This window comes from Streptomyces sp. NPDC036984 (assembly GCF_055607665.1).
In genome coordinates, this window is record NZ_JBVJRL010000004.1 from 199,036 (window position 1) to 256,706 (window position 57,671).

The 57,671-nt window shown below is 72.1% G+C and carries 49 protein-coding genes and 2 tRNA genes (2 of these 51 only partly in view); 41 read left to right on the top strand and 10 right to left on the bottom strand.

Going from position 1 to position 57,671, the window contains the following annotated elements:
- Positions 1-852 carry the 3' portion of a glycosyltransferase family 2 protein gene (locus ACZ7DL_RS10265; RefSeq protein ID WP_470773059.1) on the top strand. It extends 357 nt beyond the left edge of the window, so only the last 852 of its 1,209 coding nucleotides appear in the window; its start codon lies off the left edge, out of view; it ends in the stop codon at positions 850-852.
- A 148-nt stretch (positions 853-1,000) separates the two neighbouring features.
- On the opposite strand, the gene ACZ7DL_RS10270 is transcribed toward ACZ7DL_RS10265, so the two are convergent.
- Entirely contained in the window at positions 1,001-2,458 is a 1,458-nt protein-coding gene (locus ACZ7DL_RS10270; protein ID WP_470773061.1) for a polysaccharide pyruvyl transferase family protein, read from the bottom strand.
- Between the two features lie 184 nt (positions 2,459-2,642).
- Between ACZ7DL_RS10270 and proB the strand changes: the two genes are divergently transcribed.
- The 5 genes from proB (at position 2,643) to ACZ7DL_RS10295 (ending at position 7,804) form a co-directional block, all read left to right on the top strand.
- Positions 2,643-3,749 (top strand): glutamate 5-kinase, encoded by a 1,107-nt coding sequence (gene proB, locus ACZ7DL_RS10275; RefSeq protein ID WP_470773573.1) that lies wholly within the window; start codon positions 2,643-2,645, stop codon positions 3,747-3,749.
- Between the two features lie 169 nt (positions 3,750-3,918).
- Positions 3,919-4,344 (top strand): hypothetical protein, encoded by a 426-nt coding sequence (locus ACZ7DL_RS10280; protein ID WP_470773062.1) that lies wholly within the window; start codon positions 3,919-3,921, stop codon positions 4,342-4,344.
- Positions 4,345-4,666: 322 nt separating this feature from the next.
- Positions 4,667-5,953, top strand: coding sequence for a glutamate-5-semialdehyde dehydrogenase (locus ACZ7DL_RS10285; RefSeq protein ID WP_470773063.1), 1,287 nt, complete (start codon positions 4,667-4,669; stop codon positions 5,951-5,953).
- A gap of 119 nt (positions 5,954-6,072) precedes the next feature.
- A complete protein-coding gene (locus tag ACZ7DL_RS10290; RefSeq protein ID WP_470773064.1) occupies positions 6,073-6,645 on the top strand; it encodes an SCO2584 family spore wall biosynthesis protein in 573 nt (190 codons plus the stop codon).
- Positions 6,646-6,733: 88 nt separating this feature from the next.
- Positions 6,734-7,804 carry an SCO2583 family membrane protein gene (locus ACZ7DL_RS10295; RefSeq protein ID WP_470773065.1) on the top strand — a complete coding sequence of 357 codons (1,071 nt, stop codon included), beginning with the start codon at positions 6,734-6,736 and terminating at the stop codon, positions 7,802-7,804.
- A 118-nt stretch (positions 7,805-7,922) separates the two neighbouring features.
- Here the strand turns inward: ACZ7DL_RS10295 and ACZ7DL_RS10300 are convergent, their stop codons facing one another.
- Positions 7,923-9,008 (bottom strand): M48 family metallopeptidase, encoded by a 1,086-nt coding sequence (locus ACZ7DL_RS10300; RefSeq protein ID WP_470773067.1) that lies wholly within the window; start codon positions 9,006-9,008, stop codon positions 7,923-7,925.
- 104 nt (positions 9,009-9,112) lie between these two features.
- On the opposite strand from ACZ7DL_RS10300, the gene ACZ7DL_RS10305 reads away from it, so the two are divergent.
- The 7 genes from ACZ7DL_RS10305 to ACZ7DL_RS10335 all read left to right on the top strand — a co-directional run bounded on the left by ACZ7DL_RS10305 (position 9,113) and on the right by ACZ7DL_RS10335 (position 13,489).
- Positions 9,113-9,274 carry a hypothetical protein gene (locus ACZ7DL_RS10305; RefSeq protein ID WP_470773069.1) on the top strand — a complete coding sequence of 54 codons (162 nt, stop codon included), beginning with the start codon at positions 9,113-9,115 and terminating at the stop codon, positions 9,272-9,274.
- Between the two features lie 166 nt (positions 9,275-9,440).
- Entirely contained in the window at positions 9,441-9,605 is a 165-nt protein-coding gene (locus ACZ7DL_RS10310; RefSeq protein WP_094221154.1) for a hypothetical protein, read from the top strand.
- Positions 9,606-9,661: 56 nt separating this feature from the next.
- Positions 9,662-10,348 carry a nicotinate-nucleotide adenylyltransferase gene (gene nadD / locus ACZ7DL_RS10315; RefSeq protein WP_470773071.1) on the top strand — a complete coding sequence of 229 codons (687 nt, stop codon included), beginning with the start codon at positions 9,662-9,664 and terminating at the stop codon, positions 10,346-10,348.
- A gap of 16 nt (positions 10,349-10,364) precedes the next feature.
- Complete coding sequence (locus ACZ7DL_RS10320) at positions 10,365-12,086, top strand: LCP family protein (protein WP_470773073.1); 1,722 nt, start codon at positions 10,365-10,367, stop codon at positions 12,084-12,086.
- A 125-nt stretch (positions 12,087-12,211) separates the two neighbouring features.
- Positions 12,212-12,655, top strand: a complete 444-nt coding sequence (gene rsfS / locus ACZ7DL_RS10325) for a ribosome silencing factor (protein ID WP_470773075.1) — start codon at positions 12,212-12,214, stop codon at positions 12,653-12,655.
- Complete coding sequence (locus ACZ7DL_RS10330) at positions 12,655-13,323, top strand: histidine phosphatase family protein (protein ID WP_470773077.1); 669 nt, start codon at positions 12,655-12,657, stop codon at positions 13,321-13,323. Before rsfS ends, ACZ7DL_RS10330 begins: the two co-directional genes overlap by 1 nt.
- Before the next feature lie 93 nt (positions 13,324-13,416).
- Positions 13,417-13,489, top strand: a tRNA-Ala gene (locus ACZ7DL_RS10335).
- Between the two features lie 103 nt (positions 13,490-13,592).
- On the opposite strand, the gene ACZ7DL_RS10340 is transcribed toward ACZ7DL_RS10335, so the two are convergent.
- Entirely contained in the window at positions 13,593-14,492 is a 900-nt protein-coding gene (locus tag ACZ7DL_RS10340; protein ID WP_470773079.1) for a helix-turn-helix transcriptional regulator, read from the bottom strand.
- 300 nt (positions 14,493-14,792) lie between these two features.
- On the opposite strand from ACZ7DL_RS10340, the gene ACZ7DL_RS10345 reads away from it, so the two are divergent.
- A complete protein-coding gene (locus ACZ7DL_RS10345; protein ID WP_470773575.1) occupies positions 14,793-16,157 on the top strand; it encodes an MFS transporter in 1,365 nt (454 codons plus the stop codon).
- A gap of 246 nt (positions 16,158-16,403) precedes the next feature.
- Positions 16,404-16,637, top strand: a complete 234-nt coding sequence (locus ACZ7DL_RS10350) for a hypothetical protein (RefSeq protein WP_030653820.1) — start codon at positions 16,404-16,406, stop codon at positions 16,635-16,637.
- Here the strand turns inward: ACZ7DL_RS10350 and ACZ7DL_RS10355 are convergent.
- On the bottom strand, positions 16,627-17,838 hold the full coding sequence (locus ACZ7DL_RS10355; protein ID WP_470773080.1) for a glycosyltransferase 87 family protein: 1,212 nt from the start codon (positions 17,836-17,838) through the stop codon (positions 16,627-16,629). The two genes, ACZ7DL_RS10350 and ACZ7DL_RS10355, sit on opposite strands and share 11 nt — an antisense overlap.
- A 115-nt stretch (positions 17,839-17,953) precedes the next feature.
- Between ACZ7DL_RS10355 and ACZ7DL_RS10360 the strand changes: the two genes are divergently transcribed.
- Positions 17,954-18,026: transfer RNA gene (locus tag ACZ7DL_RS10360), tRNA-Ala, on the top strand.
- Positions 18,027-18,146: 120 nt separating this feature from the next.
- Here the strand turns inward: ACZ7DL_RS10360 and ACZ7DL_RS10365 are convergent.
- Together ACZ7DL_RS10365 and ACZ7DL_RS10370 are read right to left on the bottom strand one after the other, a co-directional pair.
- Positions 18,147-19,757: an NADH-ubiquinone oxidoreductase-F iron-sulfur binding region domain-containing protein gene (locus ACZ7DL_RS10365; RefSeq protein ID WP_470773081.1), complete on the bottom strand. Its 1,611-nt coding sequence runs from the start codon at positions 19,755-19,757 to the stop codon at positions 18,147-18,149.
- Positions 19,758-21,029, bottom strand: coding sequence for a cytochrome b/b6 domain-containing protein (locus ACZ7DL_RS10370; protein WP_470773082.1), 1,272 nt, complete (start codon positions 21,027-21,029; stop codon positions 19,758-19,760).
- Between the two features lie 401 nt (positions 21,030-21,430).
- Between ACZ7DL_RS10370 and leuS the strand changes: the two genes are divergently transcribed.
- From leuS to holA, 8 genes are all read left to right on the top strand, one after another.
- On the top strand, positions 21,431-24,304 hold the full coding sequence (leuS, locus tag ACZ7DL_RS10375) for a leucine--tRNA ligase (RefSeq protein ID WP_470773085.1): 2,874 nt from the start codon (positions 21,431-21,433) through the stop codon (positions 24,302-24,304).
- 141 nt (positions 24,305-24,445) lie between these two features.
- Positions 24,446-25,180: a hypothetical protein gene (locus ACZ7DL_RS10380; protein WP_470773086.1), complete on the top strand. Its 735-nt coding sequence runs from the start codon at positions 24,446-24,448 to the stop codon at positions 25,178-25,180.
- Between the two features lie 72 nt (positions 25,181-25,252).
- Positions 25,253-26,098 (top strand): DegV family protein, encoded by an 846-nt coding sequence (locus ACZ7DL_RS10385; protein ID WP_470773088.1) that lies wholly within the window; start codon positions 25,253-25,255, stop codon positions 26,096-26,098.
- Between the two features lie 148 nt (positions 26,099-26,246).
- Positions 26,247-27,386, top strand: coding sequence for a ComEA family DNA-binding protein (locus ACZ7DL_RS10390; RefSeq protein ID WP_470773091.1), 1,140 nt, complete (start codon positions 26,247-26,249; stop codon positions 27,384-27,386).
- A gap of 77 nt (positions 27,387-27,463) precedes the next feature.
- Positions 27,464-30,226 (top strand): ComEC/Rec2 family competence protein, encoded by a 2,763-nt coding sequence (locus tag ACZ7DL_RS10395; RefSeq protein WP_470773092.1) that lies wholly within the window; start codon positions 27,464-27,466, stop codon positions 30,224-30,226.
- Positions 30,227-30,264: 38 nt separating this feature from the next.
- Positions 30,265-31,101, top strand: coding sequence for an arylamine N-acetyltransferase family protein (locus ACZ7DL_RS10400; RefSeq protein WP_470773094.1), 837 nt, complete (start codon positions 30,265-30,267; stop codon positions 31,099-31,101).
- Positions 31,102-31,242: 141 nt separating this feature from the next.
- On the top strand, positions 31,243-31,488 hold the full coding sequence (locus ACZ7DL_RS10405) for a hypothetical protein (protein ID WP_470773096.1): 246 nt from the start codon (positions 31,243-31,245) through the stop codon (positions 31,486-31,488).
- Between the two features lie 93 nt (positions 31,489-31,581).
- On the top strand, positions 31,582-32,571 hold the full coding sequence (holA, locus tag ACZ7DL_RS10410; RefSeq protein ID WP_470773098.1) for a DNA polymerase III subunit delta: 990 nt from the start codon (positions 31,582-31,584) through the stop codon (positions 32,569-32,571).
- A 405-nt stretch (positions 32,572-32,976) separates the two neighbouring features.
- Here the strand turns inward: holA and rpsT are convergent, their stop codons facing one another.
- Complete coding sequence (rpsT, locus tag ACZ7DL_RS10415; protein ID WP_067006864.1) at positions 32,977-33,243, bottom strand: 30S ribosomal protein S20; 267 nt, start codon at positions 33,241-33,243, stop codon at positions 32,977-32,979.
- 225 nt (positions 33,244-33,468) lie between these two features.
- Here rpsT and lepA point away from each other — a divergent pair, with 225 nt between their 5' ends.
- The 4 genes from lepA (at position 33,469) to hemW (ending at position 40,764) form a co-directional block, all read left to right on the top strand.
- On the top strand, positions 33,469-35,343 hold the full coding sequence (gene lepA / locus ACZ7DL_RS10420; RefSeq protein WP_470773101.1) for a translation elongation factor 4: 1,875 nt from the start codon (positions 33,469-33,471) through the stop codon (positions 35,341-35,343).
- A 261-nt stretch (positions 35,344-35,604) separates the two neighbouring features.
- The gene (locus ACZ7DL_RS10425; RefSeq protein WP_470773102.1) at positions 35,605-37,479 is read left to right on the top strand and encodes an AMP-dependent synthetase/ligase; all 1,875 of its coding nucleotides are present in this window, start codon (positions 35,605-35,607) and stop codon (positions 37,477-37,479) included.
- Between the two features lie 204 nt (positions 37,480-37,683).
- Entirely contained in the window at positions 37,684-39,504 is a 1,821-nt protein-coding gene (locus ACZ7DL_RS10430; RefSeq protein ID WP_470773577.1) for a SpoIIE family protein phosphatase, read from the top strand.
- Positions 39,505-39,531: 27 nt separating this feature from the next.
- Positions 39,532-40,764 carry a radical SAM family heme chaperone HemW gene (gene hemW / locus ACZ7DL_RS10435; RefSeq protein ID WP_470773104.1) on the top strand — a complete coding sequence of 411 codons (1,233 nt, stop codon included), beginning with the start codon at positions 39,532-39,534 and terminating at the stop codon, positions 40,762-40,764.
- Between the two features lie 61 nt (positions 40,765-40,825).
- Here hemW and ACZ7DL_RS10440 read toward each other — a convergent pair whose 3' ends face one another.
- On the bottom strand, positions 40,826-41,638 hold the full coding sequence (locus ACZ7DL_RS10440) for a DUF3097 domain-containing protein (protein ID WP_470773106.1): 813 nt from the start codon (positions 41,636-41,638) through the stop codon (positions 40,826-40,828).
- Positions 41,639-41,706: 68 nt separating this feature from the next.
- The gene (locus ACZ7DL_RS10445; RefSeq protein WP_470773108.1) at positions 41,707-42,429 is read right to left on the bottom strand and encodes an MBL fold metallo-hydrolase; all 723 of its coding nucleotides are present in this window, start codon (positions 42,427-42,429) and stop codon (positions 41,707-41,709) included.
- Positions 42,430-42,600: 171 nt separating this feature from the next.
- On the opposite strand from ACZ7DL_RS10445, the gene hrcA reads away from it, so the two are divergent.
- The 10 genes from hrcA to ACZ7DL_RS10495 all read left to right on the top strand — a co-directional run bounded on the left by hrcA (position 42,601) and on the right by ACZ7DL_RS10495 (position 53,777).
- Positions 42,601-43,617, top strand: coding sequence for a heat-inducible transcriptional repressor HrcA (gene hrcA, locus ACZ7DL_RS10450; RefSeq protein ID WP_470773110.1), 1,017 nt, complete (start codon positions 42,601-42,603; stop codon positions 43,615-43,617).
- Positions 43,618-44,754: a molecular chaperone DnaJ gene (dnaJ, locus tag ACZ7DL_RS10455; protein WP_470773112.1), complete on the top strand. Its 1,137-nt coding sequence runs from the start codon at positions 43,618-43,620 to the stop codon at positions 44,752-44,754.
- Positions 44,755-44,965: 211 nt separating this feature from the next.
- On the top strand, positions 44,966-46,042 hold the full coding sequence (locus ACZ7DL_RS10460; RefSeq protein WP_470773114.1) for a nitronate monooxygenase: 1,077 nt from the start codon (positions 44,966-44,968) through the stop codon (positions 46,040-46,042).
- Positions 46,039-46,785, top strand: a complete 747-nt coding sequence (locus tag ACZ7DL_RS10465; protein ID WP_470773115.1) for a 16S rRNA (uracil(1498)-N(3))-methyltransferase — start codon at positions 46,039-46,041, stop codon at positions 46,783-46,785. Before ACZ7DL_RS10460 ends, ACZ7DL_RS10465 begins: the two co-directional genes overlap by 4 nt.
- Positions 46,786-46,801: 16 nt before the next feature.
- Positions 46,802-47,194, top strand: coding sequence for a VOC family protein (locus ACZ7DL_RS10470; RefSeq protein ID WP_470773116.1), 393 nt, complete (start codon positions 46,802-46,804; stop codon positions 47,192-47,194).
- Between the two features lie 402 nt (positions 47,195-47,596).
- Positions 47,597-48,103 carry a hypothetical protein gene (locus tag ACZ7DL_RS10475; RefSeq protein WP_470773117.1) on the top strand — a complete coding sequence of 169 codons (507 nt, stop codon included), beginning with the start codon at positions 47,597-47,599 and terminating at the stop codon, positions 48,101-48,103.
- A 46-nt stretch (positions 48,104-48,149) separates the two neighbouring features.
- Positions 48,150-51,365, top strand: a complete 3,216-nt coding sequence (locus tag ACZ7DL_RS10480) for a S41 family peptidase (RefSeq protein WP_470773119.1) — start codon at positions 48,150-48,152, stop codon at positions 51,363-51,365.
- A 121-nt stretch (positions 51,366-51,486) separates the two neighbouring features.
- Positions 51,487-51,840 (top strand): histidine triad nucleotide-binding protein, encoded by a 354-nt coding sequence (locus tag ACZ7DL_RS10485; RefSeq protein WP_470773121.1) that lies wholly within the window; start codon positions 51,487-51,489, stop codon positions 51,838-51,840.
- Between the two features lie 6 nt (positions 51,841-51,846).
- Positions 51,847-52,752 carry a ribonuclease Z gene (locus ACZ7DL_RS10490; protein WP_470773124.1) on the top strand — a complete coding sequence of 302 codons (906 nt, stop codon included), beginning with the start codon at positions 51,847-51,849 and terminating at the stop codon, positions 52,750-52,752.
- A gap of 20 nt (positions 52,753-52,772) precedes the next feature.
- The gene (locus tag ACZ7DL_RS10495) at positions 52,773-53,777 is read left to right on the top strand and encodes an adenosine deaminase (protein ID WP_470773126.1); all 1,005 of its coding nucleotides are present in this window, start codon (positions 52,773-52,775) and stop codon (positions 53,775-53,777) included.
- Here ACZ7DL_RS10495 and ACZ7DL_RS10500 read toward each other — a convergent pair.
- Complete coding sequence (locus ACZ7DL_RS10500) at positions 53,750-55,000, bottom strand: MFS transporter (RefSeq protein WP_470773128.1); 1,251 nt, start codon at positions 54,998-55,000, stop codon at positions 53,750-53,752. The two genes, ACZ7DL_RS10495 and ACZ7DL_RS10500, sit on opposite strands and share 28 nt — an antisense overlap.
- Positions 55,001-55,191: 191 nt before the next feature.
- On the opposite strand from ACZ7DL_RS10500, the gene ACZ7DL_RS10505 reads away from it, so the two are divergent.
- The 3 genes from ACZ7DL_RS10505 to ACZ7DL_RS10515 form a co-directional block, all read left to right on the top strand.
- Entirely contained in the window at positions 55,192-56,208 is a 1,017-nt protein-coding gene (locus ACZ7DL_RS10505; RefSeq protein WP_470773129.1) for a 5-dehydro-4-deoxyglucarate dehydratase, read from the top strand.
- On the top strand, positions 56,205-57,494 hold the full coding sequence (locus ACZ7DL_RS10510; RefSeq protein WP_470773131.1) for a glucarate dehydratase family protein: 1,290 nt from the start codon (positions 56,205-56,207) through the stop codon (positions 57,492-57,494). The genes ACZ7DL_RS10505 and ACZ7DL_RS10510 overlap by 4 nt, the downstream gene beginning before the upstream one ends.
- Before the next feature lie 72 nt (positions 57,495-57,566).
- A protein-coding gene (locus ACZ7DL_RS10515) for a carbohydrate kinase family protein (protein ID WP_470773133.1) crosses the window boundary here: on the top strand, positions 57,567-57,671 show its 5' end (the start). 1,050 nt of this gene lie beyond the right edge of the window; only the first 105 of its 1,155 coding nucleotides appear in the window; the start codon lies at positions 57,567-57,569; the stop codon falls past the right edge of the window.

A 57,671-nucleotide genomic window follows, 5' to 3' on the forward strand; every position in this document is an offset into this window, starting at 1 on the left:
GTCCTCGGCCGGGTCGAGGGCGTCAACCGCACGGCCCCCAAGTCCATGTGGGGCAAGACGCTCGACCGGACCGACGTCTTCTCCTCCAACATCAAGTTCACGCTGAGTGCGCAGAAGCTGTTCCGCCGCGCCCTGCTGGAGCAGCACGGCATGCGCTTCGACGAGTCGCTGTGGACCGGCGAGGACGCCCTGTTCACGCTGGAGGCGTACCTGCGGGCGGACGGCGTCTCCGTGGTCGCCGACTACACCTGCTACTACCTGGTCGGCCGCGACGACGGCAAGCACGTCACCAAGACCGGCAGTTACACCCTGCGCTTCGACTCCGCGCGCGCCCTGATGAAGCTGATCGCCGACATGGTCCCGGCCGGCGACAAGCGCGACCTGCTCATGGTCCGGCCCTTCCTCATCACGCTGCTGCCGCAGTTCGGGCCCAAGTTCCTCACCGACACCGAAGAGGTGCGGCGGCACAAGCTCGAGCTGGCCAAGCCGCTGATGGAGGCCTACTGGACGCCCGGCGTGGCCCACCGTCTCAAGGTCCACGAGCGGCTGCGGCTGCACCTGGTGGCCATGCAGCGGGCCGATCTGCTGCTGGACGTCGTCAAGTTCGTCAAGGCGAAGAAGCAGGCCGCCGCCGTCCTGGAGAAGCGCGGGACCCGTCTCTACCTCGTCTACCCGCACTTCCGGTCCAAGGCGGCCCGCATCCCCGACGAGATCTACCTCGCCGAGGCCCGCGAGGCCCGCGCCTTCGAGGGCTACCGGGAGGCGGCCGCCAACTCCTTCCCGCGCCGCGCCCTGCGCAAGCTCCGGCGGATGCTGCGGGCCAAGGGCTTCGGAAGAGCGGCGGCCGCCTGAGCGGCCGGTCCACCGCGACGAGAGGCCCCGGGCCGGCGCGCCCGGGGGCCTGCGTGACGCCCGGGATCGTGTGCGATGCCCGGGGCTTTGTGTGATGCCTGGTGCCGGGGTCCTTCGTTGCTGCCTGGTGCCCCTCGTGCCGGCCGGGCTACTGCTTGCCCGACTGGAGCGCGCGCCGCAGCGGCCGGCCCACCACGCGCCGCGCGCGCCGGTAGACGGACGCGGCGGGGGCCGGCACCACCGCCGCGGCCTTCTGCTTCACCTTCTGCGACTTCGCCAGCTCCCGCCGCAACCGGGCGTTGTCCAGGCTCAGTTCGGTCACCTGGCTGTGCAGCCAGCCGAACCGGGTGCTGAGCGACGTGAGATCGGCGTCGTTCCACGGCCGGACACCCGGCGGGAACGGCAGCGACCGCATCTTCTCGTCGAAGGCCGCGCCCCCGTCCCCGTGCGTGAAGGTGTTCCGCAGCCCGTTCTTGTCCAGGAATCCCACGAACCGGTCGAAGCGCTCCGCGTGGCCCCCGACCAGCCCGCTCAGATCCGTCTCCGCGTACAGCCGGGCCGGATCCGCCGCCTCCGGATCCTTCGCGACCTTGTCCAGCCGGCGGTGCGGGATCTCGAAGTACCGGCACAGCTCCAGCGTGCGCGAGTCCCCGCACAGCACCGTCGCGGGCGTCCCCGCGAGCAGCGCCGCGATGTTGCCGTGAATGCGGGAACCGAAGGAGAAGTCGAAGGACCGCAGGTCGTCGATCCACGTGACCGGATCGACGTACACCCGGACCTTGCCCTCCCGGTACATCGGGTGGTCCGGGTGCGTCGGCATGGCCGTCACGCGGGCGTTCGGGTCCGTGAGGTCCCGCCAGTGCAACTGCCGCGCGTCGCTGAGGTTCTGGCCGACGAAGCACAGGTTCGGGTAGCGGGCGTGGGTGCGGGTGATGATCCGGTCCAGGCCCTGCTTCTGCACCGCGCTGTGCGAACCGTTCACCGCGATCCGCGCATCCGTGGTCAGCTCGGGCACCCGCTTGCGGACGTCGAGGTCACGGCCGTACAGGAACAGCGACGGGCAGCCGATGACCTCCACGTCACGGAAGCCCATGTCCCGCAGGTACTGCTCGGTGAACTCGCCGCGGACCCCGATCGAGGCACTGCGGTCCAGCACCGCCGCGCAGAACTCGCGCACGGACTGCTCCATCGGCTTCAGCCGCGCCGGGTCGTAGCTCAGTCCGGTCTGCGCACCGACGCCCAGCACCACGACGGGGATCCGCAGCTTGCCGATCAGTCGGGTCAGCCGCTTCAGCCGGCTCTCGAAGGACGGCCGGAAGGCATTGGCGAGCGGGACGACGAACGCGTCGTACTCCTCGTTGATCCGGGCCGCCGCCGACAGGTCCGTGCCGATGCCGTTGGAGACGACCTCGGTGTCCGGAGTTGTGAGGATCTTGTGGGCGGCGTCGCTGAAGATCAGGTTGCCGGAGTTGGTGGCGATGACGTCCCGGTGGAGGGCTTCCTCGACGGAGAGCGCGTCGTACGGGCTCTTGCCGGACCGCAGCAGAATGCGCTGGACTGGGCGAACGGTAGGTGACACAAAGTTCAACTTATGTTGGGACACCATTTAATTTCTACAAGCAACCGACACAACCTTTTTGCCGTATGCGAACAGTGAGCAAACGGTTACGTCCGTGCTGTCCGGGGTCTGGACCGGTGCGCACCGACCGATCCACTTCGCGTAGATTGCCGGACAGGCAGCCGGAACGCGCGAGGGGACAGAAGGCACCGTGGCAAGGGCAAGGCAGGCCGTGGGCGAGGCCCGCAGGATCGTCGTCAAGGTGGGCTCCTCGTCGCTGACCACCGCCACCGGCGGCCTGGACGCCGACCGTGTCGACGCGCTCGTCGACGTCCTCGCCAAGATCCGCAGCGGCGGGGAGAAGGAGATCGTCCTCGTCTCCTCCGGTGCCATCGCCGCCGGCCTCGCCCCACTCGGCCTGCGCCGCCGCCCCAAGGACCTCGCCCGCCAGCAGGCCGCCGCCAGCGTCGGCCAGGGCCTGCTCGTGGCCCGCTACACCGCCTCCTTCGCCCGCTACGGCGTCCGCGTCGGCCAGGTCCTCCTCACCAGCGACGACATGAGCCGCCGCGCCCACCACCGCAACGCCTCCCGCACCCTCGACAAGCTGCTCGCGATGGGTGCCTTCCCGATCGTCAACGAGAACGACACCGTCGCCACGGACGAGATCCGCTTCGGTGACAACGACCGCCTCGCCTCCCTCGTCGCCCACCTCGTCCACGCCGATCTGCTCGTCCTCCTCTCCGACGTCGACGGCGTCTACGACGGCGACCCCAGCAAGCCCGGCACCTCCCGGATAGCGGAAGTGAAGGGCCCCGAGGACCTCGCCGGCGTCGAGATCGGCAGCGCGGGCAAGGCCGGTGTGGGCACCGGCGGCATGGTCACCAAGGTGGAGGCCGCCCGGATCGCCGCCGCCGCCGGCATCCCGGTGGTGCTGACCAGCGCAGTCCACGCGGCCGAGGCCCTGGCCGGCGGCGACACCGGCACCTACTTCCACTCCACCGGCAAGCGCTCCGCCGACCGGCTCCTCTGGCTCCAGCACGCCTCCACCCCGCAGGGCGCGCTGATCCTGGACGACGGCGCGGTGGACGCGGTCGTGAAGCGGCGCACATCGCTGCTGCCCGCCGGAATCGCCGCCGTCGAGGGCGAGTTCAGTGCCGGCGATCCCATCGAGCTGCGGGACGCGACGGGCCGCGCGGTGGCCCGGGGACTCGTCAACTTCGATGCCAAGGAGATCCCCCGGCTGCTCGGGCGTTCGACCCGTGAGCTGGCGCGCGAGCTGGGCCCCGCGTACGAACGCGAGGTCGTACACAGGGACGACCTGGTGCTCCTGCACGCGTGACTCTCGCAAAACCACTCGTAAAACGGGGCGTAAGGAACGCCCCCGGTGGGGGACGTTCCGTAAAACCGCCACGCGGAGCCCTTCGGCCTGCTCAACTTTGTCTCGGGGACATGTTGAAGGGACAGGTTCCGTCAAGGGGGCATGCGAGCCATGCGTGAAGGAGGCCGTCGTGAGACGAGTGCGCCCTGGGGCGACGTCCCGCGGTGCTCTGACGAGCGTCGCGGCCGGGGACACCTATGAGGAGCCCAAGGACCTGCCCAGGCTGTGGCACGTCACCCTCAGCGTCTCCGGGGAGAAGGTCCCCCTGCCCGAGCTGCGGCGGGCGCTGGAACAGCTCGCCCACGACCACCCCTTCCTGCTGACCAGCAGATACGCGACCGACCACGCGGAGATCCGGTACTGGGAAGAGGCCCGCGACCTGCACGACGCGGCCGCCGTGGCGCTGCGCCTGTGGGGCGAGCACCGGCAGAGCGCCGGCCTGCCGCCCTGGGAGATCGTCGGCCTGGAGGTCATCGACCGCGAGACCTACCACCACCGCATCGCCGAGGGCTACGGCCCCGCACCGGCGACACCGGTGGGAGTACACCCCTTCTGAGCCCCTCGACCGGGCCGGGCTTGTTTCAGGAGGGCCGGGCTGGGTCCCGGGGGGCGGCCGGGACCCAGCCCGGTCTCGGGGCGCCGGGCAGGGCTCCGGGGTGGCCGGGCTGGCGTCCCGGGACGGGCTGGCCGGGTCTCGGAGCCAGGTTGGGCCCCGCGGAACAGCCGGGCCGGCTCTCGGTGTAGCCGCGCGTGGCGAGGGGGTGAGGCGGGGGAGGGGAGCGGTGGGACCCCGGCCGGGGGAGTTCACCCCCTTTTGGGGTGTCTCGGGGTGTGGGACGACCTCTGAACCGCCGAGCCCAGGGCACTACCCTTCCCTCATGACCACGCTCTCGCCGTACGACTCGATGTCCCCGGTCACCCAGGCCGCCTACCGGGCCAAGGCCGCCGCCGCCGACCTCGCGCCGCTCCCGCGCGCCGTGAAGGACGACGCGCTGCTCGCCATCGCCGACGCGCTGGAGGTCCGGACCGCCGAGATCGTCGAGGCCAACGCCAAGGATGTGGCGAAGGCCCGGGAGAACGGCACCAGCGAGGCCATCGTCGACCGGCTCACCCTCAACCCCGAGCGGGTCCGCGCCATCGCCTCCGACGTCCGCGACGTCGTGAAGCTGCCCGACCCGGTCGGCGAGGTCGTCCGCGGCTCCACCCTCCCCAACGGCATCGACCTGCGGCAGGTCCGCGTCCCCCTCGGTGTCGTCGGCATCATCTACGAGGCCCGTCCGAACGTCACCGTCGACGCCGCCGCCCTCTGCCTGAAGTCAGGCAACGCCGTCCTGCTGCGCGGCTCCGCCTCCGCCTACGAGTCCAACACCGCCCTCGTCCGGGTGATCCGGGACGCCGTGGGAGGCGCCGGGCTGCCCGCGGACGCCGTCCAGCTCGTCCCCGGCGAGAGCCGCGACTCCGTGCGCGAGCTGATGCGCGCCCGCGGCCTGGTCGACGTCCTCATCCCGCGCGGCGGCGCCTCCCTGATCCAGACCGTGGTCAACGAGTCCATCGTCCCCGTGATCGAGACCGGCACCGGCAACTGCCACGTCTACGTCGACGCCCAGGCCGACATCGACACGGCCATCGAGATCCTGATCAACTCCAAGGCCCAGCGGGTCAGCGTCTGCAACGCCGCCGAGACCCTCCTGGTCCACCAGGACATCGCCCCCGAGTTCCTGCCGCGCGCCCTGGACGCCCTCGCCGAGGCCGGAGTCACCGTCCACGGCGACGAGCGGGTCATGGCCTACGGCGAAAACTCCAAGGCCACCGTGGTCGAGGCCACCCCCGAGGACTGGGAGACCGAGTACCTGTCCTACGACATCGCCGCCGCCGTCGTGGACTCCCTCGACAGGGCCATCGAGCACATCCGGCTGTGGACCTCCGGCCACACCGAGGCCATCGTCACCACCTCCCAGCAGGCCGCCCGCCGCTTCACCCGGCTGGTCGACTCCACCACCGTCGCCGTGAACGCCTCCACCCGCTTCACCGACGGCGGCCAGTTCGGCTTCGGTGCCGAGATCGGCATCTCCACCCAGAAGCTGCACGCCCGCGGGCCGATGGGTCTGCCGGAGCTGACCAGCACGAAGTACATCGTCACCGGCGACGGGCACGTACGCCGCTGAGGTTCACCCGTTCGGCGGTGTGTCCACGTGCGGGGCGGCACGGCCGAAAGGCGTCTCACCAGGCAGACGAATTTCCATACCGTCTGCCCAAATTGACCCCCCAGGTCTACTCTGGATCCGTGCCGGAGGACGTGGGGGGCACGCCGTTCCCTGACGGCTGGGAGCCCGACGACGACCACGACCACGGGGTGTCGGACGAAGAGTTCGCCTCCGTGGTCTTCGACGAGGCCTTCATACAGGCGGCCACGGTCCACGAGCCGACCGCCGTCGAACGCCTCCTGGCCGCCGCCCAGGCCAGAGCCGAGGCCTCCGAGGCCGAGGCCCGCCGCGCCCACACCCGCGGCGAGCGCTACGACGACGGCTACGACCCCGAGGGTGCCGAATTCGGCCAAGATCCCGACGACGACGAACTGGACGACACCTACGTCCTCGGCGACCACCACGGTCCCTACGGCGCCTACGGCAGGCAGGTCCGCTGGCACCGGCCCGTGGCCTGGCTCCTCGCCGTCGTGATGGGCATCGGCATGGTGGCCCTGGCCTTCGCCGCCGTCTACCGCGGAGGCTCCTCGGGCACCCGCGACCGGGTCCCCGCCCCCGCCTCGACCGGCCTCGGACAGGGCGGCGCGTCCGCTCCCGCGGCCTCCGCCGAACACTCCCAGCCGGCCGTCTCGGCCGTCCCGCGCTCCCCCTGAGCACGCCGCCCGTGCTTGGTGAGGACCTGTCAGAACTTGTCGCGTAGCGGGGCGTTTACCCAGGGCTGCCGAGACCTACCCTGAAAGTATGGGCGGGCCTGGAGACCCACCGGAGGGGACACCCGAGGGCGGCCCCGGCGGTGCAGAGGACGAATACCGATCCGTCGTGTTCGACGAGTCTTTCGTCCGTGCTGCCCGCCTCCAGGAGTACTCCGCCGAGGAGCGGATGGCCGACCACGCGCCCGCCGTACGGCGTCGCCCGCCCCTGCACCGCGGACTCACCCGGCAGGTCCTGATCCTCGTCGTGCTGATCGCCGTCGCCTTCGGCACCGCGATCTACATGGGCGTCCGCCACCCTTACGGCTCCTCGCAGGCCCGGCGGTCCGTGGAGCTCCTCCGCATGACGGTCATCCCGCTCGCCCCCCAGGGCAAGGTGCCCGGCGCCGCCGACGCCGAGCGGCTGTACGCGCACAGCCCCGCCGCCCAGTTCGAGGTCGGCGCCGAGGGCATACCCCTGCCGGCCACCCGCAGCACCGCCCACTTCTCCGACAGCCAGGTGGTGACCGCCCTCACCACCGCCAAGGACTACATCGTCCGCTCCTCGCTCTACCCCGAGGTGCTCACCGGCCGCGACGTGCACCCCGCCCGGGCCTTGGTCGACCCGGACCAGCTCGACCAGTTCGACCAGAGCCTCGACCACCCGGCGGCGGACGGCCGGCACGCGCCCACCGGCTGGATGGTCCGCCTCGACCCCGCCCGAGCCGAGCTCGCCGACGACCGGATCCGGGTCTCCGGCAACCTGCACGCCGCCGAGACCGACTCGGCGACGCTGGAGGTCAGCGCCGACCACACCTTCGTCTACGCCCTGCGCCCCACCGGCGCCACCTCCGACGCGCCCGCCTCCCTCTTCACGGTCCGCCGCGAGCTGACCTTCCACTTCGACCGTGACGACCTGCGCACCCACCAGGTCCAGCTGGTCACGTCCTACGTCCAGGCGGGCCCCCTCGCCTGCGCCGAGGACGCCGCGGCCTACCTCCGCCCCCTCCTGGCCGGCCAGACAGCCAGGTCGGGCGGCCCCGCGGGCACCAACCCCTACGAGACGGACAGCGCCACAGCCCTGTGCGGAACCCTGTCCACCAGCGCCCAGCCGAAGGTGTGAGCGGCACGGAGGGGCGCGGCGACGGACGTCCCGGCCGGCCCTGGCGCCACTCGGACCCGGTGGCCGCCGGCCGGTCGCCGGTCGCGCGGGAGGGCGCCCGGCGACCCGAGTGCGGTGCCTACTCCTCGTCGCGGTCCGGAGCGTCGTCCTGGGCCGGCGGCGCGCTGCGGAAGCCGTCGAAGCCCCGCCGGACCCGGCCGCCCAGGCCGCCCGCGCCGCCCGCGAGATCCGTGACCAGCTTCATCAGCGGGTCCTTGGACGTCTTCACATCGCTCGCGTAGCTCGCCGCCGACTCGCGGAAGGAGTCGCTGACGGAGGTGTCCTTGTCCTCGCTGCGCCGCGGGTAGTGGCCGTCCATGATCCGCTGGTAGTCCCGGGACTCGGCCCACTTCTTCAGCTCGGCGGCCCGGATGGTGGCGAAGGGGTGCGAACGCGGCAGCACGTTCAGGATCTTCAGCACGGAGTCGCGCAGATCCCCTCCGGACTCGTACTCCTCGGCCTGCTCCAGGAACGCGTCCACGTTCATCTCGTGCAGGTGGTTGCCGCCCGCGATCTTCATCAGGCCCCGCATCGAGGCCCGGAGATCCTGGCCCACCAGCAGCCCCGCCCGGTCCGCGGACAGCTCCGACTTGCGGAACCACTCCCGCAGCGCCGTCACGATCGCCATGACCGCGAAGTTGCCCAGCGGGATCCAGGCGACCTTCAGCGCCAGGCTCGTCAGGAACAGCAGGATCGTGCGGTACACCGCGTGCCCGGACAGCGCGTGCCCCACCTCGTGCCCGACGACCGCCCGCATCTCCTCCTCGTCGAGCAGCTCCACCAGGCCCGTGCTGACCACGATGATGGGCTCGTCCAGGCCGATGCACATCGCGCTCGGCTGCGGATCCTGTGTGACGTACATCGGCGGGACCTTCTCCAGGTCCAGGATGTAACAGGCGTCCAGCAGCATGTCGTGCAGGTGGGAGAACTGCCGCTCGGAGACGCGCACCGAGTCGGACAGGAACAGCAGCCTGAGGCTCCGCTCCGGCAGCAGCCCGCTGAGCGCCTTGAAGACGGCGTCGAACCCGCTCAGCTTGCGCAGCGCGACCAGGGCCGAGCGGTCGGCCGGATGCTCGTAGGCACGCGAGGAGATCCCCGGGAAGCGCCTGCGCTGCCTGCTCGGCACGCGCTCGTGCCCCGTCTGCTGGTGGCCGTCGTCGGACATGTCTTCCCCCATGTGCGTGTGAGTGCCCACGTGTGCCCCCGAGGCGGGGCTCAGCCTAGGCGGAGATACCGTGGACAGGCAGTACACCCGAAGGAGTGCACGCCATGGAGCACCACCCCGCAGCCGCCCGGCTGACCGAGGCCGCCACGATGGCCGTCCAGCAACACGGGTCGGGAAACCTGCTCCGTGTCGTCCTGATCGTGATGGTGCTCGGCTGTGTACTGACCGCCTGGTTCCTGCTGCGCGGCTACAAGAAGGACGACTGACGAGCGGGGAAGGTTCCCCGCCGCCGGGCGGCGAACGACGCCCGCCGCGGATGACCCGCCGGCCCCCTCGTCCCCAACGGCGGAGTCGGCGTGATCGCCGCGGGGCCGCCCGCTTACGATGAGCCGACATCTTTATTCCGCCCACACGCGATAGGTCCTGCCGAAGATGAGCTTCCACAGCGCCGCAGCCCAGTTGGTCACCCTCGCCGCCGAGGGCGAGGAGCACGGCGGAAACCACAACAGCCTGAACCCGGCCATCACCGGCGGCAGCGCCCTGGTCATCCTGCTCCTGCTGCTGTGGATCACCACGCGCTTCAACCGCGACCGCTGAACGGGGACCCCGTCCCCGGCCGGACGTCCGAGGCCGGGCCGGTAGGGTCTGCACGCATGGGAGAGCAGGACATGCCTACCGGTCCGGCGCACGAGGCGGCCGGCGACACGGTGAAGCACCCGCAGCACGGACCGGGCAACGGCCCTGCCCACACGGGCAAGCGGCGCCTGGGCGTCATGGGCGGAACCTTCGACCCGATCCACCACGGGCACCTCGTGGCGGCCAGCGAGGTCGCCGCGCAGTTCCAGCTGGACGAAGTGGTGTTCGTCCCCACCGGCCAGCCGTGGCAGAAGTCCCACCGCAAGGTCTCCCCGGCCGAGGACCGCTACCTGATGACGGTCATCGCGACCGCCGAGAACCCGCAGTTCTCCGTCAGCCGCATCGACATCGACCGCGGCGGCCCCACCTACACCGTGGACACCCTGCGCGACCTGCGCGCCCTCAACCCGGACACCGACCTCTTCTTCATCACCGGCGCCGACGCCCTCGCCCAGCTGCTGACCTGGCGCGACTCGGAGGAGCTGTTCTCCCTCGCGCACTTCATCGGCGTCACCCGCCCCGGGCACCACCTGACCAACCCGGGCCTGCCCGAAGGCGGCGTCTCGCTCGTCGAGGTTCCGGCGCTGGCCATCTCCTCCACAGACTGCCGGGCGAGAGTCGCCAAGGGGGACCCCATCTGGTACATGGTGCCGGACGGAGTCGTGCGCTACATCGACAAGCGCGAGCTGTACCGCGGCGAGTGAGCCGAGAGGGGCACCGGTGAACGACCGATACGACGCGGGGTACGGCGAGGGTCCGTACGAGCTCGTCGGCTACGACGAGTACGGCCGGCCCATGTACCGGCAGGTCCCGGCACAGCAGGCTCCGGCACAGCAGCCTGCGCAGGCTCAGCAGGCGCCCTACGACCCGTACGCCCAGCAGCAGGGCTACGGCTACGACCCCTACGCCACCGGCCAGCAGCCCCCGGCGCCCTCCTACGGCTCCGGCCGGCAGCAGCCCGCCTACACCCCCTACGGCTCGCCGGCCCCGTACGACCCGTACGCCACCGGCACCCAGGACGCCACCGGCTACGACCCCTACGGGCAGGCGGCGAGCAGCGGGCAGCAGCCCCGGGTCGCCGAGCAGACCGCGTGGATCCCGCAGCAGGCCGGCCCCGCGGAGGACTCGCGGACCCCGGAGGAAACCGAGGCCGCCCCGGGCGAAGGGGAGTACCACACCGAGCAGTTCGCCTTCGTCGAGGAGCCGGACGGTGACTCCGAGGACGTCATCGACTGGCTGAAGTTCACCGAGAACCGCACCGAGCGCCGCGAGGAGGCCCGCCGCCGCGCCCGCGCCCGGATCGTCGCCCTTCTCGTCGTCCTCTCCCTCGTCGCGGTCGGTGGAGTCGGCTACCTCTGGTACGCCGGAGAACTGCCCGGCCTGTCCTCCTCCGACGGCCGGAGCGGCACCGCCACGCCGGTCACCGCCCAGAAACGCGATGTGATCGTCGTCCACCTGCACAACACCGGCAAGGGCGGCACCTCCACGGCACTCCTGGTCGACAACACCACCACCAAGCAGGGCACCACGGTCCTGCTGCCCAACTCCCTCGCGCTCACCGGCGACGACGGCTCCACCACCCTCGCCAAGTCCGTGGACGACGACGGCGCCTCCGGCACCCGCGAGCAGCTCGACACGGTCCTCGGCACCAGCATCCAGGGCACCTGGCGCCTGGACACCCCCTACCTCCAGAACCTGGTCGAACTCGTCGGCAACATCGAGGTCGACACCAACGCCGACGTGCCCGACCGGGACGCCAAGAAGAAGGGCACCGCGCCGCTCGTCCACAAGGGCCAGGACCAGACCCTCAGCGGCAAGATGGCCGTCGCCTACGCCACCTACCGCGGCGCCGGCGAGTCCGAGAACGCCCAGCTGGAGCGGTTCGGCCAGGTCATGCAGGGCGTGCTGCGGAAGATCTCCTCCGAGCCGTCGTCGGCCACCACAACCGTGCAGACGCTCGCGCAGATCCTCGACCCGCCGCTCACCGACAAGGACCTCGGCACCTTCCTCGCCAAGCTCGCCGACCTCGCCAAGAGCGGCGACTACAAGACCGCCATGCTGCCCGTGCAGACCGACGGCACGCTGAGCGCGCAGACCAGCGACAGCGTGGTGAAGGACATCCTGGGCGGCACCGCCAAGAGCCCCGACGCCGGCTCCGCGGTCCGGGTCTCCGTACAGAACGCCACCGGCGTGAAGGACGACTCCGAGAAGGCCCGGGTCGTGCTCCTCAACGGCGGTTTCACCTTCCTGGAGGGCGGCAGCGCCTCCGGCACCCAGTCCGCCTCGAAGGTGATCTACGCGGACACCGCCGACAAGGCGAACGCATCCGAGGTCGCCAAGACCCTCGGCCTGCCCGCCGGCTCTGTGACGAAGGGCACCGTCTCCTCCGGCGCCGACGTCTCGGTGGTCCTCGGCCGCGACTACAGGCCGTCGTCCTCCTGACCACGAGCCGCCTCCGCGTCCGGAGTGCGGCCGGGGCACCCCATGCGCCGCGGTAATCACGTGGGGTGCTCCGGGCGGTCCGTGAGACCCTTGATGTCAAAAGACCGCCGACGGAAAGCCGTGTAGTGACCGCCACCGACCGTTCTCTTGAGCTCATCAACACCGCCGCCCAGGCGGCGGCCGACAAGCTCGCCCACGACGTCATCGCCTACGACGTGAGCGACGTGCTGTCGATCACGGACGCCTTCCTGCTGGCGTCCGCCCCGAACGACCGCCAGGTCAAGGCCATCGTCGACGAGATCGAGGAGCGCCTGCTGAAGGAACTCGGCGCCAAGCCGGTCCGCCGTGAGGGCGACCGCGAGGCCCGCTGGGTCCTGCTCGACTACGTCGACATCGTCGTGCACGTCCAGCACAGCGAGGAGCGGGTCTTCTACGCCCTGGAGCGGCTGTGGAAGGACTGCCCCGAGATCCAGCTGCCCGCCGACGCCAAGGCCACCCGCGGCAAGGCCGAGGAGCACGCCAGGCTGCAGGCCGCCGAGGCGGATCAGGAGCCGGGCGGGGAGTGGTGATGAGCGCCACAGGTGAGGTGACCGACCGCAAGGGCCGGGGCCGCCGCATCATCCTGTGGCGGCACGGCCAGACCTCCTGGAACGTGGAGCGCCGCTTCCAGGGCACCACCGACGTCGAGCTGACCGAGACCGGCATCGGCCAGGCCCGCCGGGCCGCCCGGCTGCTCGCCTCCCTGCGGCCCGACGCGATCATCTCCTCGGATCTGCGGCGTGCCGCGCACACGGCCGCCGAGCTGGCCGCCCTCACCGGCCTCGACGTCACCCGCGACGAGGGCCTGCGCGAGACCTACGCGGGCGTCTGGCAGGGGCTGACGCACGAGGAGATCATCGCCCGCCACGGGGAGGAGTACGCCGCCTGGAAGCGCGGCGAGGCGGTCCGCCGCGGCGGCGGCGAACTGGAGGCCGAGGTCGCCGACCGCGCGGCTCCCGTCGTCCTGCGGCACGCCGAGAAGCTGCCCGAGGACGGCACCCTCGTCGTGGTCAGCCACGGCGGCACCATCCGCACCACCATCGGCCGGCTCCTCGGCCTGGAGGCCCGCCACTGGGAGAGCCTCGGCGGCCTCTCCAACTGCTGCTGGTCCGTGCTCGGCGAAGGCGCCCGCGGCTGGCGCCTGCTCGAGCACAACGCGGGCACGCTCCCCGAGCCCGTCCTCGGCGACGACGACTGACCGTCCCGAGGCCCCCGGACCCCGGATTTCACTTTCCGGCAGGTCACAGGCTAAAGTTCTTCTTGTTCGCCCCGCCGAGCGGGAAGAACACCAGGGGCTATAGCTCAGTTGGTAGAGCGCCTGCATGGCATGCAGGAGGTCAGGAGTTCAATTCTCCTTAGCTCCACTGATCGACACTCTGTTGAGTTGTCAAAGATCGGTGATGAGGATCCCGTCCCCACAGGGGGCGGGATTTTCTGTGTCCGGCGTGTCCGGCGGGCCCAGCGCGTTCAGCGGCGGACGGCCTCCTCGGCCTCCCTTCCCTCATGTGCCGACGGCCACAGTCGCTCCCTTCGCTCCCGCAGCAGCGCCATCTTCTCCCTCGCCTCGTCGTCCTCCGGGGTGTAGACCACGATCCGGCACTCGGGCATCCCGTCGATGGACAGCGACTGGGAGGTCATCCGCATCTCGCCCACCGCCGCGTGCCGGAACGTCTTCACCCGGGGCCCCGGAGGTGCCACCGCACCGCTCGCCCACAGCTCCGCGAACCAGGGGCTCGCCGCCGACAGCCCGCGTATGTACTCCTCCCAGGCCGGCTCGCCCACGTGTCTGCCGTAGGGCGACCGCAGCGTCGCCACCATCAGCGGCAGCTCCTCCTCCCGGCGGACCAGCGGACAGACCCCCTCCGGCAGCGTGAACAGCGTCCACAGCACGTTCGGCAGGCCCATGCCGGGACCGAGTGTCTGCGGCACCAGGAACAGGTCCCGATAGGCCGGGTTGGTGGCCAGGACGTCGTACCGCGAGTTGTAGACCATCGCCATCATCGGGTCGAGGGCGTCGATGACGCCCTGCACCTCCGGGCCGATCCGCCGGATCAGGCCCTCCGGGTCCGGCTCGAACGGCACCTCCGCCAGCCGGTACAGATGCTCCCGCTCCGGCGGGTCCAGCCGCAGCGTGCGCGCGACCGCGTCCAGCACCTGCGGCGAGGCGTTGATCGGCCGGCCCTGCTCCAGCCACGTGTACCAGGTCACGCCCACGCCCGAGATCTGGGCGACCTCCTCCCGGCGCAACCCCGGCGTGCGCCGCCGCAGGCCCGGCGGCATCCCCACATCGGCCGGCGTCACCCGTGCCCGCCTGCTGCGCAGAAAGACGGCCAGCTCCGGCCTGCGTCGCTGTGTCCTCGTCCCCATGGTCCAGCCCCCCCGTCGTCCCCGTCTCCATCGATCGTCGACACTCCGGGCCGCTCCTGCCAGGTGCTGGCAGTACCAGCATCGGCGGGCACTCGGCACCGGTACCGCCCCGTCGTCACGCTCGACGCCATGACGACGACATCCCGAACCGGGCCGGGCACCGAGCCCGCCCCGAACCCTGCGATCAGTGAAGCATCCGCCACTGACAGTGACACGCCGACCGCTGACCGAGCGGGATCATCCGTCACGGACAGTGAAGCACTCGGCACTGACAACCGGCCCCGGCTGCTGCTCGGTGTGCTGCTCGCCGCCCTGTTCATGGCGGCCCTCGACGTCTTCATCGTGAACGTCGCGGCCCCCGCGATCGGTTCCGACCTGCACGCCTCGGGCGCCGACCTCCAGCTGGTGATCGCCGGTTACACCATCACCTACTCCGTGCTCCTGATCACCGGGGCCCGGCTCGGCGACCGGCTCGGCCACGGCCGGGTCCACCTCGCCGGACTGGCTCTGTTCACCGCGGCCTCGCTCGCCTGCGGGCTGGCGCAGGGCTCGACCGAGCTGATCGTGTTCCGGCTGGTGCAGGGCGCGGGCTCGGCGCTGATGATCCCGCAGGTGCTCAGCCTCATCCAGCGTTCCTTCACCGGCGAGGCCCGGGCGCGGGCGCTGGGCGCCTATTCGGCCGTCCTCGCCGTCGGCGCGGCGGCCGGGCAGGTCGCCGGCGGGGTGCTGGTCAGCGCCGACCTGTTCGGCACCGGCTGGCGGCCGGTGTTCCTGGTCAACGTGCCGGTGGGTGCGCTGCTGCTCGTACTGGGCCGGCGGGTCCTGCCGCTGGGCGGTGCGGCCGGGCGGGAGCGGGCCCGGGCGCTGGACCTGCCCGGGCTGGTGCTGCTCGGCGCCGCCGTGTCGCTGCTGACCGTGCCGCTGGTGCTCGGGCAGGAGGAGGACTGGCCGCTGTGGTCCTGGCTGTCGCTGGCCGCGGCCGCCGTGCTGTTCGCCCTGTTCTGCGGCTACGAGTCGCGGCTGGCCCGGCGCGGCGGTGCCCCGCTCATCAGGCCCCGGGTGCTGCGCCACCCTGGCATCGGGCGGGCCGTCTTCCGGATCCTCGCCGTGATGTCGGTCAACGCCGGCTTCCTCTTCGCGCTGACCCTGCACGTCCAGGGCGGCCTCGGCTACAGCGCGCTGCGAGCCGGACTGAGCTTCGCGCCGACAGCGGCCGTCTTCGGCGCCGTCAGCCTGACCTGGCGGCGGTGGCCGGCCGCCTGGCAGCAGGTCCTGTCGCCGGCCGGGTTCACGCTCACCGCGGTGTCCGTCGCCGTCGTGGGGCTCGCCTTCCACGGCGGCGGGGGCGGGGGAGTGGCCCTGTACGCGGGGTACGCGGGCACGGGTGCCGGGCTGGCGCTCGCCTTCAGTCCGACGCTCACCGGGGCGCTGGCCACTGTGCGGCCCGAGGACGCGGCGGACGCCAGCGGCCTGCTGGCGACGGTGGCACAACTCGGTCAGCTCATGGGTGTGGCGGCCTTCGGCACACTGTTCCTGAACCGGCTTGAGTCATTCGGGGCTCTGCGGTCGTATCCCTCTGCGGAGGCGTTCTCGGTGTGCGTCTGGGCGCTGGCCGGAACGGCCGCGGTGGGCGCCGTGTCCGGACTGGTACTGAGGCGTCGCTGACCGTATTGCTCCGGCCGTGGCAGAATCAAAAGGCCGGAAGGGGGCGCGGCCCGACGGGAGGGAGTAGCGATGCCTGCGAGCATCCTTGAGGAGGTCGGCCACCTCCTCGGTGCGGCGTTGATACGGGATACGACCACCCGGCTGAGCTGCCCTTCCTGCGGTTCCGCGCACGTCGCGCAAGTACTCGGCGACAATGGCGGAATCTCCTACGTGTGCACGGCCTGCGGCCACAGCTGGAGCTGATCGATGGGTGCACACCGGCGAAAGTGCGACTGGTGCGGGAGCGGTACGCCGATCGTCCGTGACATGGAGCCGATCAATCCCGATTACCAGTACTGGTGCGAGGAATGCGCGCGGGCACTGATCATAAAAGGCGACCCGATCGAGACGTACCGGGAGCTGGAGGGCGAGCCGATCTACGGCCGGCTCCTCGAGGAGCACTGCACGCTCAAGAGGTTCTACCAGTTCGTCACGGCTTGACGTCGATCACACCGGGCCCGGTCCTCGGCAACGATGTCCGGGCCAGTGCGAGGAAAAGCGCACCGGCGCCTCCGTAGAGTGCGGACAGCGTCAATTCCGCGCCACCGAAGTGCAGTTCGGGCCGGCCTGATCCGTGCGGCACCCACCACGGCGCGTACGAGCAGAAGACCAGGAGTGTGCCCAGGGCTGCCGCCCTGTGCGCGCGTGTCCACAGCAGCAGCACCAGCGGCACGCACCACACCCAGTGGTGGGTCCAGGACACGGGGCTGATCAGCAGGGCGGTCACCGCACAGGCGCACACCGCCCAGGCCCGCCGCCCCCGCAATTCCGCCCGCACGGCCAGCGCGAGCCCCGAGGCGGCCACCAGGGCCGCGCAGAGCGCCCAGAGTGCTCCCGGATCGGCCGAGTGCAGAAAGCGGGCCAGGACGCCGCGCAGGGCTTGGTTGGCGGTGTCCTCGGCGTGCCCGACCCGGTTCGCGCGGAACGCGATGTCCGTCCAGAACCGCCAGGAGTCGTACGGCAGGAGGGCCGCCGCCAGCAGGGTCGCCCCGGTGAACGCGGCGGCCGCTCCGCGCGCGTGCCGCAGCCACGGCTGTCCGTGCCCGCCCTTCAGGCGGGCGACGAGGCCCGTGGCGAGCAGGAACGCCGGGAACAGCGCGGGCGTCAGCTTGACCGCCGCGGCCAGCCCGAGGCCCACTCCCGTCCAGCGGTCGAACCCGCCGGCGGGGCGGCGGGTCAGGTCCCACAGCACCAGGACGGCCAGCAGCAGGTTGATCTGGCCGTAGCGCAGGGTCGTCCACACCGGCTCGCACCACACGGCCGCTGCGGCGACCCACCAGGAGGTCTCCACGCGCGCGTGGCCGACGAGTTTCAGGGACAGCCGTACGAACACCACCAGCAGCGCGAGGTTGCCGGCCGTCGCAAGCGCGCGCAGGAGTTCCGTGTCCAGCAGGGGCAGCGGGGTGAACAGCAACGCTGCGAACGGGGGGTAGGTGGTGGGCAGGTGCGCGGCCGTCGCGCGCAGCGCGTAGAGGTCGCCGCCGGTGCGCACGGTGGCGCCCTCGGCCCGGTACACCATCAGATCGATCATCGACACATGCGCGGCCCGCTGCGCGGCCCAGAACGCCGCGAAGGACGCCAGGCACACGCCCAGCGCGACCGGGACCCGGCGGGTGGCTGCGGACGACGCGATCACGGTCATGAAAGCCGACATTAGTGGTCGTATCGGCGCGAAGTCGAAACCGATTTGGTGCTGCGCCGACGGGCCTGTAATGTTTACGTCGTCGCCGGGGGAACCGGGCGAAACAATAAAACAAGGGGCTATAGCTCAGTTGGTAGAGCGCCTGCATGGCATGCAGGAGGTCAGGAGTTCAATTCTCCTTAGCTCCACAGTAATAGAAGGCGGATCGTCCTCACGGACGGTCCGCCTTCGGCGTGTTCCGGAGCACAGACATGCGCGGACGGGGCGGCGGGTCACCCGGCTCGGGTGACCCGCCGCCCCGTCCGCGCTCAGCGGCCCAGCGCGCGCCGGCCGCGCCCCTGGGAGAGGACCGGCAGATTGCGCGACGGTGCCTGCCCGCGCGTGTCCTCCTCGATGCGCAGGGCGAGTGCCGGGCAGCGGCGCACCGCGCGCAGCGCCTTCGCCTCCGCGTAGCGCGGCACCTGCGCCTGGGCGACGGTCGGGAAGCCGTCGGCGCCCAGCTCGAACACCTCAGGGAGGATGTCCGCGCACAGTCCGTGGCCCCGGCAGAGTGTCCAGTCGACGTAGATCTTCTGGCGGCTGGCGCCGGTTTCCTCGGGCTCTGTGCCGCCCGTGACGCCCGCAGGGGCCCTGCCTCCCTCGAAGAGCGGCAGAACGCCCTCCACGGGCCGTCCGCAGCCGTTTCCGAGGACATGCGCGGCCAGGTCGTCGGTGAACGCCTTGATGGTCGACTCCAGGAACATCGCCGAGCCGTCCGGGTGCGAACACGCCCCGCGCCGCTTCACGTTCTTCGCGACCTGCTTCAGCGCCTCCAGGGCGGCCGGTCCGCCGCCGTTCAGGATGTCCTCCAGGCCGCGTGCGGCGGCGGGCAGTCCGAGGTAGCAGGGGCCGCACTGGCCGGCGCTCTCCTCGGCCAGCCACTGCGCCACCCGCAGCGACTCGCCGAGCGGGCACGTCTCCTGGCTGATCGGCAGGATCGCGCCCGCCCCCAGGGAACCGCCCACGGCGTCCAGCGAGTTGCGCGAGACGATCGCCTCGTTGACGGTGGCCGCGTCGATCCACTTGCCGTGATAGCCGCCGGTCAGCACGCCCTGCGGCACCGGCGGGGCGCCCGCGAGCTGGAGCACGTAGCGCAGCGGCACGCCGGTGGGGACCTCGATCACCATCGGCCGGGCGACCGCGCCGGACACGGTGAGCATCACGGTGCCCGGTTCGTCGTACAGGCCGGTGTTGCCGTAGCGCTCCGGGCCGATGCGGGCGGCGATGGCCAGCTGCGCGAAGGTCTCCGCGTTCGACAGCAGGGTGGGCGCCCCGCCGACGCCGCTCTGCGAGGCGCTGATCTTGCGGCCGGGGGGAACCGCCGGGCCCCCGTCGATCGAGCGGATCAGCGAGGCGGCGGCGCCGGTGACCATCCGCACCGGATTGCGCTGCACCCACGCGCGTAGCGCCGATCTCCGGCTGTTGCTCAGACCGCGCTCGGCCAGCGCGGCCTCCATGGAGCGCTGGGTGGACTCCCGGGTGACGCCGATGACGAGCGTGCGCGCGCCGAGTGCCTCGGCACACAGCAGCGCGCCGTCCAGGATCAGGTGCGGGGCACGGTTGATGAGGACGGTGTCCTTGCGGCAGGCCGGTTCGTCCTCGCTGCCGTTGACCACCACGACCGGACGCACCCCGCGCTTGATCGCCGACTCGGCGACCGAGCGCAACTTCTTGTGGAAGGGGAAGCCGGCGCCGCCGCGGCCCTTGAGGTTGATGCGTTCGGCGAGCTGGGCGAGCTGTTCGCCGCCGAGCGGGTCGAGCGGCCCGTGCACCTTCAGGTGCATGGGCAGGTCGAGCCGCTCCACAAGGTCGAAGCCCGACGTGAGCTGGGGAAGTCCGACCACACGGACTTCGGGGACGTCGGGCAGGGCCTCGTTCACTTAAAAGCCTCCGGAAGGCGTGTTCCAAGGTTCGCCCGAACCCGGCGTGTCGTAGGACGAGCCGGGCAGCGTTTCGGTGGCGGGACCGCTGTTGAACGTGTCACTCGGGTTGTACGTGCCGTAGAGGCCGTTTGTCTCACCGGTGTCGTACACGTCACTTCCGCCGTATCCGACCGTGCCCGTATTGCCGTAGACCGGGATGGTGTATCCGGTGTCCTGGAGCGGGTCGTAGGCGGACGGCGGGGCCTCGCCGACCGGGGGCGGGGACGGGATCGGCCAGCTGCCCGAGGTGCTGGAGGGGCCGTCCACGCGTGGCATGGCCTCCGTGGCCTGGAGATCCAGCGGCAGGTCCATACGGGCCGTCTGGGCGGCCGTGAAGGGCTGCTGGGGGCGGCCCGGCGTGGACACCGCGCGGTAGGCGGCCGCGAAGCCGGAGGCGGGCTCGGCGGCCGGGGTCTGGTAGAGCGGGGCGGCCGCCGTGGCGGCGGGTGAGGGCTGCGGCTCGCGACGGGCCTCGAAGCCGGACAGCCCGGACGCGGCCACCCGGGAGCGGTTCGCGTCCAGCTCGTCGAGCCCGGGCCGCTCCGAGCTGCCGAACAGGGCCACCAGCCGGTCGGCGACCTTGCGCTTGAAGGGCCGCGGGGCCGAGCGCAGCGCGAGGGCGCCCATGACGCCCAGTAGAGACAGGCTGTAGAGGATCACGAAGATCGGTTTGGCCGAGCGACCCGCGTAGAGGCCGTGCACGAGCGCCGCGCACCAGGCCGGGTAGGCCAGCATGTGCATGGCCCGCCAGCGGGCGGCGACCGGGGCGGGGGTGGCGAAATTGCTGCGCAGCGCGCCGGTGACACCCACGAAGATCATCAGCAGGCCCGCGAGCGAGCCGAGCCCGATCAGGCCGGCGATTCCGGAGACGCCGAGCGAGAACGGGATGAGCGCGGCGATCAGCTCGGTGTGGCCGAGCGCGATCTTCGTGGTGATGTGCAGCAACAGGAACGCGATCGAGGCGACCGCGGTCGTCCGGTGCACCGCCTGTCCGATGATCCGCTGCCGTGTGTTCAGGAAGATCCGGTCCTGGGCGAACAGGCCCCAGATCACCGAGCAGCTCAGCGAGACGAGAGACAGCACGCCTGCGCCGAAGTTCAGGAACTCGCGGAACTGGCTGCCTCCGACCAGCACGGCCACGGGTATGAGCAGCAGGACGACAGCTGACGCCACCCCATAGGCCGAGCGGCCCGGTTTGGGGAGCGAACTGGTACTACGACGAGGGTTCATGGGGGCAACTCCGAGCAGTTTCGGGAAAGCGGTCCCGCTGCCGCACTCTAAGTGGCGCCATACCAATCAGTACGGGGTTTGAGTTATTGCGTTGTTATCAACGGACAATGCGACTGGGGCGATGTCCCTTAGTGGACGGTACGCGAAGTAATCTTTGACCTTTGTTCAGCTTCGGTGGGCTACGTGACATGTCCACCAGGCATACGGAAGCGCGTCGCGGCTTGCTCAAGGGCTGCGGTACCCTAGCGCCATGCGTGCCGTACGCCTTCTGCTTAGCGGGCCGCGCTGATCAGTACCGACCCCGGTCCAGCCGTGAGGTCGGCATCGGCGCGGCGTCCCCTCCTGTGCGAGGGGTTTTTTCATTTCCGCAGGCAGAGACGATCGATGGAGCTTTGAGGATCATGAGCGAGACGAACCCCGCTGCCACCGCCGAGGTGGCTGCGCCGCACCGCTACACGGCCGCCATGGCAGCCGAGATCGAGGCACGCTGGCAGGACTTCTGGGACGTCGACGGCACCTACGCGGCGCCGAATCCCAAGGGTGACCTGGCGGGCGACGCGGAGCTGGTCGCCAAGCCCAAGAAGTTCATCATGGACATGTTCCCGTACCCCTCCGGTGCGGGCCTGCACGTCGGCCACCCGCTGGGCTACATCGCCACCGACGTCTACGCCCGGTTCCAGCGCATGACCGGCCACAACGTCCTGCACACCCTGGGTTTCGACGCCTTCGGCCTGCCCGCCGAGCAGTACGCCGTGCAGACCGGCACGCACCCGCGCGTCTCCACCGAGGCCAACATCGAGAACATGAAGGCCCAGCTGCGCCGGCTGGGCCTGGGCCACGACAAGCGCCGGTCGTTCGCCACGATCGACCCGGAGTACTACAAGTGGACCCAGTGGATCTTCGTTCAGATCTTCAACTCCTGGTACGACGACGAGGCGCGCAAGGCCCGCCCGATCTCCGAGCTGATCGCCCAGTTCGAGTCCGGTGAGCGCGCGATCGAGGGCACCACGCGCGCGTGGAACGCGCTGACCGCCGCCGAGCGCGCCGACGTCCTGGGCGAGTACCGCCTGGCCTACGCCTCCGACGCGCCCGTCAACTGGTGCCCGGGTCTGGGCACCGTGCTGGCCAACGAGGAGGTCACCGCCGACGGCCGTTCCGAGCGCGGCAACTACCCGGTCTTCAAGGCCAAGCTGCGCCAGTGGAACATGCGCATCACCGCCTATGCCGACCGGCTGCTGGAGGACCTGGAGGAGCTGGACTGGCCCGAGGCCATCAAGCTGCAGCAGCGCAACTGGATCGGCCGCAGCGAGGGCGCCCGCGTCGACTTCCCGATCGACGGCGAGCGCATCACGATCTTCACCACCCGCCCGGACACCCTGTTCGGCGCCACCTACATGGTGCTGGCGCCCGAGCACCCGCTGGTCGACAAGTTCACCCCCGCGGCGTGGCCCGAGGGCACGCACGAGGTGTGGACCGGCGGCCACGCCACCCCGGCCGAGGCCGTCGCCGCCTACCGCGCACAGGCCGCCTCCAAGTCCGACGTCGAGCGGCAGGCCGAAGCCAAGGACAAGACCGGCGTCTTCACCGGCGCGTTCGCGACCAACCCCGTCAACGGCGAGCGGATCCCGGTCTTCATCGCCGACTACGTCCTGATGGGCTACGGCACCGGCGCGATCATGGCCGTCCCGGGGCACGACAGTCGCGACTTCGCCTTCGCGCGCGCCTTCGAGCTGCCGATCCGCTGCGTGGTCGAGCCGACCGACGGCCGCGGTACCGACCCGTCCACCTGGGACGACGCCTTCGTCTCCTACGACGCGAAGATCGTCAACTCCGACAGCGACGACGTGAGGCTGAACGGCCTGGGCGTGGCCGACGCCAAGGCCCGCATCACCGAGTGGCTGGCCCGCAAGGGCATCGGCGAGGGCACCGTCAACTTCCGGCTGCGGGACTGGCTGTTCAGCCGCCAGCGCTACTGGGGCGAGCCCTTCCCGATCGTCTACGACGAGGACGGCATCGCCCACGCGCTGCCCGAGTCGATGCTGCCGCTGGAGCTGCCCGAGGTCGAGGACTACAGCCCGCGCACCTTCGACCCGGACGACGCCGACACCCAGCCCGAGACGCCGCTGTCGCGCAACGAGGACTGGGTCAACGTCACCCTGGACCTGGGCGACGGCCCCAAGAAGTACCGCCGCGAGACCAACACCATGCCCAACTGGGCCGGCTCCTGCTGGTACGAGTTCCGTTACCTGGACCCGCACAACGAGCAGCGGCTGGTCGACCCGGAGATCGAGCAGTACTGGATGGGTCCGCGCGAGGGCCAGCCGCACGGTGGCGTCGACCTGTACGTCGGTGGTGCCGAGCACGCCGTGCTGCACCTGCTGTACGCGCGCTTCTGGTCCAAGGTCCTGTACGACCTGGGGCACGTCTCCTCCGCGGAGCCGTTCCACAAGCTGTTCAACCAGGGCATGATCCAGGCCTACGTCTACCGTGACAGCCGGGGCATCGCGGTGCCGGCCGCCGAGGTGGAGGAGCGCGACGGCGCCTACTACCACCAGGGCGAGAAGGTCAGCCGCCTGCTGGGCAAGATGGGCAAGTCCCTGAAGAACGCGGTGACTCCGGACGAGATCGCCGCCGAGTACGGCGCCGACACGCTGCGCCTGTACGAGATGGCGATGGGCCCGCTGGACGTCTCCCGCCCGTGGGACACACGCGCGGTGGTCGGCCAGTTCCGGCTGTTGCAGCGGCTGTGGCGCAACATCGTCGACGAGACCACCGGCGAGGTCACCGTGACCGACGCCGAGCCGGACGAGGAGACCCTGCGCGCCCTGCACAAAGCCATCGACGGCGTGCGCCAGGACCTGGAGGGCCTGCGCTTCAACACCGCCATCGCCAAGGTCACCGAGCTGAACAACCACCTGACCAAGGCCGGTGGCCCGGTGCCGCGGTCCGTGGCCGAGCCGCTGGTGCTGATGATCGCCCCGCTGGCCCCGCACATCGCCGAGGAGCTGTGGCGCAAGCTGGGCCACACCGACTCGGTCGTCCACCGGGACTTCCCGGTCGCCGACCCGGCCTACGTCGTCGACGAGACCGTGACCTGCGTCGTGCAGATCAAGGGCAAGGTCAAGGCCCGTCTGGAGGTGCCGCCCGCCATCTCCGACGAGGAGCTGGAGAAGGTGGCGCTGGCCGACGAGAAGGTCGTCGCGGCGCTGGGCGGCGCGGGCATCCGCAAGGTGATCGTGCGGGCGCCGAAGCTGGTGAACATCGTTCCGGCGTGATGACCGGGCGCCGGGCGCGGCCGGCGTCGGGGTAGCCCCTTACGGGCAGGTTCGGGGTTCTTCCGGAACCCCGTGCCTGCCCGCAGCGTTTACCGTGGAGAGCACAGCGGCTCGCGCCGTACCGACCGGAGGAGGAGCGTCATGGAAGTTGTGCTGACCGTGTTCGCCCTGCTCTTCCTGCTCTTCGTCGGTCTGGGCGCGTACGCCACGGTCAAGGCGGTCGGTGCCGCCAAGCGCGGAGTGGACCGGACCATCGCGCAGGCCCGCCGCACGGTCGAGGACCACACCCTGCGTGCCAAGTCCTTCGCCCAGATCGGCCCGGCCGGCGAGATCGCCCAGCTGCGGCTCGCGCTGCGCGCCTCCATGCGTGCCACCCAGGACGCGCTGCACGCCGGCGCGGCCGAGGACGAGTCGCTGAAGGAGTCCCTCGGCCTCTTCGAGCGGCTCAGCGCGCACGGACACGAGCTGGACGCGGACCTCAAGCGTCTGGAGTCCGAGCCGGACCGGGCCACGCTCGCCGCGCGCCTGCCCGAGCTGCGCAGCCGCACGGAGCGCATCACCAACTCTGCGGACTCCCTGCGGTGGGCCGTCCGCGACCGGGCCAGCCGGTTCGCCGAGGACGATCTGAGCACCCTCAGCGCGCAGATCGACATCGAAGCGGGCGCCCTGCGCCACTGGGCGCGCACCGAGCCCGGCCAGGCGCCCCCGAAGTGGCCCGACGCGCCTTCTCCCGCCGACGGCCCGGCCGCGGAGCAGACCCGGCCGAAGGCGCCCGGGGCCACTGCCGAGGAGCCCGCTCCCGATGCCATCGCCCCGTCCTCATGGCGTGCCGGCTTCCCGTGGCAGAAGAAGCCCCGCCCCGAGAGCACTACATGAGCGGGTCGCTCCAGAGCCGCTCCACAGGGGCCGGGCTGCCAAGCGAGCACTACGCCAGGTAACCTCCAGCTCATGTCCCGCCATGTCGCGATCGTCACCGATTCCACGGCCTACCTGCCGCCCCGGACGATGGAGCGTCACGGCATCACCGCGGTACCGCTGACCGTCGTCCTCGGCGACCAAGCCCTCGAAGAGGGCACCGAGATCTCGACCCGCTCCCTGGCCCAGGCGCTGCAGAAACGGCGCTCCGTCACCACCTCCCGGCCCAGCCCCCAGGTCTTCGCGGAGACCTACCGCAGGGTCGCCGAGTCCGGCGCCCGCGGCATCGTCTCCCTGCACCTGTCCGCCGAGTTGTCCGGCACCTACGACGCGGCGGTCCTCGCGGCGCGCGAAGCACCGGTGCCGGTACGGGTGGTGGACACCGGGATGGTTGCGATGGCGCTCGGCTTCTGCGCGCTCGCCGCGGCAGAGACCGCGGAGGCGGGCGGCACCGTGGACGAAGCCGTCACGGCCGCCGAGAAGCGGGCCGCGGGCACATCCGCCTACTTCTACGTCGACACCCTCGACTATCTCCGCCGCGGCGGCCGGATCGGAGCCGCGCAGGCGCTGCTGGGTTCCGCACTCGCCGTCAAACCGCTGCTCCAGCTGGACGGCGGCCGCATCGAGCTGCTCGAAAAGGTGCGTACGGCGTCCAAGGCGATCGCGCGCCTCGAGGAACTGGCAGCCGAGCGGGCGGGCAGCGCCGAGGTCGACATCGCTGTCCACCACCTCGCCGCCCCCGACCGGGCCGCCGCACTCGCCGACCGGCTGCGGGCCCGCGTCCCGGGCCTGGCCGACCTGCATGTCAGCGAGGTCGGGGCAGTGATCGGGGCACACACCGGCCCCGGGCTGCTGGGCGCGGTCGTCTCGCCTCGCTGACACAGCGAATCCCGGGCAGCTGCCCCCAGTTGGCTCGGGGTCGACCGGCCTCACTCGTGCGAGTGACGGAGTTTTCCACAACCGGGCGATCGTCCACCGGAATTCACCAAGATCATTGCGATGTGACGGAATGCCCCATCCTCGTCGCATGGCGCTTCGATCTCGTTCACGCACAGCAACTCCGACCAGCGGCCCCGGCCGTGGCCCCACCTCAGACGGCCGCACCCGCCACCGGCGCACCACCGAGCGCCGCCGCACCCCGCACCGCCCGCCCGCACCGGCGGACGAACTGCGCCGCCGGGCGGAACTCCTCTTCGGCGAACGGGCCGTGCAGTGGCGGGAGTCGGGCAACGCACCACCGGGCCCTGGCGGGCCCGCGAGTACGCCGACGGCGAGGGCAACGGGCCGGGCGCTCGGCCTGAGTCCGGCGAGGACAGCGACCGCGGCCGCACCCGAGCCGGGCACAACCTCGGCAGCCGAACCGGCCGGTGCAACCGGTCCGGCGCCGGTGCTGCGCATCACTGCGGAGCGCGAACCGGCCGATGCGGCGCGAGAGCCGGAGGCCGAGGAGTCCGCTGCCCCGGACTGGCGGGAGAGGGCCGGGTTGGCGCTGCGGGAGCGGATGCCGGTGTGGCTCCAGGCACGGTACGGAGTGGAGCGGCGGGGAGTCGTGGCGCTCGCCGTGGTGCTCGTGGCCGCCGCCGTGTTCGCCGTGCAGCACTTCTGGGTGGGCCGGCCCCAGTCCGTGAGCGCCCCTCAGGTCGTGCATGCGGCAGCGCCCTTCGCCGCGAAGGGTGAGGGTGGGACGCCGGGTGCGGCCGGTGGCGCTTCGGCGACGCCGGGCGGGCAGATCGTCGTGGACGTCAGCGGCAAGGTCCGGAATCCGGGGATCCGGCGGCTGCCGGCCGGCGCCCGGGTGGCCGACGCGCTGCGGGCGGCGGGCGGGGTCCGGCCGGGTGTGAGCACGGAGGGACTCAACCGCGCCCGCTTCCTGGTCGACGGCGAACAGGTCGTCGTCGGCGCCCCGGCCGGAGTCGCCGCTCAGCCCGGCCCGGCAGCCGGGTCACTCGCCGGACCCACCGGCACGGGCCCGGCCGCACCGGTCTCCCTCAACACGGCCACCGCGGACCAGCTCGACACCCTGCCCGGAGTCGGCCCGGTACTGGCGCAGCACATCATCGACTACCGCACCCGGCACGGCGGTTTCCGCTCGGTGGACGAACTGCGCGAGGTCAACGGCATCGGCGACCGCCGGTTCACCGATCTGCGTGCGTTGGTACGGCCATGAGCCGCGTGCTCGACAGGGCCGGCCCGCGCACTGGGCCTGAGCAGCCCGCGACCGCGCACCCAGGCCGGAGCGACCCCATGGACCTCCGCCTGGTGCCGCCCGCGCTCGTGGCCTGGGCCACGGCGGCCCTGACTCTGGACGCACCAGCGGCCTGGACCGCCGGGACCGCCGTCGTCTGCCTGGCCTGCGGGCTTCTCCTGCTGTCGGTGCGACGGCCGGGACGGGGCGGGCGAGCCGCACGGGGCGGGCAACCCGGCTGGGGCGTGGGCGTCCGACGAGCCCCGCGGGCCGGCTGGGCCGTGGGCGCCGGACGAGCCGGGCAGGCTGGGCGCGTCGGGCCGGTTGGGCCGAGTCCGCGAGGAGAGGCGGCACGCCCGGGGCGAGAAGGAGGGGCGAGGTGGGCTGGGTGGGTGCGTGGCCGGTTCGGCTGGGCGCGGGCCGCCGTCGCCGCGGTGCTGCTCTGTGCCGCAGCGGCAGCCGCGTCCGCCGGGCTGCACGGGGCTGACGTGCGGCGTGGGCCGGTGCCCGACCTGGCCCGGCGGTTCGCGACCGTCACCGCGGAGGTCGAGATGACCGGCGACCCCTGGCTGAGCAGGCCCCGGGTGCGCGGCGATCGTGCGGCGCCCGTGGCGGTGCTGGCGAGGGCCGAGCTGCGGAGCATCGAGGAGGCCGACGGGCGGCGTGAGCGGATCCGGACGCCCGTGCTGCTGATCGTCGACGCGGACGTTCCGGCACCTGACGGGAGTGCCGAGGGGACCCGGAACGCCGAGCTGCCGCCGACCGCCGCTGAGCAGCCGGCGCACGGCGGGCGTGCCGCCTGGCTCGGGCTGCTGCCCTCCACGCGGCTTCAGGTGGCCGGACGGCTGGCGCCCGCGCAGACGGGTGGTGACCGGACCGCGGCCGTGCTGCGGGTGCGCGGTCGGCCGGAGCCGCGGATCGTCGCGGGGCCGAACAGGGCGCAACGGCTGGCGGGGCGGCTCAGAGCCGGCCTCCGGGACGCCACCGAAGACCTGCCCGGAGACGCGCGGGCGCTGCTTCCCGGGCTGGTCGTCGGGGACACCTCGCGGATCACGCCCGAGCTGGACGACGCCTTCAAGGCCACGGACCTGACGCACACGCTCGCCGTCTCCGGCAGCAATCTCACGGTCCTGCTGGCGCTGCTCATCGGACCGCCCGGCCTGGCCCAACGGGCCGAACGCCGTGGCCTGGCCCCACGCCTGGGGCTCTCCCTGCGGGCGACCGCCCTGCTCGCGGGAGCGCTCACGCTGGGCTTCGTGATGGTCGCCCGGCCCGACCTCAGCGTCCTGCGGGCTGCCGCCTGTGGCGGGGTCGCGCTGCTCGCCCTGGCCACCGGGCGGCGCCGATCCCTGGTCCCGGCCCTGGCCACGGCCGTCCTGCTGCTGGTGCTGTACGACCCGTGGCTGGCCCGCAGTTACGGCTTCCTGCTGTCCGTACTGGCCACCGGCGCACTGCTGGTGCTGGCGCCTGGCTGGAGCGAGGCGTTGCGCCGGCGCCGGGTGCCCCCGAGGCTCGCCGAGGCGCTGGCGGCGGCTGCCGCCGCGCAGGCCGTGTGCGCACCGGTCGTGGCGGTGCTGTCGGCCCGGGTGAGCCTGGTGGCGGTGCCGTGCAACCTGCTGGCCGAGGTGGCGGTGGCGCCGGCCACGGTGCTGGGGTTCGCGGCGCTCGCGACGGCGCCGTGGGCCATGCCGGTCGCCAAGGCGCTGGCCTGGTGCGCGGGTTGGCCGGCGGGGTGGATCGCCGGAGTGGCCCGGGCCGGGGCGGCGCTGCCCGGCGCCGGAGTGGACTGGCCGGGAAGCTGGCCGGGGGCACTGGCCCTCGCGGCGGTCACCGTGGCCGTCGTCCTGGCCGGCCGGAGGCTGCTGCGGCACCCGGGGTGGGCCGTGCTCGTCGTGCTGCTGGTCGTGGTGCTGGTGACGCGGCCGGTGCCGCTGACCCGAGTGATCACGGGCTGGCCGCCACCGGGCTGGCGTTTCGCGATGTGTGATGTCGGACAGGGCGACGCGACCGTGCTGGCGGCGGGCGAGGGTGCCGGGGTGGTCGTGGACGCCGGGCCGGATCCGGCCCTGGTCGATGACTGCCTGCGGCAGCTGGGCATCACTCGCGTTCCCCTCCTCGTCCTCACCCACTTCCACGCCGACCATGTGGCGGGCCTGCCCGGCGTCCTGCGGGGCCGCTCGGTGGCCGCGATCGAGACCACGGGCTTCCCGGAACCGGCGGACCAGGCCGAGTTCGTCCGAAGGCAGGCCGCTGAACGGCACATCCCGGTCACGACGGCTGTCGCGGGAGAGGAACGGCGCACCGGACCGCTCACCTGGCGGGTCCTGTGGCCTCCTCCACAGAGCCCGCCACTGTCCTCCGGCGCACAGCTGTCCCCCGGGAGCCGGCTGTCCTCAGGCACCCGGGTGCCCCCGGTCCGGCCGGGCGCCGGCTTCGAGCCCGAGGGTCCGAACGACGCCAGCGTCGCGCTGCTCGTGCGTACGGGCGGGCTGCGGCTGCTGTTGCTCGGCGACCTCGAACCCCCGGCCCAGCAGGCGTTGCTGCGGTCCCCGGCGGCGGCCGGGCTGGCCAGAGTGGACGTCCTGAAGGTGGCCCATCATGGCTCGGCCTATCAGGACCCGGAGCTGACAAGGCTCGCTGCGCCCAGGGTGGCGCTCGTCTCCGCCGGCGTCGGCAACCCCTATGGCCACCCGGCACCGGCAACCCTGGCCGCGCTGCGGGCCGGCGGCGCGGTGGTCCTGCGCACCGACCGGGACGGGGCGCTCGCGGTCGGCGGGACCGGAGGGAAGGACGGGGAGATCCGGGTGACGAGAGAGGACTAGGAGGACAGCGATGCCCGGCGGTCGCCCAGACTGGGCTCATGAAATCAGCACAGTTGGACGCCTACCTCCGCAGGCTCGGAATCGCGCGCCCGCAGAGGCCCACCAGCGAGGCGCTGCGCGAGCTGCACCTGCGTCATCTGCTGACCGTCCCCTTCGAGAACCTGTCGGTCCACCTCGGAGAGGAGATCGCCCTGGACGAGAAGCGGCTGCTGGACAAGGTGACCGAGGCCCGCAGGGGCGGCTTCTGCTACGAACTCAACGGCGCGTTCGGGACGTTGCTCACCGCCCTCGGGTACCAGGCGGAGCTGCTCGCGGGGCGTGTGTACGGCGACGAGGGGCGGCTCGGGATCCCTTACGACCATCTCGCGCTGCGGGTGCGAACGGCGGAGGGGGACACCTGGCTCGCCGATGTCGGGTTCGGGGCGCACAGCCACTACCCGCTGGCCCTGGCGGAACGCGGGGAGCAGGACGACCCCGGTGGGAGCTTCCAGGTGGCGGACGCCGGGCCGGATCCGGCCGGGATACGCGGCGGGGACGCGCCGGGCGCCGGGGACCTGGACGTCCTGCGGGACGGCAAGCCGCAGTACCGGCTGGAGACCCGGCCCCGGGTGCTCGGTGACTTCGCTGCCGGCGCCTGGTGGCACAGCACCTCGCCGCAGTCGCACTTCACCCGGTCGCTGGTCTGTTCACGGGTCACCGAGGACGGCGGGCGGATCACGCTCAGCGGGCGCAGGCTGAAGACGACCGGCGCGGACGGCACGCACGAGGCGCGGGAGCTGGAGACGGACGAGGAGGTGCTGGCGGTCTACCGGGAGTCGTTCGGGATCGAGTTGAGCTGTGTACCGACTGTGCGAAACCCTGACCCGCGCGCCTGATTCGACGTCGACGTGCAGATCGTGCCCAAAGGCTGACGGCGAGGGCCCGGGGCACGCGCTCGGCGCGAGGACCGGGATACGGCACCAGCACCAGAGCTGACCTCGCCTTTCGGGGCCCGCCCGGTGCCGGAGAATGGGCCCGTGAGCGATGTGAGACACGTGCTGGTGCTGCCCGACCGCGACGCCGCCGAGGAGGCGGCCGAGGCGCTGAGGGAGCGGTTCGGCATCGACGAGGAACCCCGGCTCGTCCGGGACGCTCTGGCCGGCGAGGACGATGCCGAGGACGCCCAGTGGCTGGTGGTCCTGCGGGACGAGGACGAGCGGCTCGACCCGGCCGAGCTGGACGCGTTCGCGGGGGAGTGGGACGGCTGGCGCGAGGAGCCGTGACCCCGACCCCGAGACGGGCTCGGGGCCCGCTCCGGGACCGGTCAGGGTGCCGGGGTCGGTTCGTTGTCAGTGCCGCGTGGGATGCTGTCAGTGATGGCCAGGAAGACTGCGAATGACGACCCTCTCGCCCCGGTGACACTCGCCGTGGGCCAGGAGGACCTCCTGCTCGACCGTGCCGTGCAGGAGGTGGTGGCCGCCGCCAAGGCCGCCGACACCGACACGGACGTACGTGACCTGACCCCGGACCAGCTCCAGCCCGGCACACTCGCCGAGCTGACGAGCCCGTCGCTCTTCGCCGAGCGCAAGGTCGTGGTCGTACGCAACGCGCAGGACCTGTCCGCCGACACGGTCAAGGACGTGAAGGCGTATCTCGGTTCGCCCGCCGAGGAGATCACGCTGGTGCTGCTGCACGCCGGCGGCGCCAAGGGCAAGGGGCTGCTGGACGCCGCGCGCAAGGCAGGGGCGCGGGAGGTGGCCTGTCCGAAGATGACCAAGCCGGCGGACCGGCTGGCCTTCGTGCGGGGGGAGTTCCGTTCGTTCGGGCGGTCGGCCACACCCGAGGCGTGCCAGACCCTCTGCGACGCCATCGGGAGTGACCTGCGGGAGCTGGCCTCGGCGGTCTCCCAGCTGGTCGCCGACGTGGAAGGGACGATCGACGAGGCGGTCGTCGGGCGGTACTACACGGGGCGTGCCGAGGCCTCCAGCTTCACGGTCGCCGACCGGGCCGTGGAGGGACGTACGGCGGAGGCGCTGGAAGCGCTCAGATGGTCGCTGGCCACGGGTGTGGCCCCAGTGATGATCACCAGCGCGCTGGCGCAGGGCGTGCGGGCGATCGGGAAGCTGTCCTCGGCCCGGGGTGGCCGCCCGGCCGATCTGGCGCGCGAGCTGGGTATGCCGCCGTGGAAGATCGACCGGGTCCGGCAGCAGATGCGGGGCTGGACGCCGGACGGGGTCGCGGTGGCGTTGCGGGCGGTCGCGGAGGCAGACGCGGGCGTGAAGGGCGGGGGCGACGACCCCGAGTACGCGTTGGAGAAGGCGGTCGTGGTGATCGCGCAGGCTGCCCGGTCCCGCGGGCGCGGGTAGCCGACCGGCTCCGCCGAAGTCCCGCCGCGGGCTCCGCCCCCGGAGCCCGGCCTCGCACTGCCCACCCCCCACCCGAGTCGGTGGCTCCCGACCGGCTCGGCAGCTCCCACCCGCCTCGGTGGCTCCGACCCCGACTCGGCAGGTCCCGACTCGGCAGGTCCCACCTCGGCAGTACCCACCTGAGCAATTCCGACCTAGGCAATTCCCACCTCGGATCGAAGCAGGGCAACCGAAAACCCCGGCAGCCGCCCTGGGGAAGGGCAAGGTGCCGGGGTCCTGGTTCACGCTGTTGGACTCGTACCCGCGTGGCGAACGCAGGCCGCGTACGAGTCCGAGGGTGCCGGGCGGGAGCGGATGAGAGAGGGCCCGCTCTGGGTCCGTCCGGCGGTCAGATCAGAAAGGAGTTCAGCCCTTGAGGGACGTGACCTTGGAAGCAAGCGCCGACTTCTTGTTGGCGGCCTGGTTCTTGTGGATGACGCCCTTCGAGACGGCCTTGTCGAGCGCACGCGCGGCAGCGCGCTGCAGCTCGGTGGCCTTCTCGACGTCACCCGCGGCAGCGGCCTCGCGAGCCTTGCGGATCGCGGTCTTCAGGGAGGACTTGACGGCCTTGTTGCGCAGCCGAGCCTTCTCGTTGGTCTTGATCCGCTTGATCTGGGACTTGATGTTCGCCACGAAGGAGCCTTTTCAGGTTCAGGTGCGGGGCCGCACGGGTCCCGTACCGGTGATCCAAAATTTTCTGTTGCGCCTCGCGCTGAGAGGGCATGAGGCACAGCCATCTACAGTACCAGTGGCCCTCCGGACGGCCCAAAACGGCCCCCGGTCCCTCCGCGTGGGACCATGGAGACTACGTAACGATCCGACCCGAGGCATAAGGCGCCTCAAGAGACAGGACCCTGCGTGCCCGCGACCCCTAACCATGTGCCCGAGCCGAGCCGTACCGCCCCGGCTCTGATCCGCAACTTCTGCATCATCGCGCACATCGACCACGGCAAGTCCACGCTCGCCGACCGGATGCTCCAGCTGACCGGTGTGGTCGAGCAGCGGCAGATGCGCGCTCAGTACCTCGACCGGATGGACATCGAGCGCGAGCGCGGCATCACGATCAAGTCCCAGGCGGTGCGTCTGCCCTGGGCCCCCACCGAGGGCCCCGACCAGGGCACGACCCACATCCTCAACATGATCGACACCCCGGGGCACGTCGACTTCACCTATGAGGTCTCGCGGTCGCTGGCCGCCTGCGAGGGGACCATCCTCCTCGTCGACGCCGCCCAGGGCATCGAGGCGCAGACCCTCGCCAACCTCTACCTGGCGATGGAGAACGACCTCACGATCATCCCGGTGCTGAACAAGATCGACCTGCCGGCCGCGCAGCCGGAGAAGTTCGCCGAGGAGCTGGCGAACCTGGTCGGCTGCGACCCGGCGGACGTGCTCAAGGTCTCCGCGAAGACCGGCCTCGGCGTCGACGCGCTGCTGAACAAGGTCGTCAAGGAGATCCCGGCGCCGGTCGGTGTCGCCGACGCCCCCGCCCGCGCGATGATCTTCGACTCGGTCTACGACTCGTACCGCGGCGTCGTGACGTACGTCCGTGTCATCGACGGCCAGCTCAACAGGCGCGAGCGGATCCGGATGATGTCCACCGGCGCCACGCACGAGCTGCTGGAGATCGGCACCAACTCGCCCGAGATGCTGCCGGCGGACGGCCTCGGCGTCGGTGAGGTGGGTTACCTCATCACCGGTGTGAAGGACGTCCGGCAGTCCAAGGTCGGTGACACCGTCACCAGCCAGCACAAGGGCGCCACCGAGGCCCTCGGCGGGTACAAGGACCCCAAGCCGATGGTCTTCTCCGGTCTGTACCCGCTGGACGGCTCCGACTACCCCGAGCTGCGCGAGGCCCTGGACAAGCTGCAGCTCAACGACGCCGCGCTGGTCTACGAGCCGGAGACCTCCGCCGCCCTCGGCTTCGGCTTCCGCGTCGGTTTCCTCGGGCTGCTGCACCTCGATGTGATCCGTGAGCGGCTGGAGCGCGAGTTCGGGCTCGATCTGATCGCCACCGCGCCCAACGTGGTCTACCGCGTGGTCATGGAGGACCGCAGCGAGCACATCGTCACCAACCCGAGCGAGTTCCCCGAGGGGAAGATCAGCGAGGTGTACGAGCCGGTCGTGCGCGCCACCATCCTGGCGCCGACCGAGTTCATCGGCTCGATCATGGAGTTGTGCCAGACCCGGCGCGGCACCCTGCTCGGCATGGACTACCTCTCCGAGGACCGGGTCGAGATCCGCTACACGCTCCCGCTCGCCGAGATCGTCTTCGACTTCTTCGACCAGCTGAAGTCGAAGACACGCGGTTACGCGTCGCTGGACTACGAGCCCACCGGCGAGCAGACCTCCAGCCTGGTCAAGGTGGACATCCTGCTGCACGGCGACAAGGTGGACGCCTTCTCGGCGATCACCCACAAGGACGCCGCGTACGCGTACGGTGTGCGGCTCGTCGCCAAGCTGCGCGAGCTCATCCCGCGGCAGGCCTTCGAGGTGCCGATCCAGGCCGCCATCGGTTCCCGGGTCATCGCCCGCGAGACCATCCGCGCCATCCGCAAGGACGTCCTCGCCAAGTGCTACGGCGGTGACATCTCCCGTAAGCGGAAGCTGCTGGAGAAGCAGAAGGAAGGCAAGAAGCGGATGAAGATGGTGGGTTCCGTGGAGGTTCCGCAGGAAGCCTTCATCGCCGTCCTGTCCAGCGATGACAGCGCGGGGTCGGCCAAGGGCAAGAAGTAACCAGAGGTAACAACCGGTTACGTCCGCAATCCGGGCATGTGGGGGCCCGCCGTACGAAAGTGCGGCGGGCCCTCGCGCGTGTGTGGCGTCGCTCTCGGTGAAAAGTGACAGGCCGTTGCCCCTTACGCAGCGGGCGGTCGCGCCTTACCCTGATGCCTGCTCGATAGTTACTCGCGAGTTAAACAACAGCCCGAAACCCCACCGTGAGTTAACCCAGCCGCACCGAGTCAGCCGCGCTGTCGCGGGCCCCCGGAGGATGTCGTGAGCGACACACAGACCCTGATCGAGAACCGTCCGCCGTCCGTGGCGGCCCTCTTCCTGGAGCGCGTGGCGGCCACGCCGGACGCCGAGGCATACCGCTACCCCGTCCCGCCCGCCACCGGTCAGGGCCCCGATGACTGGAAGTCGCTCAGCTGGGCGCAGACGGCCGAGCGGGTGTACGCCATCGCGGCCGGACTCATCGACCTGGGCCTCCAGCCCGAGCAGCGGGTGTCGCTCGCCTGCTCCACCCGCGTCGAGTGGCTCCTCGCCGACCTCGGCATCATGTGTGCGGGCGGCGCCACCACGACCATCTACCCGCAGACCAACGCCGACGAGTCCGCGTTCATCCTCGGCGACTCCCAGAGCCGCGTGCTGATCGCCGAGGACGCGGCCCAGCTCGCCAAGGCCCTCGAGAAGCGCGCCGAGCTGCCCGACCTGACCAAGGTCGTCGTCATCGACCCGACCGGCGTCGAGCCGGACGAATGGGTGACCACCCTCGCCGAGCTGGAAAAGCGTGGCGCCGCCTACCTGGAGACGCACCCCCAGCTGATCAAGGAGCGGGTCGGCGCGATCACCAAGGAACAGCTCGCCACCCTCATCTACACCTCCGGCACCACCGGCCGCCCCAAGGGGGTGCGCCTGCCGCACGACAACTGGTCGTACATGGCGAAGGCCATCGCCGCGACCGGGCTGATCAGCGGCGCGGACGTGCAGTACCTGTGGCTGCCGCTCGCGCACGTCTTCGCCAAGGTGCTCATCTCCGGGCAGATCGAGGTCGGTCACCTCACCGCCGTCGACGGCCGGGTCGACAAGATCATCGAGAACCTGCCGGTGGTGCAGCCGACGTACATGGCGGCCGTGCCGCGCATCTTCGAGAAGGTCTACAACGGCGTCGCGGCCAAGGCCCGTGAGGGCGGCGCGGCCAAGTACAAGATCTTCCAGTGGGCCGCCGAGGTCGCCCGCGAGTACGCCAGGACCAGCCAGGACAACTTCCGGCGCACCGGCACCGCCTCCGTGCCGTTCGGGCTCGCCGCCAAGCACAAGGTGGCCGACACCCTCGTCTTCGCCAAGCTCCGCGAGGCGTTCGGCGGCCGGCTGCGGGCCTGTGTCTCCGGCGCCTCCGCGCTCGCGCCCGAGATCGGCTACTTCTTCGCCGGCGCCGGCATCCACATCCTGGAGGGTTACGGCCTCACCGAGACCTCCGCGGCCTCCTTCGTCAACCCCGGCGAGGCCTACCGCACCGGCACGGTCGGCAAGCCGCTGGCCGGCTGCGAGGTGCGGATCGCCGACGACGGTGAGATCCTGCTGCGCGGGCCCGGCATCATGGAGGGCTACCACAAGCTGCCCGAGAAGACCGCCGAGGTGCTGGAGTCCGACGGCTGGTTCCACACCGGTGACATCGGCGAGCTGTCGCCCGACGGCTACCTGCGCATCACCGACCGCAAGAAGGACCTCATCAAGACCTCGGGTGGCAAGTACGTCGCTCCGGCCGAGGTCGAGGGCCATTTCAAGGCCGTGTGCCCGTACGTCTCCAACATCCTGGTGCACGGTGCCGACCGGAACTACTGCACCGCCCTCATCGCCCTGGACGAGCTCGCGATCCAGGAGTGGGCGAAGGAGAACGGCCTGGAGGGCCGCTCGTACGCCGAGATCGTCGCCGCGCCGCAGACGGTCGAGATGGTCGACGGGTACGTGCAGCAGCTCAACGCCGGGCTCCAGCGCTGGCAGACCATCAAGAAGTTCCGGCTGCTGCCGCGGGACCTCGATGTGGAGCACGGCGAGATCACGCCGAGCCTGAAGCTGAAGCGGCCGGTGGTCGAACGGGTGTACAAGGACCTCATCGACGAGATGTACGCCGGGAGCAGGGAGGGGTAGCGCCCCCGGCGGGGCGAGGGGTGGCGCGTCCGGCGGCGGAGGACCCACCGACGGCCGCGCACACCCCGCGCCCTTTCCCGCTCACCAGCGCTCGAAAGTTTCCGTCTTCTGGCGCACGCGTAGCACGGTTCTCGGCCATTACCGCCCGCTTCGGTGACTCAGCGCTCACGGCTGCCCCCGGTCTGTCACCCTGGCGGCATGGACATGGCCGCCATACCGACGCAGCGGGAGAGCGACACCGAGCCCGGGGAGACGAGAGGGCGGGCCACGCTGCCCGGGAGCCCCCTCGCCCCGGGCTCGGCTCGCACGCTGGTGCGTGTCGCGCTGGAGAAGGCGCCCGGGGTCTCCGCGCGGCTGGCCGACGACGCCATGGCCGTGGTGAGCGAGCTGGTCACCAACGCCGTCGTGCACGCCGGTACCGACGTGCAGGTCGAATGGCGGCTGGAGGAGACCGGCGCGTTGGTGGTCGAGGTCCAGGACCAGCACCCCTCCCGGGCCCCGCGGGACGCCACCGGCGGCGAGGGGGCGTACGACACCCCCGAGTACGGCCGCGGCCTCCGGCTCGTCGCCACGCTCGCCGAGTCCTGGGGCGTCACCTACCGCACCGGCGCCAAGACCGTGTGGGCGCGGCTGCCCCCGGGCGGCAGCGATGCCCTGGACGGACCCGCCCCGGACCCCGCCCTGGAGGTCGCCGAGGACCTCGCCCCGCAGCCGCACCGCGTCGACGGCGACCGGGACTGGCTCGGCCGGGGCGCGCTGTCCTTCCTCGCCGAGGCGTCCGACCTGCTCGCCGGTCAGCTGGACGAGAACCTGGTCGCCGCGCTCACCGGCCAGCTGATCGTGCCCCGGCTCGCCGACTGGTGCGCGATCTGGCTGGAGGACGAGGCGAGCGTGCGCGGCCGCGCCGGCGGCGGACCCGCCCGGGTCTGGCACGCCAGCGAGGCCCGCATCGAGGAGCTGCGGTGCGCCCTGGAGAAAGAGCCGCCGTGCCCGCCGGACGGGCTGCGCTCCGGACCCGAGCCCTACCCCTGGCCCGGCCATGCGCTCGGCCCGCAGGGCGCCCACGGCACGGCGCTGTCGTACCGGCTGATCGCGGGCGGTCGGCCGCTCGGCACGCTGGTCATCGGCCGGAGCTGCCCGGCCGGCTTTCCCGAGGAGGTCACCGGTCTGGTGGAGGACCTCGGCCGGCGGGTCGCGCTCGCCATCGGCGCGGCCCGCCAGTACGCCCGCCAGGCCACCATCAGCGCCGTCCTCCAGCGCGGCCTGCTGCCCGGCGCGGTCGCCGAGATCCCCGGCGTGCGCAGCGCGCTCGTCTACGAGCCCTGCGACAAGGGCGGCCCGAGCGGCGACTTCTACGACCTGTTCCCGGCGGGCGACGGCCGCTGGTGCTTCGCCGTCGGCGACGTCCAGGGCAAGGGCCCGGAGGCGGCCGTGGTGATCGGCCTCGCCCGCCCCTGGCTGCGTCTCCTCGCCCGCGAGGGCTACCGGGTCGCCGACGTCCTGGACCGGCTCAACCAGCTGCTGCTGGACGACGCCACCGAGGCCGCCGACGCCGCCGCCCGTGCCCTGGTCGCCGTCGGCGGCCGGCCCCTGGCCACCGGGGACGGCCCGCAGACCCGCTTCCTCTCCCTCCTGTACGGCGAGCTGACGCCCCACGACCGCGGGGTCCGCTGCACCCTCGCCTCCGCCGGCCACCCGCTGCCGCTCGTGCTCAGCCCCGACGGCAGCGTGCGCACCGCCGCCCGCCCGCAGACGCTGCTCGGCGTCGTGGAGGACGAGACGTACACCAGCGAGACCCTGGAGCTGTGGCCCGGCGACAGCCTGCTGTGCGTCACCGACGGGGTGACCGAGCGCCGGTCCGGCTCCCGCCAGTTCGACGACGGCGACGGGCTCGCCCGCGCCCTGGCGGGCTGCGCCGGGCTCAGCGCCGAGCAGATCGCCGAACGGATCCGCCGCCTCGTCCACGACTTCGGCGGCGGACTGCCCGAGGACGACCTGGCCCTGCTGGTGCTCCAGGCGGAGTGACGCCCTCGGTGCTGGACAATGGAAGGCATGCCTTCCGCACTCCCCGACGGCGAGCCCGTCCCCGCCGACGGCGCGCTGCCCGCGCACGCGCTCGCCGGGGCGGCCGACCGCCCGCTCGGCTTCTACCTGCACGTCCCGTACTGCGCGACCCGCTGCGGCTACTGCGACTTCAACACGTACACCGCCACCGAGCTGCGCGGCACGGGCGGGGTGCTCGCCTCCCGGGACAACTACGCGGACACGCTGGCGGACGAGATCCGGCTGGCCCGGAAGGTGCTGGGCGACGACCCGCGCCAGGTCCGCACGGTCTTCGTCGGCGGCGGTACGCCGACCCTGCTGGCCGCCGACGACCTGGTAAGGATGCTGGGCGTGATCCGCGACGAGTTCGGGCTCGCCCCGGACGCCGAGATCACCACGGAGGCGAACCCGGAGTCCGTCGACCCCGCGTACCTCACCACCCTCCGCGAGGGCGGTTTCAACCGGCTCTCCTTCGGCATGCAGAGCGCGAAGCAGCATGTGCTGAAGATCCTCGACCGGACCCACACCCCCGGCCGCCCCGAGGCGTGTGTGGCGGAGGCGAAGGCCGCGGGCTTCGACCACGTCAACCTGGACCTGATCTACGGCACGCCGGGGGAGTCGGACGACGACTGGCGGGCGTCCCTGGAGGCCGCCCTGAGCGCCGGCCCCGACCACGTCAGCGCCTACGCGCTCATCGTGGAGGAGGGAACCCAGCTCGCCCGCCGGATCCGCCGGGGCGAGATCCCGACGACCGACGACGACGTCCACGCCGACCGCTACCTGATCGCCGAGGAGATGCTGAGCCGGGCGGGCTTCGACTGGTACGAGGTCTCCAACTGGGCCACCTCCGAGGCGGGCCGCTGCCTGCACAACGAGCTGTACTGGCGGGGCGCCGACTGGTGGGGGGCAGGACCGGGGGCGCACTCGCACGTGGGCGGGGTGCGCTGGTGGAACGTGAAGCATCCGGGCGCGTACGCGGCCGCCCTCGCCTCCGGCCGCTCCCCGGGCGCGGGCCGCGAGCTGCTGTCCGAGGAGGACCGGCGGGTGGAGCGGATCCTGCTGGAGCTGCGGCTGCGGGAGGGGGTGCCGCTGTCCCTGCTGAAGGAGGACGGCCTCGTGGCTGCCCGGCGCGCGCTGGGGGACGGACTCCTTCAGGAGGGGCCGTACGAGGAGGGGCGGGCCGTGCTGACGCTGCGTGGGCGGCTGCTGGCGGACGCGGTGGTGCGGGACCTGGTGGACTGATCACTCCGGCGAGCGCATCCCCCCGGAACGCCGGTTCGTTCCCTGACCTGCTGTACGGGAGTCAGGCGGCACCGCCCGCCGTGACGAAATCGATCAGCTCCTCCACCCGCCCCAGCAGCTCCGGCTCCAGGTCCTTGTAGGAACCCACCCGCTGCAGGATCGCCTGCCATACCGCCCCGGTGTTCTCCGAGGGCCAGCCCAGCGCCCGGCACACGCCCGTCTTCCAGTCCTGACCCTTCGGCACCGTCGGCCACGCCGGGATGCCCAGTGACGCCGGCTTCACCGCCTGCCAGATGTCGATGTAGGGGTGGCCGACCACCAGCGCGTGTTCGCTGGTCACCGACTGCGCGATCCGCCACTCCTTCGTCCCCGGCACCAGGTGGTCCACCAGTACGCCCAGGCGGGCGTCCGGGCCCGGAGCGAAGGACTCCACGATCGCCGGCAGGTCGTCCACACCCTCCAGGTACTCCACGACCACGCCCTCGACGCGCAGGTCGTCACCCCAGACCTTCTCGACCAGCTCGGCGTCGTGCCGACCCTCGACGTAGATGCGGCCGGCGCGGGCCACGCGCGCGCGTGCCTGCGGGACGGCGACCGAACCGGACGCCGTACGGGTCGGCCGCAGCGGACCGGACGGCGGCCGGACCAGTGTCACCGCCCGCCCCTCCAGCAGGAAGCCGCGCGGCTCCAGCGGGAACACCCGGTGCTTGCCGAAGCGGTCCTCCAGGGTCACCGTGCCGGCCTCGCAGCGGATCACCGCCCCGCAGAACCCGGTGCCGGGCTCCTCCACCACCAGACCCGGCTCGGCCGGAACCTCCGGCACGGGCTTCGGCTTCTTCCACGGCGGGGTGAGGTCGGGGGAGTACTGGCGCATTCGCACGACGATAGGAGAAGTCGCCCGCCGAGGCGCACGACACGCCGGGACCGGCCTCCGGGGACGGCTCAGATCACGCCGAACCGGACTGCCAGGGCGTCCCGTTGGCGGCGCACGAAGCCCGCGTCCACCACCGTGCCGTGACCGGGCACGTACACCGCCTCCTCGCCGCCGAGCGCCAGCAGCCGGTCGAGCGCGTCCGGCCAGCGGGACGGGACCGCGTCCGGGCCCGCCTGCGGCTCGCCGGACTCCTCCACCAGGTCACCGCAGAAGACCACCTCCGGATCGCCGGGCACCAGGACCGCCAGGTCGTGCGCGGTGTGGCCGGGGCCCACGTTGGCCAGCAGCGCCTGCCGGCCGTCGCCGAGGTCGAGGGTCCACTCGCCGGAGACCAGGTGCCCGGGCGGGACCAGCGCCTCCACCGCCTCCTCCGCGTCCGTGGCCGGCAGACCGTTGCGGAGCGCGTCCAGGCGCAGCTCCTCGCGCTCGTACGCCAGCACCGCGTCCAGGCCCACCGCCGCGTACGCCTGTACGCCGGGGAACGCGGGCGCCCCGAAGACGTGGTCGAAGTGGGGATGGGTCAGCGCGAGATGGGTCACACGGCCGTCGGCCAGTTCCTCTGCCTGCGCCCGCAGCCGCGCCCCCTCGGTCAGGCTCGATCCGGCGTCCACCATGAGCGCCGTACCCGCGCCGATCACCAGGCCGGCGGTGCAGTCCCAGCCGGGCAGCCGGCACCGCCCCACCCCCGCGGCCAGCCGTTCCCACCCCAGCTCTTCCCAAGTCACGGTCATACCGGCGACGCTAGCGGTACGACCCGGTACGGCAGCCCGACCTTGCCCAGTGTGTACCCGACAGCCGTACACTGGGCCGGGGAACGCTGGCACTCGCATGGGAAGAGTGCCAGGCGGACGACCCGAAGGGACGAAAGGGACGAGGGGACGACGTGCTGGAGGTGCGCGCGAATGCTGAGTGAACGCAGGCTTCAGGTACTGCGCGCCATCGTCCAGGACTATGTGGGCACCGAGGAGCCGGTCGGTTCCAAGGCGCTCACCGAGCGGCACAACCTCGGTGTCTCCCCGGCGACCGTCCGCAACGACATGGCGGCCCTGGAGGACGAGGGATTCATCGCCCAGCCGCACACCAGTGCGGGGCGCATCCCCACCGACAAGGGCTACCGGCTGTTCGTGGACAAGCTCGCGGGCGTGAAGCCGATGACCGCGCCCGAGCGGCGGGCGATCCAGAACTTCCTGGAGGGCGCCGTCGACCTCGACGACGTGGTGGCGCGGACCGTCCGGCTGCTCGCGCAGCTCACGCGGCAGGTCGCCGTCGTGCAGTATCCGTCCCTGACCCGGTCCACGGTCCGGCACGTCGAGCTGCTCTCGCTCGCTCCCGCGCGCGTGATGCTCGTGCTGATCACGGACACCGGCCGGGTCGAGCAGCGGATGGTCGACTGCCCGGCGCCCTTCGGCGAGACCTCGCTGGCGGATCTGCGGGCGCGGCTGAACAGCCGGGTCGCGGGCCGCCGGTTCACGGACGTGCCGAAGCTGGTCGAGGACCTGCCGGAGGCTTTCGAGCCCGAGGATCGCGGTACGGTCTCCACGGTGCTCTCCACTCTCCTGGAGACACTCGTCGAGGAGAACGAGGAGCGGCTGATGATCGGCGGTACCGCCAATCTCACCCGTTTCGGACACGACTTCCCCCTCACGATCCGGCCCGTCCTGGAGGCACTGGAGGAGCAGGTCGTGCTCCTCAAGCTCCTGGGCGAGGCGAAGGACCCGGGCGTGACCGTGCGCATCGGCCACGAGAACGCCCATGAAGGACTCAACTCCACCTCTGTGGTGTCGGTCGGTTACGGTTCGGGCGGCGAGGCGGTTGCCAAGCTCGGCGTGGTCGGACCGACCCGCATGGACTATCCGGGAACGATGGGAGCGGTACGCGCAGTGGCACGGTACGTCGGACAGATCCTGGCGGAGTCGTAAGTGGCCACGGACTACTACGCCGTTCTCGGCGTGCGCCGCGACGCGTCGCAGGATGAGATCAAGAAGGCGTTCCGCCGGCTCGCGCGCGAGCTGCACCCGGACGTCAACCCCGATCCGAAGACCCAGGAGCGGTTCAAGGAGATCAACGCCGCTTACGAGGTGCTGTCGGACCCGCAGAAGAAGCAGGTCTACGACCTCGGCGGCGACCCGCTCTCCCAGTCGGGCGGGGCGGGCGCGGGCGGCTTCGGCGCCGGTGGCTTCGGCAACTTCTCCGACATCATGGACGCGTTCTTCGGTACGGCGTCGCAGCGCGGGCCGCGCTCGCGCACGCGGCGCGGCCAGGACGCGATGATCCGGATCGAGGTCGAGCTGGACGAGGCGGCCTTCGGGACCACCAAGGACATCCAGGTGGACACCGCCGTCGTGTGCAGCACGTGCAGCGGTGAGGGCGCGGCCCCGGGCACGTCCGCCCAGACGTGCGACATGTGCCGCGGCCGCGGTGAGGTCTCGCAGGTCACCCGGTCCTTCCTGGGCCAGGTCATGACCTCGCGGCCCTGCCCCCAGTGCCAGGGTTTCGGCACGGTGGTGCCGACCCCGTGCCCGGAGTGCGCCGGCGACGGCCGCGTCCGCTCGCGTCGCACGCTCACCGTGAAGATCCCGGCCGGTGTCGACAACGGCACCCGGATCCAGCTGGCCGGCGAGGGCGAGGTCGGCCCCGGCGGCGGCCCGGCCGGCGACCTGTACGTCGAGATCCACGAGCTGCCGCACCCGATGTTCCAGCGGCGCGGTGACGACCTGCACTGCACGGTCACCATCCCGATGACGGCGGCGGCCCTCGGTACCAAGGTGCCGCTGGAGACGCTGGACGGCCTGGAAGAGGTCGACATCCGGCCCGGCACCCAGTCCGGCCAGTCGATCCCGATGCACGGCCGGGGCGTCACGCATCTGCGCGGCGGCGGCCGGGGCGACCTGATCGTGCACGTCGAGGTCACCACCCCCACCAAGCTCGACCCCGATCAGGAACGCCTGCTGCGCGAGCTGGCCAAGCTGCGCGGCGAGGAACGGCCGCAAGGCCAGTTCCAGCCAGGTCAGCAGGGGCTGTTCTCCCGGCTGAAGGATGCGTTCAACGGGCGCTGACGTCGGGCGGCGGGTGGCTGGGGGTCCGGGGGTCGTCCCCCGGGTGGGCGCAGTCGGCCAGGTCAGCAGGGGCTGTTCTCCCGGCTGAAGGATGCGTTCCACGGGCGCTGAGCCGCGGTGTACAGGGCGCTCCGGCCCCCTGTATGCCACCGGCCTATGCCCGGGGAAGCCCGGATTCGGACTCGTACGGAGGACGTGACAACATGCCGTCATGTCCTCCGCGCTGACCGATCTCTTCCCCCACCCGATCGTGCAGGCCCCCATGGCGGGCGGTGTCTCCGTCCCGCAGCTCGCCGCTGCCGTCTCCGAGGCCGGTGGTCTCGGGTTCCTCGCCGCCGGATACAAGACCGCCGACGGCATGTACCAGGAGATCAAGCAGCTGCGCGGGCTCACGAGCCGCCCCTTCGGCGTGAACGTGTCCATGCCCCAGCCGGAGCACGCCGAGTCCGGCGCCGTCGAGGTCTACGCCCACCAGCTGGCCGGCGAGGCCGCCTGGTACGAGACCGAGCTGGGCGACCCGGACAGCGGCCGGGACGACGGCTACGACGCCAAGCTCGCCGTCCTGCTCGACAACCCGGTGCCGGTGGTCTCCTTCCACTTCGGCGTGCCGAGCCGGGACGTCTTCGACAAGCTGCGCCGGGCCGGCACCTTCACCCTGGTCACCGCCACCACCGCCGAGGAGGCCCGCGCGGTCGAGCGGGCCGGGGCGGACGCGGTGATCGCGCAGGGCGTGGAGGCCGGCGGCCACCAGGGCACGCACCGGGACCACCCGGAGAACGACGGCTCCGGCATCGGCCTGCTGTCGCTGATCGCGCAGATCCGGGAGGCCGTGCGCATCCCGGTCGTCGCCGCCGGCGGCATCATGCGCGGCAGCCAGATCGCCGCCGCCCTCGCGGCGGGCGCGAGCGCGGCCCAGCTGGGCACCGCCTTCCTCGCCACCCACGAGTCCGGTGCCGCCGCGCAGCACAAGCAGGCGCTGACCGACCCGCTGTTCGCGCGCACCGAGCTGACCCGCGCCTTCTCCGGCCGCCCGGCCCGCGGACTGGTCAACCGCTTCCTGCGCGAGCACGGCCCCTACGCCCCCGCCGCCTACCCGGAGATCCACCACCTCACCGCCCCGCTGCGCAAGGCCGCCGCCAAGGCCGGGGACGCGCAGGGCATGGCACTGTGGGCGGGCCAGGGCCACCGGATGGCCCGCGAGCTGCCGGCCGGACGGCTGGTGGAGGTGCTGGCGGCCGAACTCGCCGAGGCCCGGACAGCGTTGTCGGCCGGAGGTGACGCGCGATGACCGCCCCCGTCTTCGTCGTCGAGCATTTCGACTCGGACGGCTACCGGTACGTCCTGGACGGCCCCGAGGGCCGGCACGCCGTGTCCGTGAAGCGGCTCCAGCCCGGTGAGGAGGTCGTCCTCACCGACGGCGCCGGGCGCTACGCGGTGTGCGAGGTGATCGGCAGCGAGGGCAAGGACCGGCTGATCGTCCACCTGAGCGGGATCTCCGAGGAGCCGGCGCCCAGCCCCCGCATCACCGTCGTCCAGGCCCTGCCCAAGGGTGACCGGGGTGAACTCGCCGTCGAGACCATGACCGAGGTCGGCGTCGACGCGATCGTGCCCTGGCAGGCCGCCCGCTGCATCACCCAGTGGAGGGGCGACCGCGGGCTGAAGGCCCTCGGCAAGTGGCGGTCCACCGCCCGCGAGGCCGGCAAGCAGTCCCGCCGGGTCCGCTTCCCCGAGGTCGCCGACGCGGCGACCACCAAACAGGTGGCCGCACTGCTCGCCGCAGCGGACTTCGCCGCCGTGCTCCACTCCGACTTCGAGCACCACAGCGAGCCGCTGGCCACCGCGGAACTGCCCGCCGAGGGCGAGATCGTGCTCGTCGTCGGCCCCGAAGGAGGGGTGGCCCGGGACGAGTTGGCACTGTTCGCGGAGGCGGGGGCCAAGCCGTACGTCCTCGGGCCCACCGTGTTGCGCACATCCACCGCCGGCACCGCCGCCGCGGCCCTGCTGCTGGGCCGTACCGGCCGCTGGTCCTGACACCCCTGGGGACACCGTGGAACTCGCCCAAGTCCGGCTGCTGGTCACCGACTTCGCCGCCTGCTACCGCTTCTACGCCGATGTACTCGGCCTGAACCCGCAGTCCGGGGCGACCGAGGGCCCGTACGAGAAGTTCAGCCCGCACACCGGCTCCGCCGGGATCGCGCTCCAGGACCGGGCGATGATGGCCGAGGTCCTGAACGAACTCGGCGACACCGCCACCGGCCACCGGTCCCTGGTCGTCCTGCGCGTCGACGACCTCGACGCCTACTGCGCGGAGATCACCGGCCGGGGCGCGACTCTGCTGCACGGTCCGGCCCCCATGACCGACCGGATGCGGGTGGCCCACCTCAAGGACCCGGAGGGCAATCTGGTGGAACTCCAGGAGTGGCTGCTGCTGCGCGGCTGACGGCGGGCAGCAACGCCCACCCGTCCACGTCACCGGTCACCGGCCCACGACCCCGCAGTTCGTCCACGAAGGCCCGTACGACCCGGGGTTCGTGCAGGTTGACGGTGTGTCCGTGCCGGTCGAAGACCAGACCGGAGTGCCCGTAACCGCCGACGGCCACACCGGGGAACACGATGTGCGTCACCGTCCCGTCCCCGCGGAGCGAGAGCACCTCAGTGCAGGGTCCGCCGTCGGCGTGCCGGTGCCGTACCCTCCACCGGTATTCGGTGCCGTCGGGCAGAACGAGCCGTCTGAGCCTGCGTTCACTGCGCATCGGGACAGAGTAGGCGGCCGGCTTCCCGAACGGGTGAGTGGCCGTATGCGGCCTTCCGTGCCGACGGTGGTGGTGGCACGCTGCCCTGTATGGGCGTATCGAGGCGGATACGGTGCGGGGCGCGGGTGATGGGGATCGTCGGGGTGGTCGGGGTGGGCGTCGTGGCGTGTCAGCCCGGTGGGCTCGGGTCCGCGACCGTCGCCTACACCACCGATCAGACGGCGACCGCCGCGCTGGAGCACCGGCATGTGAACGTCGCCTGGCTGACCTGCACCGGGCGTCAGGGGGACGACGGCACGCGCGGCACCTCGCCCGCGCCGTCCGAGAGCACCGTCGTCTCCGTCGACTGCCAGGGCGAGACGGACGACGGGCGGAAGATCGTCGTCGCCGGGCTGGTGACCAAGGCCGTCGACGGGGCCTGTGTCCGCGGTGACCTGACGGCCAAGGTCGACGGCAGACAGGTGTTCCACGTCAACGGGCTCGGCAACTGCTCAGCGGCGCCCGGGCCGACGTACCGCCCGCCCACCGGGGGACAGCCGAAGCCGACCGTGACCGTCACCGTCACCCGGACCGTCTGGCCCGTGCCGGGCAAGTGATCCGAACCGGAAGCGGCACACACCGATCGCTGCGTAGAGTGACGGCGTGACTCAGGGTGCTTCGACGGGAACCACGGACACGTCCGCCTATCTCCGATTCCCCCATCTGCACGGCGACCTGGTGACCTTCGTCGCCGAGGACGACGTGTGGCTCGCGCCGCTCGACGGCGGCCGGGCCTGGCGGGTCAGCGCCGACAACATGCCGGTGACCCTGCCCCGGATATCGCCGGACGGCCGGCACCTCGCCTGGACCTCCACCCGGGACGGAGCCCCCGAGGTGCATGTCGCCCCGGTCGACGGGGGCCCCGCCCGGCGGCTGACGTACTGGGGCAACCACCGTACACAGGTGCGCGGTTGGACCCCGGACGGGCGGGTGCTCGCGCTCGGCGCGCACGGGCGGCCCAGCTTCCGGCAGACCTGGGCGCACGCCGTCCCGCTGGACGGCGGACCGGCCGAGGCGCTGCCGTACGGCCCGGTCGGCAACGTGGCCTTCGGGCCGGCCACCGTGCTGCTGTCCGTCCCGATGGGCCGCGAGGCCGCCTACTGGAAGCGCTACCGGGGCGGCACGGCGGGCAAGTTGTGGATCGACCGGGACGGCACCGGGGACTTCGTCCGGCTCCACGAGGACGTCGACGGGAACATCGAGTTCCCGGTGTGGGCGGGCGACCGGATCGCGTTCCTCTCCGACCACGAGGGCACCGGAGCGCTCTACTCCTCCCTCGCCGACGGCTCCGACCTGCGCCGGCACACCCCCCTCGGGGGCTTCTACGCCCGGCACGCGGCGGGCGACGGCACCCGGATCGTCTACGTCTCGGCCGGTGAACTGTGGCTGCTGGACGACCTGGAGGGCGCCGAGCCGCGCCGGCTGGACATCCGGCTCGGCGGCCCGCGCGTCGACCTGCGACCCCGTCCGGTCAACGCCGCCGGCTGGTTCGGCGAGGCGTCCCCCGACCACACCGCGCGCGGCAGTGCCGTCTGCGTGCGCGGCGGCGTCCATTGGGTCACCCACCGCTCCGGGCCCGCCCGTGCCCTGGCCGCCACCCCCGGCGTCCGCGCCCGGATGCCGCGCACCTTCCGCGCCGAGGGCGAGGAGTGGGTGGTGTGGGTGACGGACGCCGAGGGCGACGACGCCCTGGAGTTCGCCCCCGCGACCGGCACCGTGCCCGGCGCCCCGCCCCGCCGGCTCGCCGCCGGACAGCTCGGCCGGGTCCTGGAGTTGGCCATGGCACCCGACGGCAGCCGGGCCGCCGTCGCCGCGCACGACGGCCGGCTGCTGCTCGTCGAACGGGAGACCGGCGAGGTCCGCGAGGTCGACCGCAGCGACGACGGCGAGGTCTCCGGCCTCGCCTTCTCGCCCGACTCCGCCTGGCTGGCCTGGGCCCATCCCGGCCCCCGCCCGCTCTCGCAGCTGCGCATCGCCCACACCACCGACCTCTCGGTCACCGAGGCGACCCCGCTGCGCTTCCAGGACTACGCGCCCGCCTTCACCCTCGACGGCAAACACCTCGCCTTCCTCTCCAACCGCGCCTTCGACCCGGTCTACGACGAGCACGTCTTCGACCTCGCGTTCGTGGTCGGCGCCCGCCCGCACCTGATCACCCTGGCCGCCACCACGCCCTCGCCGTTCGGCCCGCAGCGGCACGGCCGCCCCTTCGAGGCGCCCGACAAGGACGAGACCCCCGACAGCGAGGGCGCCCCCGCGACCCGCATCGACCTCGAAGGGCTCGCCGACCGGATCGTGCCCTTCCCGGTCGAGGCCGGCCGCTACTCCACCCTGCGCGCCGCCAGGGACGGCGTCCTCTGGCTGCGTCACCCGGTGCAGGGCGTCCTCGGCGCCTCCCGCGCCCACCCCGAGGACCCCGACCCGCACACCGAGCTGGAGCGCTACGACCTCGCCCAGCGCCGCCTGGAACACCTCGCCTCCGGCGCCGACCACTTCGAGGTCAGCGGCGACGGCAAACGCGTCCTGCTGTGGACCGACGGACGGCTGCGGGTCGTCCCCAGCGACCGCCGTACCGGCACCGACGACGACGGCGACAGCAGCGTCACCGTCGACCTCGCCCGGGTCCGGCAGACCCTCGACCCGGCTGCCGAGTGGCGGCAGATGTACGACGAGACCGGCCGGCTCATGCGCGACCACTTCTGGCGGCCCGACCTCGGTGGCGTCGACTGGGACGGCGTCCTCGCCCGCTACCGCCCGCTGCTCGGCCGGCTCGCCACCCACAGCGACCTGGTCGACCTGCTCTGGGAGGTGCACGGCGAACTCGGCACCTCGCACGCCTACGTCACCCCGCGCGGCGGCTCCGGCGGCGCCCGGCACGGCCTGCTCGGCGCCGACATCTCCCGCCACGCCGACGGCAGTTGGCGCATCGACCGGATCCTCCCGTCGGAGACCTCCGACCCGGACGCCCGCTCCCCGCTCGCCGCGCCCGGGGTCGCCGTACGCCCCGGCGACGCGATCATCGCCGTCGCCGGCCACTCCGTCGACCCGGTGACCGGCCCGGGGCCCCTCCTCGTCGGCACGGCCGGCCACCCCGTCGAGCTGACCGTCTCCCCGGCGGGCGGCGGCGAACCCCGGCACACCGTGGTCGTCCCCATCGCCGACGAGGAGTCCCTCCGCTACCACGCCTGGGTCGCCGACCGCCGCGCCCACGTCCACGCGGCCTCGGCCGGCCGGCTCGGCTACCTGCACGTCCCCGACATGCAGGCGCCCGGCTGGGCCCAGATCCACCGCGATCTGCGCGTGGAGGTGACCCGGGAGGGCCTGGTGGTCGACGTCCGGGAGAACCGCGGCGGCCACACCTCCCAGCTCGTCGTCGAGAAACTGGCCCGCCGGATCATCGGCTGGGACCTCCCGCGCGGCATGCGCCCCACCAGCTACCCCCTGGACGCGCCCCGTGGCCCGGTCGTCGCCGTCGCCAACGAGTTCTCCGGTTCCGACGGCGACATCGTCAACGCGGCGATCAAGGCCCTCGGCATCGGGCCGGTCGTCGGCACCCGCACCTGGGGCGGCGTCATCGGCATCGACAGCCGCTACCACCTGGTCGACGGCACGCTGGTCACCCAGCCGAAGTACGCGATGTGGCTGGAGGGCCAGGGCTGGGACGTGGAGAACCACGGGGTGGATCCCGACGTGGAGGTCGTCCAACGCCCACAGGACTGGGCGGCGGGGCGGGACACCCAGCTGGACGAGGCAATAAGGCTGGCACTTGAGGCCCTGGAAACGGCACCCGCGAAAGCGCCTCCGGGGTTGCCGATCTGACGGGCGCGGGGCTGTGCCGATATGCGGCTCCGCCGCGTGGGCGCGAGCAACCCACGACGACCCGCACCCGAACGACTACGATGCCCACCGTATTGATCATTGGTGAAAGCGAGCGCAGCGCATGGCCGGAGAGCCGCAGAACGACTGCCTGTTCTGCAAGATCGTCGCGGGCGAGATCCCGGCGACGATCGTCCGCGAGACCGAGACGACCGTAGCCTTCCGGGACATAAATCCCCAGGCTCCCACGCACGTCCTGGTGATTCCCAAGGCCCACTACGAGAACGCGGCCGAGCTTGCCGCAGGCGCCCCGCAGATCGCCGCCGACGTCCTCGCCGAGTCCAAGGCCGTGGCCGACGAGGAGAAGCTGGACAGCTACCGCCTCGTCTTCAACACCGGCTCCGGCGCCGGCCAGACCGTCTGGCACGCTCACGCCCACGTCCTCGGCGGCCGTGGTCTTCAGTGGCCGCCCGGGTAACTCGGCATGTCCGTCCGTGAACTGGTGGTCCTCGGCACCGCCAGCCAGGTCCCGACCCGGCATCGCAACCACAACGGCTACCTGCTGCGGTGGGACGGCGAGGGCATCCTGTTCGACCCCGGCGAGGGCACACAGCGGCAGATGCTGCGGGCCGGGGTCGCCGCCCACGACCTGAACCGGATCTGCGTCACGCACTTCCACGGTGACCACTCCCTCGGCCTCGCGGGAGTCATCCAGCGGATCAACCTCGACCAGGTGCCGCACGAGGTCACCGCGCACTACCCGCGCTCCGGGCAGCGCTTCTTCGACCGTCTGCGGTACGCGACCGCCTATCGGGAGACGGTCCGCCTCACCGAGGCCCCGGTCGCCGCCGACGGCGCCCTCGCGGCGACCCCGTCGTACACGCTGGAGGCCCGCAAGCTCTCCCATCCCGTCGAGTCCTACGGCTACCGCCTGGTCGAACCCGACGGCCGCCGCATGCTGCCCGACCGGCTCGCCGCGCACGGCATCAAGGGCCCGGACGTCGGGATGCTCCAGCGTGCGGGCCGGCTCGGGGACGTGACGCTGGACGAGGTCAGCGAGGTGCGGCGCGGGCAGCGGTTCGCGTTCGTCATGGACACCCGGCTCTGCGACGGCGTGTACGCGCTCGCGGAGGGCTGCGACCTGCTCGTCATCGAGTCGACCTTCCTCGACGAGGACACCGGACTCGCCGTGGAGCACGGCCATCTGACGGCCGGGCAGGCCGCCGCGGTGGCCCGGGAGGCGGGCGTCCGGCACCTCGTCCTCACCCACTTCAGCCAGCGCTACTCCGAGCCCACGGAGTTCGAGCGGCAGGCGCGGGCGGCCGGGTTCGAGGGGGAGCTGACCGTGGCGTACGACCTGCTGCGGGTGCCGGTTCCGAAACGGCGGTAAAGCCCCCGTACGATGCCTTGATGCCCCTCCCGAAAGCAGAACTGCACCTCCACATCGAAGGAACCCTGGAGCCGGAGCTGGCCTTCGAGCTGGCCGCCCGCAACGGCGTGACCCTCCCGTACGCGGACACCGACGAGCTCCGCAAGGCGTACGAGTTCGAGGATCTCCAGTCCTTCCTGAACCTGTACTACGAGCTGATGGCCGTCCTGCGCACCGAGCAGGACTTCGCCGATCTGGCCGACGCCTACCTCGCCCGGGCCGCCGCCCAGGGCGTGCGGCACGCCGAGATCTTCTTCGACCCGCAGGCCCACCTGGCCCGCGGCGTGGCCATGGGCACGGTCGTGGAGGGGCTGTGGCGGGCGCTCGGCGGCAGCGAGGCGAACCACGGCGTCTCCACCAGGCTGATCATGTGCTTCCTGCGGGACGAGTCCGCCGAGTCGGCGCTCCAGACCCTCCAGGCCGCGCGGCCGTACCTGGACCGGATCACCGGTGTCGGCCTGGACTCCGCCGAGGTCGGGCACCCGCCGGTGAAGTTCCGGGAGGTGTACGAGGCCGCCGCCGCGCTCGGTCTGCGCCGGGTGGCGCATGCCGGTGAGGAGGGGCCGCCGGAGTACATCACCGAGGCGCTGGACGTGCTGGGCGTGGAGCGCGTCGACCACGGACTGCGCTGCATGGAGGACCCGGCACTGGTCGAGCGGCTGGTCCGGGAGCGGATCCCGCTCACCCTGTGCCCGCTGTCCAACGTCCGGCTGCGCGCCGTGGACACGCTGGCCGACCACCCGCTGCCGGCCATGCTCGACGCCGGCCTGCTGTGCACGGTCAACTCCGACGACCCGGCGTACTTCGGGGGGTACGCGGGCGACAACTTCGCCGCGGTACGCCACTCCCTGGGACTGACCGAGGAGCGGCTCCGCGAGCTGGCCCGCAACTCCTTCCTCGCCTCCTTCCTCGAGGACGACGAGGAGCGGCGGGCGCGTTGTCTCGCCGAGGTCGACGCCTACGAGTTCGGGGACGCGGTGTCGTAGGCGCGCTGCATGGGTACGGCGGGCGTCTCCACCGGGACTTCCACGACCGGGATGTCCGCGACCGGGGCTTCGGCGATCGGGATGTCCACCACGGTGAGGGGGCGCCTGCCGGCCCGCAGCGCCACCGCCGTCATCGGCACGGCGATCAGCAGCAAAGCCGCGGCCAGCACCTCGCCCATGACCGGGAAGCCCGCCCCGGCCGCCAGCACGCTCCCCGCGAGCGGCCCGGCCGCCGTGCCCAGCGAGGAGGCCGAGCCGACCAGGACGGTCCAGCGGCCCCGCGGGTCGAGGGACGCGGCCAGGGCGATGACGTACGACAGCACGACCGGGTAGAGCAGGTTCCAGGCGATCTCGCCCGCCGCGAACGCCGGCAGGTCCGTCGCGGCCGCGCTGAGCGCGATGCAGCCCGCGATGAGGGCCGTACCGGCGCCGATGGGCACCGCCCGGCCCAGCCGCGGGCCGAGTGCGCCCGCGACCACCACGCCGAGGAGTCCGGCGCCGAGCGCGACCGCGAAGACCGCGCCGACGGTGACCTCGCTGAGGTGGGCCTGGTCGAGCCCGATCCGCCCGCTGACGCCCCACAGGGCGTTCTGGGCTAGGGACCAGCAGGGCATCGCGGCGGCCAGGAGCAGGCCCGCGCGGGGGTGGGGGAGGCGGGCGCGTCCGACGGCCGTGCGCACCGGCGCGGTACGGGCGGACAGGCGGCCGGTGAGCGGCCAGACCGCGAGCGCGGTCAGGGCGAGCGCGGTCAGCGGGAGGCCGTGGCCGGGGCCGAGGTGGGGGATCGTCAGATACAGGGCGCCCGCGAGGGCGGAGACGCCCAGAAGGCCGAGCGTGGTGACCCGGTGCGGGTTCCTCTGGTGTGCGATGCCGCTCGACGCGACCGCCGTGATCGTGCCGGACCCGAAGCCTCCGACGACCGCGCCTGCGACGACGGCCGGTACGGCGCCGGTGAGGGCGGCGCCGCCGTAGCCGAGGAAGGCGAGTGCGAGGCCGGCGCGGGCCAGGGTGCGGGGGCCGATCCGCTCGACCCGGGAGGCCAGCAGGAAACCCGCCGCCGCGGAACTCAGCAGCAGGACGCTGCCGACGGCACCGGCCTGAGTGGTCGTCAGCGGCAGGCCGGAGTCCAGGCGTCCGACCGTCGTCGGCAGCAGGTAGGGGGCGAGGTACCCGGCCGTGAACAGGGCGACGAGGGGCCAGGGCAGGGTGCGGGGGGCGGACACGGGCGTTCCCAGGGCAGGCGAGAGCGGCTCGAAAGAGGGGGGAGAGGGGCGACGCCCGTCGACGGACAGGAACGCGCGAGCAAGTTGTATCAAGCACGCGGTTCGGGAAGAAGCCCGGTGGGTGTGATCCGGGCCACGCTTGGGTTTGGGGGTGGTGGACCGGGGTAGGAGCGTTTAGCCTCCATTCTCATATGTGGACGGCATTCACAAGGGGAGATGGTCAGGTGGGTGGCGACCCGACTCCGCAGGACGTGGCGCGGCGACTGCGGGAGGGGATGGCGCGCGGTGTGCTGTCCTTCCCGCTCACCGCCTTCCATGACGACGGAACCCTCGATCCCGACGGCTTCCGGGCCCATGTGGCCGACCGGCTCGCCGCCGGTCCCGGCGCCGTCTTCCCGGCCTGCGGCACCGGCGAGTTCTTCTCGCTGGACGAGGAGGAGTACCGGACGGTCGTCGCCATCGCCGTGAAGGAGGCGGCCATGGGGGTCCCCCCGCGCGAGGGCGTTCGAGCGCGGGGGAGGGTGCCCGTGGTGGCCGGCACCGGATACGGCTGGGCGCAGGCCACCCGGTTCGCCCGGATCGCCGAGGAGGCCGGCGCCGACGCCCTGCTGGTCCTGCCGCACTACCTGACCGAGGCCCCGCAGGACGGCCTCGCCGCCCAGCTGGAGCGGCTGGCCGCCCGCACGAGGCTGCCCCTGATCGCCTACCAGCGCGGCCAGGTCGCCTATAGCGTGGAGGGGTTGCGCCGCATCGCCCGCATCCCGCATGTCATCGGCCTCAAGGACGGCCACAGTGACCTGGACCGGCTCCAGCGCCTCACCCTCGCCGCCCCCGACGGCTTCCTCTTCTTCAACGGCGCCGCCACCGCCGAGATCCAGGCCCGGGCCTACGCCACCGTCGGCGTACCCGCCTACTCCTCGGCCGTGCACGCCTTCGCCCCCGAGATCGCCGGCGCGTTCTTCGGCGCGCTGCGGGACCGGGACCACGGCACCGTCGACACGCTGCTGCGCGACTTCTACGTCCCGTTCGTCGAACTCCGCGACCGTGTGCCCGGATACGCCGTGTCCCTGGTGAAGGCGGCGGCCCGGCTGCGCGGACAGCGCGTCGGACCCGTGCGCGCCCCGCTCACCGATCCCTCGCCCGCCGACCTCGCCGACCTGAAGGCCCTGCTGGCCGCCGGACTCGACCTCGTAGGAGCCTCCCTGTGACCCGTGACCTGACCATCACCGAGATACGGCTGACGCCGATCCTGGTCGCCGACCCGCCGCTGCTCAACACCCAGGGCGTGCACCAGCCGTACACCCCCCGGCTGATCGTGGAGGTCGTGACCGCTGAGGGGATCACCGGGCTCGGCGAGACCTACGGTGACACCAAGTACCTGGAACTGGCCCGGCCGCTGGCCGAGCGGTTCACCGGACGCTCGGTCATGGATGTGAACGGTCTGTTCGGGATCGACCTCGGGGTGGACGAGTCCCGGGTCACGGGAGAGGTCGACGCGGGCGGGCTGCGCGGCGTGCAGACCGCCGACAAGCTCCGGCTGTCCGTGCTGTCCGCCTTCGAGGTCGCCTGCCTGGACGCCCAGGGCAAGGCGTTCGGGCTGCCCGTGCACGCGCTGCTCGGCGGCAGGGTGCGGGACGCCGTCGAGTACAGCGCCTATCTCTTCTACAAGCCGGCCGCCCACCCGGCGGGCGTCCCGGCCGAGCCGGACGGGTGGGGCGCCGCGCTCGATCCGGCCGGAGTCGTCGCCCAGGCCCGGGAGCTGCGGCGGCGGCACGGGTTCGGGTCGTTCAAGCTGAAGGGCGGTGTCTTCCCGCCGCAGGAGGAGATCGCCGCCGTACGCGCCCTCGCCGAGGCCTTTCCCGGCCACCCGCTGCGGCTCGACCCCAACGGTGCCTGGTCGGTGGAGACCTCGCTGAAGGTCGCGAAGGAACTCGGCGACGTCCTGGAGTACCTGGAGGACCCGACGCTGGGCACACCGGCCATGGCCGAGGTGGCCGCCGGCACGGATGTGCCGCTCGCGACCAACATGTGCGTGACCACCTTCGGCGAGATCGAGGAGGCGTTCACGAAGGACGCCGTCCAGATCGTCCTCTCCGACCACCACTACTGGGGCGGGCTGCGCAACACCCAGCACCTCGCCGCGATCTGCGCCGCCTTCGGCGTCGGGGTGTCCATGCACTCCAACACCCATCTCGGCATCAGTCTCGCCGCGATGACCCAGGTCGCGGCCACGGTGCCGGGTCTGCGCCACGCCTGCGACTCCCACTACCCCTGGCAGTCCGAGGACGTCCTCACCGAGCGGCTCGCCTTCACCGGCGGCCGGGTCGCGGTGTCCGACGCGCCCGGCCTCGGCGTCGAGCTCGACCGGGACGAACTGGCCCGCCTGCACCGGCGGTGGGCGGAGGACGACGGCTCGCTGCGGGACCGCGACGACGCGGCGGCGATGCGCGCGGCCGAACCGGACTGGCGCACACCGGTGATGCCCCGCTGGTGACCGGCGCACACGGGATCCCGGTGCATGACCTGGTGCACACTGGCCAGAACCGCACCATGCCAGGGAGCGCCCGTGACCCCGTCGCACACCCTCACCGGAGAGGAACCGGAACACCTCACCCAGGCAGCGCGCTGCCAGACCCGGGTCGATCCGCTCGCCGCGCTGCGCGCCCCCGGT

Coding starts and splice junctions, on each gene's coding strand:
- ACZ7DL_RS10270 (WP_470773061.1), bottom strand. CDS start 2,458: ATGGTGTCCCAACATAAGTTGAACTTTGTGTCACCTACCGTTCGCCCA.
- ACZ7DL_RS10285 (WP_470773063.1), top strand. CDS start 4,667: ATGACCACGCTCTCGCCGTACGACTCGATGTCCCCGGTCACCCAGGCC.
- ACZ7DL_RS10295 (WP_470773065.1), top strand. CDS start 6,734: ATGGGCGGGCCTGGAGACCCACCGGAGGGGACACCCGAGGGCGGCCCC.
- ACZ7DL_RS10300 (WP_470773067.1), bottom strand. CDS start 9,008: ATGTCCGACGACGGCCACCAGCAGACGGGGCACGAGCGCGTGCCGAGC.
- ACZ7DL_RS10305 (WP_470773069.1), top strand. CDS start 9,113: ATGGAGCACCACCCCGCAGCCGCCCGGCTGACCGAGGCCGCCACGATG.
- ACZ7DL_RS10310 (WP_094221154.1), top strand. CDS start 9,441: ATGAGCTTCCACAGCGCCGCAGCCCAGTTGGTCACCCTCGCCGCCGAG.
- nadD (WP_470773071.1), top strand. CDS start 9,662: ATGGGAGAGCAGGACATGCCTACCGGTCCGGCGCACGAGGCGGCCGGC.
- ACZ7DL_RS10330 (WP_470773077.1), top strand. CDS start 12,655: ATGAGCGCCACAGGTGAGGTGACCGACCGCAAGGGCCGGGGCCGCCGC.
- ACZ7DL_RS10340 (WP_470773079.1), bottom strand. CDS start 14,492: ATGGGGACGAGGACACAGCGACGCAGGCCGGAGCTGGCCGTCTTTCTG.
- ACZ7DL_RS10350 (WP_030653820.1), top strand. CDS start 16,404: ATGGGTGCACACCGGCGAAAGTGCGACTGGTGCGGGAGCGGTACGCCG.
- ACZ7DL_RS10355 (WP_470773080.1), bottom strand. CDS start 17,838: ATGACCGTGATCGCGTCGTCCGCAGCCACCCGCCGGGTCCCGGTCGCG.
- ACZ7DL_RS10370 (WP_470773082.1), bottom strand. CDS start 21,029: ATGAACCCTCGTCGTAGTACCAGTTCGCTCCCCAAACCGGGCCGCTCG.
- leuS (WP_470773085.1), top strand. CDS start 21,431: ATGAGCGAGACGAACCCCGCTGCCACCGCCGAGGTGGCTGCGCCGCAC.
- ACZ7DL_RS10380 (WP_470773086.1), top strand. CDS start 24,446: ATGGAAGTTGTGCTGACCGTGTTCGCCCTGCTCTTCCTGCTCTTCGTC.
- ACZ7DL_RS10385 (WP_470773088.1), top strand. CDS start 25,253: ATGTCCCGCCATGTCGCGATCGTCACCGATTCCACGGCCTACCTGCCG.
- ACZ7DL_RS10390 (WP_470773091.1), top strand. CDS start 26,247: ATGGCGCTTCGATCTCGTTCACGCACAGCAACTCCGACCAGCGGCCCC.
- ACZ7DL_RS10395 (WP_470773092.1), top strand. CDS start 27,464: ATGGACCTCCGCCTGGTGCCGCCCGCGCTCGTGGCCTGGGCCACGGCG.
- ACZ7DL_RS10400 (WP_470773094.1), top strand. CDS start 30,265: ATGAAATCAGCACAGTTGGACGCCTACCTCCGCAGGCTCGGAATCGCG.
- holA (WP_470773098.1), top strand. CDS start 31,582: ATGGCCAGGAAGACTGCGAATGACGACCCTCTCGCCCCGGTGACACTC.
- ACZ7DL_RS10430 (WP_470773577.1), top strand. CDS start 37,684: ATGGCCGCCATACCGACGCAGCGGGAGAGCGACACCGAGCCCGGGGAG.
- hemW (WP_470773104.1), top strand. CDS start 39,532: ATGCCTTCCGCACTCCCCGACGGCGAGCCCGTCCCCGCCGACGGCGCG.
- ACZ7DL_RS10440 (WP_470773106.1), bottom strand. CDS start 41,638: ATGCGCCAGTACTCCCCCGACCTCACCCCGCCGTGGAAGAAGCCGAAG.
- ACZ7DL_RS10445 (WP_470773108.1), bottom strand. CDS start 42,429: ATGACCGTGACTTGGGAAGAGCTGGGGTGGGAACGGCTGGCCGCGGGG.
- hrcA (WP_470773110.1), top strand. CDS start 42,601: ATGCTGAGTGAACGCAGGCTTCAGGTACTGCGCGCCATCGTCCAGGAC.
- ACZ7DL_RS10460 (WP_470773114.1), top strand. CDS start 44,966: ATGTCCTCCGCGCTGACCGATCTCTTCCCCCACCCGATCGTGCAGGCC.
- ACZ7DL_RS10465 (WP_470773115.1), top strand. CDS start 46,039: ATGACCGCCCCCGTCTTCGTCGTCGAGCATTTCGACTCGGACGGCTAC.
- ACZ7DL_RS10475 (WP_470773117.1), top strand. CDS start 47,597: ATGGGCGTATCGAGGCGGATACGGTGCGGGGCGCGGGTGATGGGGATC.
- ACZ7DL_RS10485 (WP_470773121.1), top strand. CDS start 51,487: ATGGCCGGAGAGCCGCAGAACGACTGCCTGTTCTGCAAGATCGTCGCG.
- ACZ7DL_RS10490 (WP_470773124.1), top strand. CDS start 51,847: ATGTCCGTCCGTGAACTGGTGGTCCTCGGCACCGCCAGCCAGGTCCCG.
- ACZ7DL_RS10495 (WP_470773126.1), top strand. CDS start 52,773: ATGCCCCTCCCGAAAGCAGAACTGCACCTCCACATCGAAGGAACCCTG.
- ACZ7DL_RS10505 (WP_470773129.1), top strand. CDS start 55,192: ATGTGGACGGCATTCACAAGGGGAGATGGTCAGGTGGGTGGCGACCCG.